This is a genomic window from Aureimonas sp. Leaf427 (assembly GCF_001425485.1).
In the GTDB taxonomy this organism is placed as follows: Bacteria; Pseudomonadota; Alphaproteobacteria; order Rhizobiales; family Rhizobiaceae; genus Plantimonas.
In genome coordinates, this window is record NZ_LMQW01000014.1 from 1 (window position 1) to 47,462 (window position 47,462).

Genomic DNA, 47,462 nt, shown 5'->3' on the forward strand with positions numbered 1-47,462 from the left:
AACTCCGCGGAATACCGCGCCCTCTTCGACATTCTAGGATCGTCCCTATCAGCAGGCGATCCACTCTAAACACTGGTCCGGTTTTCCGGGACCACCTCTCGTTTTGTTGCCTCTGCTTCCAGGCGCCGCATTCACCTCGCAGACCCTCGCAGCTTTGAGTGACGCTTGCTCGTGTTTGCCGCGCTCCGCGTCAATCCGTCTCCGCGACGAACGAGCGAACTTCTGCCGAAAGCTCTGTTGGCTCGATACGCCTGAGCTTCGGCTTAGCGAATGCCTGTGCTGCGACGACGGCTTTGATCGCGACAGGCCGATAGTGAGACAGCATATCGTTTAGAACACGTTGCCGTTCAGCGGACTCAAGGGCCATCAAGTATATCCACCATTTGCGCTGCAGAGCGACTGTGAAGACGAAGCGCCGGCTTAATTGAGGAACAGGACGCGTTGGAAACGCGAAATTTGCGATGCCGCGTCCGTCAGATTTTGCAGTAGGTTTTAATGGATACGGACTGTACCCACTCAGCGGTTCGTGTGCTGTGGGCTTTCATAAAGTTTGAGCCAGCATGCGCGTCGAGCGCGGCCTGATCGGCCCAGACTTCGTAGAAGGCAAAGTGGTCCGGCTTTTCCGTTGACTCGTGTAAATCATACTGGATGAAGCCAGCCTCCGTTCTCGTATGAGCGACTAGTGCTTGAAGGGCTTCGCGTAATGCATCGGCCTTTCCTTCATGGGGGATGACCTGCGCGAAAACAAAGACTTTATCCGACATTGCGTATCCTATGTGCCGATCGATGAATTCCCTGCGCGCTTCAGGTGACTGACACCATCAAACGACGTTGATCGTGACATTGGACTTGATCGAATTTGCGATAAAGCATCCCTTGTGGGCTCGGTGGTGGAGGCGCTCCAATGCTGCATGGTCTGGCGTCTTGCTTCCGCCGAAAGTGACCTTCGGGCTAATGGTGATGGCCGATACCCATTGGGAGCCATCAGCGCTTTTCTCCACGTGACCCACGGCTTCGTCCTCGTAGCTTTCAATTTTGAATCCGCTGCCCTCACAGACGGCGAGGAAGTAGAGCATGTGGCAGCTGGCCAACGCATTGACGAGCAGCTGCTCCGGGTCCGCCAGCGTGTCGTTGCCGAGGAAGGCGGCAGCGGCCGAAACAGGAATCGTCACCTCCGGGCTGATTGTAGCCGTATGGTCTCGGCTGTAGGTGCCGGGCTGGGAGGGGTGGTCAGAGGCTGTCCACTGGATGCGTACGGAATGCTGTGACATGGGGTTAGGCCTATTCGACAGTTGGTGGTTCGACACATGACGAACCGAAGGTCATGACTTACGCAGCGGCTGCGGCGCCGGCGAGCAAATCGGTGACAAGCATGTAGCCCGGCTCGTGGGTGATGGCGAAGTCAAGCTTGGCTTCCTGCAGAGCAAGTTGGGGCGTCACTCCACAGGCCCAAAAACCACAGACGTCCCCCGCCTCGATCACCGGCCGATCACCGAACTCGGGCTGCTGGATATCGGCGATGCCGATTTCGGAGGGATCACCGAGGTGCACGGGAGCGCCGTGCGCCAACGGAAGGCGCTCTGACAAGACAATCGCCTGAATGAGGTCGTGCGGCTTGAAGGACCGCATCGACACGACCATCGAGCCCTTGAACGGACCAGCCGGCTCTACGGGCAAGTTGGTGGCGTACATCGGCACGTTGCGTCCGGCGCTGATATGCCTGATTTCGATGCCCACTTTCAAGATTGCGCTTTCGAAGGAAAAGGAGCAGCCAAGCGCGAAGGTCACAAGGTCGGGACGCCATAGTTCCTTGAGGTCGTCCACAGTCTCTGTATGGATACCCGAGCGATAGACGCGGTATCGCGGCACGTCAGTACGAATGTCGATCGAGCCGAGGCCGGGAAGGCCGGGATCGCCCGGCCTTCCGACTCCAAGCAGTGGGCAGCTTTTTGGGTTGCGCTCGCAAAATAGCTGGAAATCGGCTGCATGGGACTCCGGCAGGATCACGAGATTGGCCTGCATGTAGCCGTCGGCATAACCGGTGGTAGGCAGACGCAGCTCGCCACGGCGGATTGCTTCGCGGACCTTGGAGGCCGACATTGCGCCATTTCCGGAGGTGGTGGTCAAGTTCACGTCTTGGGCCTGAACGTCCGAAAGTCTCGACATAGACTCAGCTCGTCCCCAGGGCACTGAGCATCGCCTCGGCGATGGCGACGTCCTTTTCCGCGGGTCCGCCGGAGACGCCGACTGCGCCGATCACCGTCTTGCCGTCGCGGATCGGCAGACCGCCACCGAACACGACATAGGGTCGGCGCCCACCGTGGTTGTCGAGGCCGTAGTAGAGGGCGCCAGGCTGCACGAGATCCATCCAGCTGCCGCTCGGCGAGCGCAGCGAAAGGGCGGTGTGAGCCTTGTTGTGAGCCAGCTCGACCGTGGAAAGCGCAGCGTCCCCCACACGTAGAAATGCCAGCAGATTGCCCCCCTGATCGAGGATTGCGAGTGAGGACGGCTCGTCCAGCTCGAGCGCCTTCGCCGCGCCAGCGTTCAACGCCTTGAAAGCGGCTTCGTGGGTGATTTGTTCAGCCATGGGAATGCCGGTCCGTTCGTGTTGCAGGTGTTCGTTCTGCGATCAGCTGTAAATGCCGCCGTCGACGTTGATGGCTTGTGCCGTTATGTACGAGGACTCGTCCGACGCGAGAAAGACGAAGAGCGGCGCGACTTCGTCGGGCGTTCCCTGTCGCCCCAGCGGGATGACGCGAGGAATCGCTTCTTCCTGCTTTTCACGCCCGCCCATGAAAGCGATCACCGGTGCGTTGAACGGAGTGTCGATCCAGCCTGGGCAAACCGCATTCACCCGGACACCTTCGCCCGCGAGCTCTATGGCGAGCGTCGTCGCCATGCCGATCACTGCGGCCTTAGATGACGAATAGGCGAGCAGCCCGGTCGCTCCCCGCTTGCCGGCAAGCGAGGACATCAGCACGACGGACGACTTCCCTGCCCGGCGGAGATGCGGCAGGGCTTCGCGTACGAAAATGAAGTTGGCCCGGACGTTGACCGCAAAGGTCTTGTCCCAGTCGGCGGTCGCGAAGCTTTCGGCCCGGCCGGAAATTTGGACGCCGGCGTTGAGGCATAGCGTGTCAAAGCCGTCCATCCATTCGGCGGCTTGCTTCACCGCCGACGTGATGTCGGCCTCCTGGGAGAGATCGGCACGGATGAACCGCACCTTTCCCTGGAAGCGCTTCTCGACTTCCGCGCCACCCGCCGCGTCGATGTCGATCATCGATACAATGGCGCCCTCTGCGATTACGGCTTCGAGAATGGCTAGGCCAATATTCGCGACGCCGCCGGTCAGAAGCACGCGTTTACCTGCCAGTCTTGCGGACATGGTGTCTTCCTTCTTTGAACAAGCGGGCACTCGGCTCGTTGGCCGACATGCCGTCCAGAAGTTTCAGGCCGCGCTGCGCACGGTCTCCAAGATCGCTTCGTTGATGGCGGAAGCGGCTTCCATCTGTGGCATGTGGCCAGCTGCGGGGAACGACCGGAAGCGCACGTTCGGCGGCAGCCCATCGGCCTCGGCCACCGGAATGATGGCATCGTCCTCGCCCCAGAGAACCGTCACTGGGCACGTAAGCTTCGCCAGTTTGTCGCCGATCTGCTGCAGCTGGCCGTTTTCGTCCGCGATGGTCGCCGCCATTGCCGCCAATGACTCAGGCACGCCTTCTAGGCGTTTGAAGCGCAGCGTGCCTTCGACCATGTCGTTCGTGATCTTCGACGGATCGGCGAACAATAGCTCAAGGACCTTCTGTAGCGGGCGACGGCGCTCTGCGGAAACGAAGCCATCCAGGTATTCCCGGTTGATCTCGCGGCCGAGTCCGATCGGCGCGATCAGCGTCAGTGACGCCACCCGGGACTGATCCGCCGACGCGAGGGCAGTAGCGATCGCTCCGCCGAAGGAGTGCGCGACGAGATGGAACTTGCCGGGTGCGATAGCATCAACGGCTGCCGTCACCGACGCGACGATGCGGGCGAATATGTCTCCTTGCGAAACGGGCGAGGACGCGCCGTGTCCCGGCAGATCGAGCGAAACGGTCCGAATGGTCTCCGCGATCGCCGGCTGGTTGAAAAGCCAAGTCGTGTGGTCACCGCCGAAGCCGTGGATGAAAACTACCGTCGCATCAGACTCTAAGCCGGCTTCCGACACGTTGATCGTACCGTCAGGGACTTCGATGAGGCGCGGTGCGTTACCTTCCACCGCCCCTTCCCCTGCTACGCCAGCCCGGTCGGCATATGTCTCGACGAACGCGTCGATCTCTTCCTCGCTCGCCTCGCCGTCGACGATCACGGCAGCAAGGGCTCCAACAGGAGCCGTCGTTCCGATGGGCAGCACGATGCGCCGCAACGTGCCGCTGGCCGCTGACTCAAGTACGTTGGTGACCTTGGTTGTCTCGATTTCAACAACCTCTTGGCCGCGGTCGACGTGACCGCCCACTTCCACGAGCCATCCGCAGATCTTGCCTTCGGTCATCGTCATGCCCCACTTGGGCACGGTGACTGCCTCGATGCTGGCCATAGCTGCTTACCTTTTCACGATCTGGTGCACCGCCTTCGCGATGGCCGCCGCACTTGGAACGTAGGCATCTTCGAGGACCGGTGAGTAGGGCACGGGAGTGTGGGGCGCCGTCACAAGCTTGATCGGCGCCTTAAGCGCATGGAAAGCCTTGTCGGCGAGCAATGCCGAGATGTCGGCGGCGACGCTGCAACGAGGGTTGGCCTCGTCTACGATAACGACCCGTCCGATCTCTTCGGCTAGCTCGACCAGCGTTTCCTCGTCCAGCGGCGAGGTCGTCCGCGGATCAACAACGCAGGCCGAGATTCCCTCCGATGAAAGCTGTCGCGCCGCTTCCTCGGCGACGATCGCCAGGCGGCCGATGCCGATGATCAAGACGTCCTTTCCGTCACGCGCGATCCGCGCTTCGCCGAAAGGGATCGTGTAGGAGCCGTCGGGCACATCGCCGATCGTGTCGTAGAGCATCTTGTTTTCAAGGAAGATGACCGGATCGTCGTCGCGGATCGCCTGGATCAACAGCCCCTTGGCGTCGTAGGGCGTCGATGGAATTACGACCTTGAGGCCGGGAATGTGGGTGAACAAGGGATAGAAGGCTTGGGTGTGCTGCGACCCGGAGCGGCTGCCGGCTCCATAAGTGGCGCGGATCACGAGAGGTGTCGTCGCACGCCCACCGAACATGTAGCGGAACTTGGCGATCTGGTTGGCGATCTGGTCAAAACAGACTCCCGCGAAATCCACGAACATCAGTTCGGCAATGGGCCTGAGGCCCGTCAACGCCGCACCTGCGGCTGCGCCGATGAAGGCCGTTTCGCTGATCGGCGTGTCGCGGATGCGCTCGGAGCCAAACGCATCGAGGAGACCGCGCGTTACGCCGAACGCACCACCCCAAGCGTCCTTGACGCCGTTCGCGCCGGCGCCGCCAGTGAGGTCTTCGCCCATCATGATGACGCGCGGGTCACGGGCCATCTCCGAGCGAAGGGCTTCGTTGATAGCTTGCCGAAAGGATTTTTGCGACATGGTCGTCGAGCCTTCAAATGTACTTGACGTAGACGTCGGTCGTAAGGGCGGACAGGTCGGGGAACGGCGCCGCTCGTGCCTTCTCCACCGCACTGTTAAGCAAAACCTCGATCTCGCCATCGATGTCGTCGAGCTGGTCCGCATCGATCAAGGCGGCCTCGCCCACGCGTTTGCGGAAGTTGAGTAGGCAATCGCGCCCCGAGCGCATCGCTGCCTTCTCTTCCGCGGTACGGTACGTATCGGGATCTCCGCTGTAATGGCCGTAATAGCGGGGAACGTGGATATGTAGCATGGTCGGGCCCCCGCCACCTCGCGCCCGCTGGACGGCTTCGCCCGCGGCCGCGTGAACGGCGAAGACGTCGGTGCCGTCCAATTCGAGGGTCGGGATGGCGAAGCTCTCGGCACGCAAGGTGAAACTACCTGCCGATACGTGTGCGTTGAAGGTCGCCTCGCCGAACTCATTGTCTTCGATCACAAAGATCATCGGAAGCTTCCATATGGACGCTAAGTTGAAGCTTTCCGACATGGCACCTTCGTTCATCGCCCCGTCGCCCGCGAAAGCTACGGCGACGCGATCATTGCCAAGCACTTTGGCGGTCAGGGCGGCGCCGCAGGTGATGGGCACGCCACCTGCAACGATGCCGTTCGCCCCAAGCATGCCATGGCGGAGGTCGGCGATATGTTGTGATCCGCCTTTGCCGTTGCAGGTGCCTGTCGCCCGGCCGAACAGCTCTGCCATCATCGCATCGACATCGAGGCCCTTCGCGATTGCGTGGCCATGACCGCGATGCGTCGACGAAATGTAATCGCCGTCTTCTAGGTGAAGGCACACGCCGACCGCCGAGGCTTCCTGGCCAGCATAGAGGTGGGTGCTGCCCGGAATGTCACCGGTCCCCATCTCCTCCATGACGCGCTCTTCGAAGCGCCGGATCAGCCGCATCGATCTGTAAACGTTAACAAGCTGTTCGCGGGGCAATTGCAAAGCGGACATGGTGAATCCTACCTTTAAGGCTTCGCTGGGACTGGCGTGCGGCAATTCGGACTGTCGCGGTGCGTCCAGTGCAGTGCACTCGACTTGAGGCTTTAGATTTTCATTTGACGGTTTCGTCGGTACTGGTCGGCCACGACGGCCGCGACGATGATCATCCCTTTGATGATCTCCTGATAGTAGGATCCGATCCGAAGGAACGTGAAACCGGACGTGATGATGCCAAGCACGATCACGCCGATGACCGTGCCGCCGATCCGACCCACGCCGCCCGCGAGCGACGTTCCGCCAATCACGGCGGCGGCGATGGCGTCGAGTTCATAGGCCGTACCCATCGCCGGCTGCGCGGAAGCCGCCCGGGCAGCTGTTACGACACCCGCCAAGCCGGACAGCAAGCCGGCTACGGCATACACTTTGATGAGATGAGCGCCGATGTTGATGCCCGATACACGAGCGGCTTGCGGGTTCGCACCGATGGCATACGTGAACTTACCGTAGCGAGTGTAGCGTAAGGATACATGGGCGATCAGCGCTACGACGGCGAAGATGATCACAGGTAGGGGCAGCGGAAAGCCCAGAACCAGGAAACTTTTTCCTAGCCAGGTGAATTCCGGTGTCAGCAGCGGAATGGGCTGGCCAGTCGTGTACCACTTCGCGACTCCGCGGGCGCAGACCATCATCCCTAGCGTAGCGATGAAGGGGGGTATGCCAGTGGCGGCGATGACCCCGCCACTGATGACGCCGGTTCCGATGCCTACCGCAACTCCCGCCAGCAGCGGCCAGATCGGAAAAAGATCGGTCAGCAGCGGGTAGATAGCCCGCGTGTCCGCGCTGCTTTGGGCGAGCGATGCGGCAACCATTGCTGCGAGACCAAGAACGGACCCCGACGCCAAATCGATACCGCCGGTGATGATGACTTGCGTCACCCCGATGGCGATGATTCCGACCACGGACACCTGAAGGATGATGATCGACAGCCGCTGTTGATTGCCGAGGAAGCTCTGTCCAACAACGATCCAGCCAAGAATCTCGAAGATGAGGGCGATGCCGATCAGCATCCCCAACATTGAAAGCTCACGCTTGAGCTTTTTCTTCGGCTCATCCTTGGGCGCTGTGCCAGCATTCTCTTGGATCGTGCTCATCAGGCTGCAAGCTCCATGATCTTGACTTGATCGGCTTCGACGCGATCCAGGATGCCGGACATGCGACCCCGTCGCATCGTCATGATACGGTCGCTCATTCCAAGAATTTCAGGCAGTTCCGAGGAGATCATGATGACCGCCAGACCTTCAGCAGCAAGGCTGGAAATCATGCGGTGTATTTCCGCCTTCGCGCCGACGTCGATGCCCCGCGTAGGTTCGTCGAGGATAAGTATCTTGGGCTTCGTCAACAGCCAGCGGCCGATCAAGACCTTTTGCTGATTGCCGCCGGATAGGTTCAGGATACGCTCGCCCATGTCCGGCGTCTTGACCCGCAGCTGCTCGGACATCCGTGCGCAATCCTGCGAAAGCCGCCTCTGTTCAATGAAGCCTCCCCGGGCATAATCCCGCTGAAGTGCCGCCAGCTGCATGTTCTCCTGGATGTCCAGAAGCAAGAAGCACCCGGTATCCTTCCGGTCCTCGGTCAGAAAGGCCATGCCGTGTCGCATGGCGACAGAGGGTGACCTAACCTCGATGGTTTCACCGTAGAGTTTGATGGTTCCGGATGTTGCCGGCGTGACGCCGAAGATCGTTTCGGCGATGTTCGAGCGACCAGCACCGACGAGACCGGCAATGCCCAGGATCTCCCCCGCACGCAGCTTAAAAGAGACATCTTCGAAGACACCCTTAAGCCCAAGGTTCTCGACCTCGAGTACCGTCTCGCCGATCCTGGCTTCCACCTTGGGAAACATCTGTGAAAGCTCGCGGCCGACCATCATACGGATGATGTCGTCGCGCGTGACATCCGCGGAGGAGTGGGTTCCGATGTATTTGCCGTCTCGAAAGACTGATACCTCGTCGGCGATCTCGAATAGCTCATTCATCTTATGAGTGATGTAGACGATCCCCTTGCCGTCCTCACGCAGCATGCGGATGATGCGGAATAGGTGCTCGACCTCTCGCTCTGTGAGTGCCGAGGTCGGCTCGTCCATGATCAACACCCGGGAGTCGTATGAAACCGCCTTCGCGATCTCCACCATCTGCCGCTCGGCGACGGTGAGGTTGCCAACCTTTTCATCAGGGTTCAGGCTGATCGACAGCCTTTCGAAAAGCTCAGCGGTTCGGCTGTGCAGCTCCCCGTGATCTATGAAACCGAACCGATTCCGCGGCTCGCGTCGGATCCAGATGTTTTCAGCGATCGTCATGGGAGCCATCAGGTTGAGTTCCTGATGAATCATCGCGATGCCATGTTCGAGCGCATCGAGCGGCCCGGATAGCCTGGTGGGCTTCCCGTTGATTTTCAGCGTGCCTCCGCTTGGAGGATGGATGCCAGCAATGATTTTCATCAAGGTAGATTTGCCGGCGCCGTTCTCACCCATCAAGGCGTGGACGGTACCCGGACGCAGCCTGAACGATACGTCGTCGAGGGCGAGAACGCCGACAAACTCCTTACGAACATTCTCGACTTCCAGGAGGTACTCGGATCTAGGGCTTCCCGTTGAAGCCGGAACGCTCGGGGCGTCAAACGAGGCGGCCGCCATGTCTTCGTACCTTCCAAGATGCGCTAAAGGGGCCCATAGCCAAGCCGACCGACACCGGATGCGCCCGGAGGCGCATCCACAGCCAAGAGGGATCAGTTTTTTGCGAGGTAGGTTTCGACGTTCGTCGGCGTCACGAGTTCGTAGGGGATCCAGTCCGGCGATTGCACCGCCTCGCCCTTCGCGAGCTTCATCGCATCTTCGAGCGAGTTCCTTCCCTGGCCGATAGCGTCCTGAAACACGGTGACCTTAAGGTCCCCCTGCTGCATGTAATGCATCGCCTCGCGCGTAGCATCGATGCCGGCTACTACGATGTCCTTCATGTCCAAGCCTGCCGCCTTGAGCGAGTTCACGGCGCCGATAGCCATTTCGTCATTGTTGGCTATGACGGCTGCCGGCGTGTGGCCAGCCGTGATCCAGTTTGTCATCAGGTCCTGCGCCTTCACTGGATCCCAGTTAGCGGACTGCTCATCGAGCACCTTCATGAACTTGCAGTCGGGAGTTGCGGCAACGTCGTGGATTGCCTTGCTGCGCAAGACGGCAGTCTCGTTCGCGAGAATACCTTGAATGATCAGGATGCCCGCTTCCTCCGTCTTGCCAGCTTCCTTGAGCAAACGGCAGACTTCCGTCGCCTGCAACGTCCCAGCAACATACTCGTCAGAGCCGACGAAAGCGGCCTTGGGGCCGAGCTCCTTCAGGTCGCTGGGCGTGTTGTTCACGTAGACCAGCGGGATCCCGGCGTCAGCAGCCATCTTGGTAATTGTTGGGGTCGCAGATGTTTCCACCGCATTCACGATGATGGCGTCCACTTTGGCGGCAATGAAGTTCTGGACCTGCGACAGTTGACGGCTGACGTCGCCTTCAGCGAACTCGACTTGTAGCGGCTGCTGAGCCTTGTCCGCAGCCTCCTGCATTCCCTTCACCAGAACGACAAGGTTCGAGTCGCTGTGAGAGATCGAGGCGCCGATGTTTCCGGCAAAGGCGCTCGACGCCGACATGGTCGCCAGCACGGCGATAAGAGCAACCTGCTTCATTTCAATACCCCATTGCCAACGGGTGTCCGGGGCACCCTTTCACGTCCGGATCGCCCTTCAACAAGGGACCTGCTTGTACTTGCACCCTCGGGCGGGCACGGACGAGAACCCGCCGAGCCCGCCGATAAGGACGCTCAATCGTCAGCGAGCGTTTGCTGCATCTACCAGCGGCTTCATGTATTCCATGCAAGTACGGGCCACGTAGTCGGGTTCGATTCCCCGGCGGTGAAAGCCGCACTCCATCGAAAGATAGCCATCGAAATCAGTATCGCGTAGAGCGTCGACCAGCGCCTTGAAGTCTCCGCGGCCTTGGCCCGGTGGCAGACGGTGATCGTCCGAGATGTGCAGGTGAACCAAGTTCTTGCCCATCCGATAGACGTAGTCGCTCATCACCTCGTTCATTGTGATAACGTGATGAGTGTCGAACATCAGGCGGACATTCGGCTCTCCGACGTCTTCCAACATGTTCATGCAATCTTCGCAGGTATTGACGATGTTGCTGTCTTCCGGCGTCGGCTCGATGACGATCTCGACTCCATGATCTTGTGCGAACCGTGCAATCTCGGCGATTGCGTACCGCGCCCATTCCCATGCTTGCCGCTGGGTGGTGCCGAAGATGAACCAGCCCGGAAGGCAAACGAGACGCTTGCCGCCCCAGTCCGCGGTCAGTTTCACCATGTCCTTATAATGATCGATGGACCACTGCCTCTCCTCCGGAATGGGGGATGCAACGTTATTGCCTGGTCCACCGCCATGAGCTGGCAACATCGCCGCCAGTTTGAGGTCCTCATCCTCCAGCAGCTGACGGATGTCCTTGCGCCGCTGAGCACTCAAGGTCGGCGGAAAAACGTGCGGACTGGCCGCTCCGATCTCGATGCCTTCGTAACCAGCGCGCTTGATGCGTTTGATTGTTTCCTCGAGCGTATAAGCCGGCAACCAGGTAGGGTTGCTGGCATAAGGCCAAGTGTGGAAGGCAAGTTTCAGCGTCATCAACGTTTCCCGAACTTGGAAGATCAACTGACTGCCAGTGTGCAGTCATAGGACGATCATTGGTTTGCGCTGCGCTAGGCCGCGTTGCGCTTGACCTTCTGCCAGTCGCTCTTCTCGCCGGAAACGAGGATTGCGTCGGCGATCCGCTCGATCTGGACACCGTCGGCGAAGCTCGGCGCACCCTGCGTTCCCGCCTTGATTGCCTGCAGGAAGTTGTACCATTCCAACGATTTGATATCGATGTAACCCTGCCCCATCCCCGCAATCGGCCAAAGCAGATCGCCGTAGGGCTGGCTCGGTCCGGAGTAAATCGTACGGAAACCAACGGTATCTTCGGGATCATCGGCAAAGGCGACCCGTAGTTCGTTCAGACGCTGATAATCGAACGCAATCGTGCCCTTCGTGCCAGCGATCTCAAACCCCAGCTGGTTATGGTGGCCGTAATGGTTGCGCGTAACCTCGATGGTGCCGAAGGCTCCGCCATCGAACTTGATCATGGTAAGTGCATGGTCGTCGACGTCCACTTTACCCATTTCGGTAGAAGCTTCTGCCTTTTGACCGAAGGCCTGGCCTGCAGGTAGCGGCCGCTCAGCGATGAACGTCTTGACGATCGCGTTGACCTCATCGAACTCGCCGACAAGAAGACGCGCGGCATCGATGACGTGAGTACCGATGTCGCCGAGCGCGCCAGAACCCGCCTTCGCCTTGCTGTAACGCCATGTCAGCGGCCGCTTCGGATCGACGCCCCAGTCCTGCAGGTAGTAGCCGCGGAAGGTGAGGATCTTGCCGATACGACCTTCATCGATCAAGCGCTTGGCCATTTGAATGGCCGGCGTGTGTCGGTAATTGTAGGAGATCATCGTCACGACCCCAGCCTGCTCGGCAGCGGCCAACATTTCCTCTGCTTCAGCGACGGTCATCGACATTGGCTTCTCGCAGAGAACGTGCTTTCCCGCCTTTGCGGCCGCGATCGCGATCTCGGCATGGGTGTCGTTCGGCGTGCAGATGTCCACGATGTCGATGTCGTCTCGGGCGACAACTTCGCGCCAGTCCGTCGCATACTCGGTGAAGCCGTATTGCTCCGCGGCACCCTTCGCCAGCTCCTCGGTCACGTCAACGACGACCTTACGCTGGACTGGAACCGGAGAGCCGAACAGGATCGGCACAACCGCTGTGGCGATTGAATGGGCCTTCCCCATGAATCCCGTACCAATCAGTGCGATGTTTAGCGTCTTCAAAAAAATTCTCCCCGCTTTTGCGGAATCAATTTCACACCCGAGAGTGCCGGCTATCAAAACTGCGGCCAACAGGCTGTCCGCCTGTGATGTAAACGTTGCCATTGGCGTCCTATGGCTGTCAACAATGTATTTGCAAATAGATTACGCTGCAGCGCACTGTCGCCTAAAACTTAGGCTGCTGCCTTTCTGCTAGCCACTTCAGTGCTCAGGATGTGGCCGTCACGAGATAAAAGACAATATACTTCTACTGAATTTACTGATTTCGCTGTATAAACCGTAGTAAAGGGGCGCATCGTCTAGAAGACAGCTTAGATTGATTGGGATTATTTCTTATTTCATCGTAAATTTCGCGCAGAAAACTTCCTGTACGCTTGATTCTAGCATAGGAAGGACAACGCAAAGGGCAACTGATATTTTGCTGAGCGTCATCTGCTCTGAACCGAAACGGACAGTCCGGCGGAATCTGTCCATGCACTTTGTGGTTAACGTTGCAGTGCAGCACACCCGATCATTCCGCTTCGCGGAGTTGGACGAATAACCGCGTCCCTCGTGTTATGTGGATCGCTTATCAATTCAGCGCGGGAGATGACCGTGCGCACTCCGACTTCGAGGGGGATTACGAGGCTCTAAGCTGCCTTTAGACAGTGAGTTCGAATAATGCCTCAATCTCTACTGCCATTCCGGATGGCAGGGACGGGCTGCCTGTCGCAATGCGTGCGTGAATGCCTCGCTCTCCGAAAACGCTCTTCATGAGGTTAGAAGCCGCGTTCATCACGGCCGCGTGGCGTTCGAAGTCGGGCGTGCACCGTACGATCCCTGCCAGCCGCACCACACGCGCGACGGAGGCGATCTCGCCGCCGCACGCATCGCTCACCTGCCGCAGGATGTTGAGGCCGCAGATCTGCGCGGCCTTCTCGCCGTCCTCGAATGAGAGGTCGCCACCAACCGTTCCTTTGTAAGCAAGTGCTCCCCTGAGGCGCGGCCCCTGCCCGGCAACGAACAGGAGGTTGCCCGTACGTACGAAGGGAGTGTAGCTTCCCTGCGGTACATTCGGCTCGGGAAACTCGAAGCCGAGTTCCGCAACCCGGTCCTTGATTGTCGCCATATTCGGGTTCCTATTTGATCTGACGCCAGTCGCCGCTGTCGCCTTTCCAGTTGGTGGAATGGCCGAGCGCGCGCATGACGCTGCCTCGTAATGCCGTGACGAGGCCGAACCATTCGTCGGCATGGATGCCATCGACCGCAGGCTCTGGCGCCATGAACATGCCGTCTACCCCGCCGAAGGTGACACAAAGTTCAATACAGCGCTTCTCCAGCGATGGCTCATGAAAGACGACCGGATTCTCCAGGAGGCAGGAGAGCGCGGCAACTAGCCCAGTGGCACCCCAGTTCGATACATTGGCGATGATCAGATGGTCGGCGGCGGTCGCGGCGCCGACGCCTCCGCGGCCGGGAATGCCGCAGTCTTTGGCTTTCGGAGAAAAAGTAGGCAGCGCCTCGGCAATGACGCCCATACCGAGTTCATTACCGCCGTCTCCGATGGCGATGAAAGGGATGTCCTGCTCCTGTGCGTTGCGAAAGAACTGATCGAGATCCGCGACCATCCCGTCCAATGGACGGCCACCAAGGCCGTGATACAATCCGTTCGCGTTGGCTCCCGGGCGTTCAATCGACAGCACCAACGAGGGTCGCGTCTCACTGAGTAATGCATCGGTCGCTGCCTTGCAGCCGACCGCATCTTTCGGCACTGTGCGAACGTATACGGGGCGAACGAACTCGATGGACCGGATCTGCCCATCTTCCGGAAAGGGCAATGGTGCCAGACCGGCGCCGCGGCAGGTGCCGACCATCATCTCTTCCCAGTCATTGTCGACAAGGATGACCGTTTCGATCCCAAGACCGAGGAAGAGCGCTCTTGCGATCAGTGCAGCCCCGACTGGGCCGTCGGTTTCCGGGACCCCCGCGCCTTCAGGAAATCCGGTTGCGATTACGACGGGTCCCTTTCGCTGCCGCACCGCATCTACGATAATCTGAGCGGCCTGCATGCAAGAGGGACCAGGCTGTTTGTCCTGCAAAGCGGCATAAAGGTTGGTGATCAACCCAACTCCGGTGAGATCAATCGCCATGAATTTTTCGATTGTCTCAGAAACGAGATCGTATTTTTTTGTATTCTTCTGGAGCATGGCGGGTCCTCAGGCGATGTAGCTTGCGAACTTGTCGGGATCGACGTTGCCGCCGCTTAAAATCACGGCAACGTTCTTGTTTCTTACGTCCAACTTGCCAGAAAGGACGGCTGCCAGCGCTACTGCACCGCCGGGCTCGACCACCAATTTCAGTTCGCTGTAGGCGAATCGAACCGCCTCGATGACTTCCGTATCCGTGGCGCTTAGCCCGCCAGCAAGATGGGCGCTGCAGACGGGAAGAGTGTAAAAGCCAGGCGTCGGGACAAGCAGGGCGTCGCAAATCGAGAGGGCAGAAGGATCGTTTCTCTGCGGTTTCCCGCTCGCAAGCGAACGTGCCATGTCGTCGAAGTCAGCGGGCTCGACGCTGTAGACGGCTGTTCCCGGGGACGCCCCGGTCACGGCGACAGAGGTACCGGCCACGAGCCCGCCGCCGCTGCAGCATGCGAGAACGGCGTCGAGTTTGATTCCAGCTTCTTCCGCCTGTTCCACGATCTCGAGCCCGACCGTTCCTGCCCCCAGAATAATGTCTGGGTCGTCGTAGGGAGGGACAATCACCGCGCCTGTCGTGGCGGCGATCTCAGCACCGATCGCTTCGCGCGTTTCCTTCGTCTTGTCGTAAAGACGCACTACCGCGCCATTGGCACGTGCGCCGTCGATCTTGGTCTTCGGCGCTTCCTGGGGCATCAGTATCGTTGCTTTCACCGCCTGACGCGAAGCGGCGTAGGACAATGCGAGCGCGTGATTTCCTGAAGACCAAGCAACAATCCCGTTCTTTCGCTGGACTTCGTCGAACTGCAGGATCCGGTTCAGGGCGCCGCGAAACTTGAACGATCCGGTGGTCTGTAGCGTCTCCGCCTTCAGCCAGATCGTACCACCGAGGCGATCGTCCAGTCGCTCGCTTCGAAGTAGCGGCGTGCGAACGATCTTTCCTCGTATCCGCTCGTGGGCTGCCCTCACGTCGTCAAGGGTGGGATTGAAGTCGTGATAGTATGTGGATGGCACGTCAAGCATCGAGCGTTCTCCTTCAGTGCTCGATCGTAGGGTCGACGATTATCAAACTCCAATACGGATGTAGTATCCGCTCCTATAAGCTGGACTTATACTCACTGCTGCAAATCTGGGCCCTGAGCGCGAGATCGTGCAGCAGCGCATCATCAAGAGCGTGTATGTAGCACGCGACAAATTCGAGGGGCTTCAAGCCAATCTCGACACCAAGTCGCACAAGGTCGCCGTCAGCCAGCTCAGCACGCACGATCTCGGTGGGAATCAACGCGACCCCAATTCGGTCTCTTGCCATCTTCACCATTGTACTCAGGGACGCGTTCGCGAAAATTCGCGGCGGTCTCATTATGATCTTGGCAATCACCTCCTTGACTGTCGTGAATGGATAGGTCTCGCGCGGATACGTGATGATCGGAAAGCCGGCGACGTGGTCGATGTCGGTCCGCCATTCCTCTGGAACAAGGTCGGGATGGGCCACGAAGGACAGCGGGTAAGCGTTCAATGGCAGGCTTGCGCATCCCGGATCGCCGGATGGGCCGAGCATGAAAGCGAGATCGATCTCTTTCGCCTGAAGCGCTTGGTGCATTCGCGGAGAGATATCCACGGTGATGTCGATCGTCAGGTTCGGCATCTCGGAATGGATGCCCTCGATGAATTTCGAAAGCCACGTATGTACGATCGTCTCGGAAACGCCGAGGGACACGGTGCGTCGCACGTTTGGTCCCCGCGCCAGTTCACTTTCCATCCGTGCCCTGAGCCGCATGAACTGTTCGGCGTACTGATATACCAGTCGCCCGTATTCGCTAGGCAGGCAGTTTCGAGTGGGCCTTAGTAGCAGTTCATGACCGACGCGCTGCTCCATCGCTGCGAGGCGCTGGGAAACAGCAGGCTGACTCGTGCCGAGATGCTCCGCGGTGCGGCTGAAGCTCCTCAGTTCGACAACCCAAAAGAATATCTCCAATGAACGCATGTCGAGCATATGATGGATCCTCGTTCCAACGATCGGACATGCCGGCAGGGTGCCTAAACGTTCTAGCGACGACTTCGCTGGAGTGCGGCGATCACCAAGCGTTCCGATCGTCGCAAGTAGCTTTCCATGAGGCGCGAGGCGTCGGCGATCTGCTCCGCCTCGATGAGTTCCACGAGCTTTGCATTCGTCTCGATGAATGGTTCGTGCAGATGTGCAGTATCAGGGAACTGGCCGAAAACCAGACGCAGCTCAGCGAGGACCAACTCGAAACAAGCGCTGAGACGTGAACTGTCGCAGAACTCCACCATGGCACGGTGATACGTCATGTTGATTGTCCCAACTTCCTGCCAGTCGCTGACATCGCGGGCTTCTTCCGCCTTTCCAACCAAGTGTCGCATCCGACCGAGCGCCGGATGGTGCCGGCTCGCTGCCCCGATCGCACCTTGCTGGATCACCGAACGAACGCGGTAGATGTCGATAACTGAGGCCTCGTCAGGCGCTCTCACAAATACGCCGCGGTGAGGGACATGCACCAAGAGCCGTTGGCTGGTGAGAAGGCGAAAGACTTCACGAAGCGTGTTGCGGGAGATGCCGAACTGTGCCGCGATCTTCTGTTCCGAAAGACGCTCGCCCGGACGGAAATGCCCTGTGATCAGCAGGTCACGGATTTGCGACGCGACGATCTCGGACAAAGGTCCGTCGGCAAGCGGCTCTTCCGTTTCCATCCGTGTGTCGAACCCTTTTTCAACGCCGCGACAAACGCAGCGCTTATGGATCTTGTTGAACAATCCGATATTTGTTACTCAACGAAAAACCATTACGAAACGGACGTTCGCATGGCAAGCATCGACCTGAACAGCGATCTTGGCGAAAGCTTTGGCCCTTGGAAGATGGGAGACGATCGCTCGATGCTCGCCACCGTGACGAGCGCCAACGTTGCGTGCGGGTTCCATGCCGGCGATCCAGCCGGCATTCTGGACGTTCTTCGCGAAGCGGCGAAGCAAGGCGTTTGCGTTGGTGCCCATGTTGGCTACCGAGACCTCGTCGGTTTCGGACGCCGCAGCATGGACCCGACGAGCGCCGAACTCGTCGGCGATACGATCTACCAGATCGGAGCCCTGCAGGGGCTCGCGAGAGCCGCCGAAACGACGGTGCGCTACGTGAAGCCGCACGGCGCGCTCTACAACACCATGGCCACGGATACCCGCCAGGCGGCGGACGTGATCGCCGCCATCAAAGCGATCGATCCGGAATTGGTGCTGATGGCGCTTTCCGGCGCTCCCGTCGTGAAGCAGGCGCGCGCCGCCGGCCTCAGAGTCGTCTGCGAGACCTTCGCCGACCGCGCCTACAATGCCGACGGCAGCCTCGTAAGCCGCCGCCTGCCAGGCGCGGTCATCCATGACGCAGACGCTGTAGCGGCCCGCATGCTTCGCCTCGTCGAGGAAGGGCGCCTCACGACGATCGACGGCACAGACATCGTGCTGGAAGCCCAGTCCATTTGCGTCCATGGCGACAACCCTGAGGCCGTCGCGATCGCTCGGGCCCTCCGGGAGGCCTTTGCCGCCCATGGCGTAGAAACGAAGCCCTTCGTTCAAGGTCGAGGCGGCGCGTCCAATGGTTGACCGTCTTCGCTTCCTGCCGTGCGGCGGCGACGGCCTGCTTGTCGAGTTGGCCGATCTCGAAACCACCCTGACACTGCTCGATCGCCTGCTGGCAGCTCGGCCGGAAGGAGTGACGGAGATCGTACCCGCCGCGCACACGGTGCTGGTCCGCTTCAACCCTTTGTTCACGAGCCCCCGGCAACTCGCGGACGTGATCGCCCGCAACGATCTGTCGCTCCGCAGCGAACGAGAGGGCGAGGTGTTCGAGATTCCCGTCGTCTACGACGGCGAAGATCTGGCCGATGTTGCCGAACACCTCGGCTGGTCTATCGAGGAAGTGGTCCGCCGTCATTCGGACGCCACCTATACTGTCGCCTTCACGGGTTTCGCACCGGGCTTCGCCTACATGACCTGCGACGATCCCGGCTTCGACGTTCCCCGCCGCAAAAGCCCTCGCGTGCGGATCCCTGCCGGCTCAGTCGCGATCGCCGGCAAGTTCGGCGGCATCTATCCAAGCGACAGCCCCGGTGGCTGGCAGATTCTCGGGACCACGCCCCTTCGCATGTGGGACACAGGCCGGGAGCGCGCCGCAATGCTTGCGCCAGGCGATCGCGTGCGTTTCCGCCGCATCTCCGCAGGAGCGCATGCATCCTCGCCCGGCCACCCGGAACAAACCTCGCAAGCTGTGCCGGCGAGGGAGGGCCTCCTTGTCACTCGAGCCGATCGTCCGGCCTTTTTCCAGGATCTTGGCCGCGCCGGCATGGCCGGCCAGGGCGTTTCGAAATCGGGCGCGCTCGATCGTGCGGCGATCCGGGAGGCCAACCTCTGCGTCGGTAACCGGCTTGGCGAAGCGGCAATCGAGATCACCTACGGGGGCTTCGCTCTTCTCGCGGACCGCCCGGTGACGGTCGCGGCGGCGGGCGCCCCCTGCTACCTGACGATCCGCAGGACCAACCGTCCTACGGTCTCTGCGCCGACGGGTCGGCCCTTTGCCCTCGATGCGGGCGACGAGCTCGTGTTCGAAGCGCCCGCGGAAGGCATGCGCAGCTATCTCGCGGTGCGCGGCGGCTTCAGCGTCGACCCCGTCCTCGGCTCGGCTTCCACCGACACGCTCGCAAAGGTCGGCCCCGCGCCCATCGCACGGGGCGAAGTCCTCGTCCCGGCGGACCGGGCGAACGGCTCCGTCGATCCCGACCGACCGCAGCAGAAGGCGCTGCCGACCGCCCTCGACACAGTTTGGCTCGATGTCGTGCTTGGCCCCCGCACCGACTGGTTCACCGATCACGGGCTGCGTACGCTTCTGGCGCAGGACTGGACGGTCACGGCCGCATCGAGTCGCGTCGGCATGCGCCTATCCGGCGCGACGCCGCTTGAACGCAGGGACACGGCCGAGCTGGCTTCCGAAGGCACGGTGCCCGGAGCCATCCAGGTGCCGCACGACGGCCAGCCCGTCCTGTTTCTTGCCGACCATCCGATCACAGGGGGCTATCCGGTGATCGGGGTCCTGGCCGCCCATCATCTGGATCTCGCCGGCCAGATCCCGATCGGCGCCCGCATCCGCTTCAAGGCCGTCACCGCATTCGAGCCGCAGTCCAGGGAAACCGAACGATGAAGAAGCTGCTGATCGCCAATCGGGGCGAGATCGCCATCCGTGTGGCCCGTGCCGCACGCGACTATTGCGTCACCTCCGTCGCACTTTACTCCGACGCGGACGCGGGCTCGTTGCATGCGGAACTCGCCGACGAGGCCTATGGGCTCGGCCCCGGCCGGCCGGCCGACACCTATCTGAACATCGAGAAGATCATTTCCATTGCCGCCTTGGCTGGCGCTGACGCAATTCATCCCGGCTACGGCTTCCTTTCGGAACGCGCGGAGTTCGCGCAGGCGGTGATCGATGCTGGCCTCATCTGGGTCGGACCTCCCCCGGCAGTGATCACCGCACTGGGCGACAAGGTTGAGGCGCGGCGCATCGCAAAGCATGTCGGCGCGCCCCTCGTGAAGGGATCCGACGGTCCGCTGGCCTCGGCTGCCGAAGCCGTTGCCTTCGCGCGGGAAGTCGGCCTTCCCATGGCGATCAAGGCGGCCTTCGGCGGGGGCGGGCGCGGCATGAAAGTGGCCCATCGCCTTGAGGAAGTGGGCGAACTTTTCGACTCGGCCGTCCGGGAGGCGACGGAAGCTTTCGGACGGGGCGAATGCTACGCGGAACAGTTCCTGGCCCAGCCGCGCCACATCGAGGCGCAAGTCCTCGCGGACCGACACGGGCAGACCGTCGTCCTTGGAACGCGCGACTGCTCGCTGCAAAGACGCAACCAGAAGCTCGTGGAGGAGGCACCCGCTCCTTTCATCACCGAAGACCAGCGGACCAGGATCCATGACGCGGCCCGCGCCATCTGCTCGGAGGCCGGCTATGTCGGAGCGGGAACGGTGGAGTTCCTCCTGTCCCGCAACGGCGTCATCTCCTTTCTCGAAGTGAACACCCGGCTCCAGGTCGAGCATCCCGTGACGGAGGCGACGACCGATCTCGACATCGTGGTGGAACAGCTCCGCATCGCCGACGGCCTTCCTCTGACGGTTACGCAGACGCCTGAGCCTCGGGGACATGCCTTCGAGTTCCGCATCAACGCCGAGGATCCCGGCCGCGGCTTTTTACCGACGCCCGGGCGGATCGACGTGTTCCGTCCGCCGTCCGGTCCGGGCGTTCGGCTTGACACGGGCGTCGAGGCAGGTCGCGAGATCCCCGGCCTCTACGATTCCATGATGGCCAAGCTGATTGTCACCGGGCGGACGCGCGAGGAAGCCCTTGCACGCGCACGCAGGGCGCTTTCCGAATTCCGGATCGAAGGCGTCGCATCGGTGTTGCCGTTCCATCGGGCGGTCGTCGAGGAGCCGGCCTTCACCGGCGAGAACGGCTTCGGTATCTTCACTACCTGGATCGAAAGCGAGTTCCGCGGCGTGTCGCCTGCGCCTCGGGTGGATACAGTGGACGGTGGTCTTCTGCGTACCTTCATCGAAATCGACGGCAAGCGTCATGTCTTGGCGCTGCCCGCCGCACTTTTTAGCGGCTCGCTCGTCACAGCCACGTCATCCGCCTCCGCAACCGCCGTCACGACGTTCGAACGCGGCGCCGTGATGACACCGATCCCCGGGATCCTTCAAGCTTGGATCGCCGAAGACGGCGCCATGGTGAGGGAGGGCGACGTTGTGGGACAGATCGAGGCGATGAAGATGGAAACCCGCATTCATGCGCCGACATCGGGACGAATTCGCTGGTCTTCGAAACCCGGGGACACCATCGGCCCCGGCACCGTTTTAGCGACGATCGAAGACGTAGAGCTCGACGCGAATGGCTAAGGATCCAATCTCTTTCCATTGACTAGCTGAGGATGGCATGATGTCGATGTAAACGATAACATGCCGTGCCCGCTAAGCTGGCGAAGGGTTGTGATCTACGCATGTCGAAGGCCGGAAATTCTCAGAAGCCACCGACTATCCGGGATGTCGCTCGCGAGTCCGGTGTCTCGATCGCGACCGTATCGCGCTTCTTCTCGGGAAAGAGCAGCGCCGTCGCGCCTGAAACGTCGGAAAGCGTGCGGCGGGCGGCGGAGTCCCTGGGGTACACCCCGTCCGAGATCGGACGGTCTTTGAGGCTCGCGCGAAGCCGCGTCGTTGTCGTACTTGTTCCCAGCTCGACGAACCATTTCACGACGGACGTCTCCGCCTCGCTCGAGAGCGCGCTCAACGCGAAGGGGCTCTCGATGGTCCTCGCGAACACCGAGGAGGATCCCGACAAGCAGGACGGCCTCCTATCCGACGCTCAGGGGTTGCGGGCAAAGGCCGTGGTCCTTCAAGGCGCTATCGACACGCCGAAGCTGCGCGAGATGGCCGCTCGGCAGAACAACCTGATCTTCGTCAACCGGCAACCGGCGCCGGGCATCGTCGCCCCCTATGTCGGAATCGATAATTTCGCGGCCGGCTTCGCAGTAGGCCGTTACTTCGTCCAACGTGATTACCAGAACTTTGTTGCCATCCATGGACCCCGGCAATATGCCGGCAGCAGCGCCCGGCTTGACGGGTTCCTTGCAGGCATCGGCGAAGCTGGTCCGGTGATGCGGTTCGAAAGCCCGTTCTCGATGGAAGGCGGCTATCGCTACGGTACCCTGCTCGCAGCCAACATGTCACAACGGTATGCTGTGTTCTGCGGGAACGATGAAATTGCGTACGGCGTCTACAGGGCCGCCACAGAGCGTCAACTTCAGGTGCCGGACCAGATGGTCATTTGCGGCTTCGACGACAATCGGCTCAACGAATGGCTTGCTCCCTGGCTAACAACGGTCAAGGTTCCGGCGTTCGATTTCGGACCTGCTATCGCTGACCTCATCGAAAAAGTACCAACGGCGACGAAGTCGTGCGATCGGTTCATACTTCCATTCTCGCTTATTCAACGACAATCCGCCTAGCCGCTCGAACTACCTGTCTGACACAAAGGCCTGTAGTCCTAAGACCAGAAGCGAGGGAAAGATGCCGATCTACTCACTTGGGCACGCAATGGCTCACATCATTCTGAACTGGAAACGTCGGAGCAAGCCAAAGGGTGATGTGCCGACGTGGCGGTCGGCAATTGTGGCACGCTGGGCTTCGTTGCGGCATTAAGTGGCAAGCGATGCTAGAGCGGCGATCCCTTTCCGAGCGCCTGTCTGTGGAGCGTTGAACTTCGAAGCGGGCGCGTTTTTCTGCGTCGAATCGACTGGCGGACGTTCAGTCATAGTTAACGACGTTCTATAGCGTGCTGTGCTCTCCTGCTTTTTGAGATCGGTTTCTTTTGCGCTCCCGAACCTGTCCACGGATCGACGACGTTGCATCTTCGGAACCGAACGGAGTCAGGAGGATTCGAGATGCATACCGTATACAAGCGAGGTTTCGATGACCGCATCCGAGACGCTCCGCGCGTTCGAGAGCAACCTGATCACGAAAGCCGAGGCCATCGAGCAGGCGATGTGCGAGTGCATCGACGATGTCTACGAACGCGCAGCAAGCGAAAGCCGCAGGGAACGGCCACCCTCCCCTTTGCGAGCAGCGACATGGTCCCCGGCAATCCTTCCTCCGCGGAAAATGTGGTCCTGACGCCGGGGGACAAACGCCGAAAGATTCTTACCATCAACTGAAAATTTGTCCGGTCCGATGACGCGGAAGCGGTCACCGAACGAGCACCATCACCAAGAACGATGTGGCGTGCAGGGACAGCTCGCGTCTTCGCGTCGGACATTTAAGCTGAGCGTCGCAGGTCCTAGAAGGGACTTCTCGCCATAGGTTCTTCACGCGAGAGGACAAAAGTCGCAATTGTAATCATGTTGCACCGAAGGACTTAGCGACTTGCCACTACGGTCGCGTCGATCCTGTAGGGGCAAAGAACATAGTATGAGTAAGAAGCAGATTACCGACGACGAAAGCGCAGCACGTGCCAAGGCCGATCGTTTGAGGGCGCTCAAGCTGAAGTGTCAACGGCGGAGCAATTCCAGGCCAGTGCGGCGGAGTAAAAGCAGGCCACGTTGCCGGGAGGGGCGCGACACAGGAAAGGGCCCGATCGGGCCCTTTCCTGTGTCGCGAGGATCGTTTTTTGATCAGGGTTGGGTGATCTCGCCGGTTCGTGGATCGACGGCGTCGGCGGCACTGGCCTGGTTTTGCTCCGCCCTGGCGGCGGCGCGTCTTCGTCCGGCGGATTGCTTGAGGCGGTAGCTGTCGCCGTTCATCGTCAGGATATGGACGTGGTGCGTCAGCCGATCGAGCAGCGCGCCGGTCAGCCGCTCGGACCCCAGGACGCTCGTCCAGTCCTCGAATGGAAGATTGGACGTGATGATCGTCGAGCCGCGCTCGTAGCGCTGCGAGAACACCTCGAACAGAAGCTCGGCACCGGTTGCCGACAGCGGCACGTAGCCGAGTTCATCGACGATCAGCAGCTTCACCGCCTGAAGTTCGCGTTGCTGCTTCAGAAGGCGACGCTCGTCGCGGGCTTCCATGAGCTGGTGGACGAGCGCCGCCGCGGTCGTGAACGCGACGGTGAAGCCCTTCTGACACGCGGCCAGACCGAGCGCCAAGGCCACATGGCTCTTGCCGGTGCCCGAGTTGCCGAGCGCGATGACGTTCTCCCGACGCAGGATGAACTCGCACCGCGCCAACTCGAGCACCAGCATCTTGTTGAGGCTGGGGATGGCGGTGAAGTCGAACGTGTCGAGGCTTTTAACCGCCGGGAACCGCGCCGCTTTGATCCGCCGCTCGATCGTACGGCGCTCCCTGTCGATCAGCTCCAGCTCGATCAGGCGCAGCAGATAACGGGGATGGTCGACGCCCTCGCGGGCGCATTCGCGGGCGACCTTGTCGTACTCCCGCAGCACCGTCGGCAGCTTCAACTGCTTCAGATGGTGCGCGAGCAGGACCTGCGGCGTACCACTCGTCGTGCCCGTCGGCATCGCGTCCGTGCCCGTCTTGCCTGCCTGGCCGCTCATGCCGCGTGGCTCTCGACCAGGACGGCGTAGTCGGCCGCGGCCGTCGTCCTGACATCCATCTTCGGCAGATGTGGATAGCGAGCCAGATCGAGCCGCAGGGGCCGTCGTTCGATCCGCGACAGGGCGATCAGCTTGATCGCGTCGAACCCGATGGCGCCGAGCCGGATCGCTTCGCTGACGGCACCTGCCACGATCTCCATCGGCATCGCCTCCATCAGCCGCAAGACCTGGATGAACTCCCGTTTGCCCCGGTTGCCCATGCGGGCTTCGAGAAGATGGCGCAGATGCTGAAAGGCCTCGGGCAGGTCCCAGCCCTGCAACGGTGCGGCCTGGTCGAGAGCGTTCGGCTTCATCTCGATCAGCATCAGGTAGTGCAGCGGGTCGAAGACGAAGGCGCCGCTCGCATAGGACCGCCGGTGCCGGGCGATCTCCTCGCCGGCGCACAGGATCACCACCTCGTCGACGAAGCCCTTCACCAGAACGTCGCGGAAGCCGAACGCCGTCGGCACCGAATAGTCGTTGCAACGATAACGAACCAGAGAGGTCGACGAGACCCGGGCAGCCCGCTTCTCGCACGGCTCCAGCGCCACCGCGGGCAGATCCCGGAAGGTGGCGAGGTCGGCCGCGAGGCGCTCGCCGATCGTCTCGGCATGGCGTCCGGCGATCTCGCCTTGCCGTTGCCGACAACGATCCGCCAGCATCGCGTTCAGATCCTCAAAGCTGGCGGCACGCGGAATCGGCGTCATGAAGTTCGACCGGGCATACTTCACCAGTCCTTCGACCTTGCCCTTGTCGTTCCCCTTGCCGGGCCGTCCGAAGCGGTCCCGGAACAGGTAATGGCTCTGAAGTTCGGTGAAGGCCCGGGTGCGCTCCCGCTTGCCGTCGCCACAGATCCTGGCCACCGCGATCTTGGTGTTGTCGTAGAGGATCGACAGCGGCACGCCCCCGAAAAAGGCGAAGGCCGACACGTGCCCCTCGAGAAAGGCCTCCGTCGTCTCCCTCGGGAAAGCCATCACGAACGGCGCATCCGACTGCGGCACGTCCATGCAGAAGAAGTGGATCTTCTGCCGGACCCCGCCGATCACGCCGACGGCCTCGCCGAAGTCCACCTGGGCATGACCCGGTGGATGCGCCAGCGGAACGAAGGTCTCGCGCAGGCGCCCTCGGGCGATCCGCACATGGTCCTTCACCACCGTGTAGCCACCCGCATAGCCGTGCTCGTCACGCAGCCGCTCGAAGATTCGCTTGGCCGTGTGACGCTGCTTCACCGGCGCCACTCCGTCCGCCGCCAGGATCGCGTCGATGACCGGGAGCAGCGTTCCCAGCTTCGGCTTGGCGACCGGCTTCGTGCGCGTGTAGCCCGGTGGCAACGAGAACCGGCACATCTTCGAGATCGTCTCGCGACTCAACCCGAACACCCGAGCTGCGTCGCGTTGGCTGTTCTTCTCGATCATCACGAAGTGCCGAACGGCGGCGTAGACTTCCACGGCAAACATTCCCGGCCGTCCCCCGCAAAAGAGAACAGCCTAACCACTGGCCGGATTTTACTCCGCCGCGCTCGCCATCATGACGGCGCTCCCGTGGCCTGGTTTGTCACCGCCGTGCACAGCCGTCACTGAGCCCTGGTCGAATGGCCAGACCGAAGGCCATGTCAACCGCCTGAAGCTCGTCAAACGCCAGATGTACGGGCGCGCCAAGCTCGATCTGCTCGAAGCGCGGCTGATCGGAGCACCTTGATGGTCATCGAAAGTGCGTCAGACCCAGTTTTGAATGCCGTTTGACAAACGTCCGCCTACGGACAAGTCGTAACCCTCACTGTAGGTCCTACAAGGGTCGGAAGTGAAACGGCAACTGTCTGCCACTTCGCTTCGGAAGCGAACGGACCGCTTTTCAGCCTGATCGGCCCCGCGAAGTCGTGCGTCAGAAAACGTCGCTGAACATCGGTTTATGCACCAGCGGTAGCTCGACGGTGTGGCGGGCCGAAGAGGTGTAGGATACCGTTGACCGCTACACGAACTCGGCGGCAAACATCTACCGCTTGGACTGGCGAAGCGTGGCATCCACGTCTCGAACGGAAGGACCGCCACTGTCCTCGCATCTCCGAAATAGGTATCCTGGCAAGCTACGCGGGGAGTGCGGACGCGGCCGCGCGGCTCGTCTATGCTCGATCGGGCGGATAGCGGCAGCCGGACCCCGAACCTGAATGCGAAGCGACGGAGTATAGCTGGGAACCCGAATACGGGGGTATCAACTTCGTATGATCGATAGCCCCTCCCTGTTCCCCGATCCGCCGCTTGCAATTGGCCCACTAAGCTGACGCAACCTTAGCATTCACGCGGCGTCTGGCGAGAAACCGAAATAGGCCGTGTCGAGCTTGCCGTCCTCCGCAAGGTCTGCGGGCGTGCCTTGGAGCACAACGTTACCATTGCGAAGCACATAGATTCGGGAAGCGAGGTTCATGATGCGCCCGGTCGACTGTTCCACAATGAGAAGCGTAAGGCCGGACTGGTTCAGGCGCTTGAGGCTGTCGTAGACTTGGTCGACGACCAGCGGCGCCAAGCCGAGCGAGGGCTCGTCTATCATCAGCAACGCGGGACGCTGAAGAATGGCGCGGGCGATCGCCAACTGCTGTTGCTCTCCGCCCGAAAGATAGCCGGCGATGCCCTTGTAGCGCTCGCGTAAGATGGGAAAGGTCTCGAGGACCATTTCGAGGTCCGACTGCGCGGCGGCCTTATCCTTTCTGATCAAGCTTCCGATCCGCAGGTTTTCCGCGACGGAAAGCGTCTTGAAAATGTGCCGTCCTTCGGGGATCAGAGCCAGTCCGCTTCGGCAGATCTGTTCCGGCGTCTTGCCTCTCAAATTCTTCCCATTGAAGGTGATCTGTCCGCGGCTGGGCGCCATCAGCCCCGAAATGGTCTTGAGCAAGGTGGACTTGCCGGCGCCGTTGGGACCGACCACAAAGACGGCCTCTCCTGCCCCGACCGTAATGTCGATGCCCCTCAAGGCGGTAAGGCGCCCGTATCCGGCGACAAGCTGGCGAGCTTCGAGCATGTTCAAACCCTTGTTCCCATCAGAGACGGTCGCACCGACCCGGTATGACCCGCGATTGTTATGGCCCGGCCGCCGTCCCCGGGCGCCTTGAGCATCCGGCGATAGGCAGGCTTGCCCAGGCAGAGAGACGCTTTCCCTTCAGCAGGGTGTAGCATCACGCCCGGTCGCAAGGCTGGCGTTCTAGACGAGAAGGCTCTTTTCCACCTTGCAGATGAACGTGGACTTCGGGTTCATGATTTGCGTGGCACGCCCCTCGGCGACTGAGGAGAGAAGCATGTAAGCGTCGGCCTCGGTGAACCCGTGCTCGTCGGCCAGCCAGTAGATCATCTCGCGATAGGCGACGCGCATGGCGTCTTCTAGGGGGCGGCCAAGTCCAACCGTGCCGATGTGCGAGTCCGTCTCGAACCGGGGCCATGTCATGCGCGTGGGTCGGTCCTGAACGTCGACCGACAGGGTGAGACGCGCCCCGATGTCGATAGCGCCCATACCGCAGACTTCGCCGTCGCCCTGCCGGGCATGGCAGTCTCCGATGTAGAGGTAGCCGCCATCGACGTTTACCGGAAGATAGACGGTGCATCCCGGTCCCATCTCCTGCACGTCGATGTTACCGCCGTGTTCGCCATTGTCCAAGCTGAGAATACTGCCGAAAGCCGGAGCGACACCAATGACGCCGGCCATCGGGACGATCGGGATCTTGAGCTTCTCGCTCCAGTGGATGACCCCGTCCGAGACCCGGACAGGCTTGAACTGGCTGAAGCGCTCCTGTCGTTCGAAGATCCATTCCTGGAACAGGCCGCTATGGGGCGCCAGGCCAGTCAGTCCGAACTCCTCGAGCTCCATTTCCTTGATGCGGACGCAGAGCATCTGGCCCGCCTTCGCACCCTTGATCTCGATCGGCCCGGTCATCGGGTTGAAGAATGGATACCGGAAATCCTCCGGACGGATGACCGCGTCCAAAGACGTCACGAGGCCGCCGTTGTAGGCCATCTCGCAGGCGACTGTGAACTCCTCGCCCGGCTCGACCCGCGCGACGCACGCGTCCTTGGCGGAGAACTCATATTTCAGGTCGACCTTGTCGACGAACTGGGTTGTCATGTCGCTCCTCCAGACTGATGAACGCTACAGATTGCTCTGTGCGCGGATGCTGCCTTGTGGCTTGCCGCCCCCGTTGAGAAAGATCAGGCCGCTCCTCACGTCGGGCTTTCGACGCTCGATGAACGAACCGCATGATCGCATACGTTCGACCATTCAAGATCGCATCCAGCACCGGGTTCGTCGGAGACCATGAAATGGCCATCCTTAATGACCGGGAAGTCCTTCAGAAGGCGGCGCACCGGATCCGTGCCCGTGTGCTCGGGAATGTACTCCACCGCCATGATCGTATTTTGCGCGCAGGCGAGATGAAGATGCAGGTACGGGAAGACGTGCGGAAGCACTCTACGACCTCGCGCTGCGGCGATCGCGATCGCGTTCATGGCGGTGGCGATACCTCCGCAGCTTGTCGCGTCCACACGCAGGATGTCGACGCCAGAGCAGAGGTCGAGATAGCTATATGGATCGAGCACATCCTCTCCCGCAGCGAGCGGCGTGCGCAACTTCGAGCCCAGTTCGCCCGACAGACGCCACTGCTGCGGGAGGAACGGATCCTCTATGAAGGCTAAGCCGCAGTCGTCGATGCGACGACAGGTGTCCAGCGCCTCCGTCAAAGTTCGCCAGGACCAATGGGTGTCCACGGCCAGCGATAGGTCGTCCCGGTACGTCGAGGCCAACGTCTGGACGTAGCGTCCGTTTGCGACCACGTCCGATCCCTTTATCATGACTTTCGCAATGGTCTCGCCGGCGTCGCGATGGCGGGCGACTTCGTCTAGGATTTCCTGGATCGGACGGTCGTTGTAGGAAAAGCCAAGCACGGGCAAGGCCGGAACGCTCCGGCGCATACCGCCGAGCATCACGTAAAGGGGCAACCCGGCCCGTTTGGCCGTGATGTCCCACAAGGCGACGTCGAAGAGGCTCATCGCACGCAAGTGCGACGCTCGCGAGGGAACGAACGAGGTTTCCAGATAGTCGGCGGTCTCCTGCCGCATGAGCGGATCGCGACCGAGCAGATGCGGCGCAAGTGCTTCCAGGCTGTCGAAGAGTTGGCTGCCGCTTCTATAGCCGATGGCGTGGCCAGTGATGCCGGCGTCCGTGCGGACGCGGACGCAGACGTAGTCCCGCGATTCGACGGTTACCGAGCCCAGCCGGACGGGCTTCTCCAGGAGGAGTCGGCAACTCGCGATGTCGATCGCCTCGATCCGGATGGTGTCTTCCATCGTAATTATCCTCCCCTGCAGATCGGAAGCCCAGCGACTCAACGCGTCGCTCGGCCAAGCATCCGGCCTCTTCCGATGAAATCGAGGTCGCCATTGTTATGCTGGCCGGTGAGGCGAAAGTTCCGCGTCTTGCCCTTCGGGCTTGCCGCAAGCCTCTGGCGGGCCCGGAACATTCCCGAACCCGCCGATGGCTGGAAGCACTGCTGTCCCGGATTTCGGTCTAGCGACGGGGCGTCAAGCAGCGTCGTATTGCACCGGCTCGCCGTGCCATCCGTTCTTGCGCTTGGTCCAGTAGGTCTCGCGGAGTTCCTCGCTGACAGGCCCCGGACGGTCGTTGTTCATGATCCGTCCGTCGATGCGGCTAGCGCCGATGACGCCTCCGGCGGTGGAGGTAACGAAGATCTCGTCGGCATCGCGAACCTCTTGGGCGGAGATCGGGCGGATCTGAACGTCGATCCCCAGTTCCCGACACAGTTCCAGCACCGAGAGACGGCTGACGCCCTCGAGCATGTTGTAGTCGGGCGTGGCGACGATGCCGTCCGTCACGATGAAGACGTTGAAGCCCGGCCCCTCCGTGAGGTTGCCCTTCAGATCCAGGAGAACCGGGAAATCGGCGCCCCTGTCCTCGGCTTCGAACATGGCCATGTTCATGTCGCCCCAGTGGAAATTCTTCGCGGTGGCGTCGACGCTTTCGTGCGGAATGCGGGGGATAGTGGAAATCGCAAGTTTGAGGCCGCGCGCCAGATGCTCGTCGGGGACGAGGCTGGTGAAGGGGGCGGCGTAGCAGGCGATGTAGTTCCGCGCCTTGGAGGGCACGCGTACGCCGAGGCTCGCTTGCCCGCGTAGGCAGTCCATCGCCACATAGGCACTCCTCAAGCCCGACAAGGCCATGATCCGATGCAGGATGTGGCGGATTTCCGCGTCTGTTTCCTTCGGAGTGAACCGGTAACGTTCGATCGAGCGACGAAAGCGCGCGAGATGGTCGTCGAGACGGAAGAATTGCCCGTCGAAAACGCTGACCACGTCGTACACCGCATCCGAACGGCGATAGGCCCAGTCGGTCACGGGAACGCGGGCTTCGCTGATTGGCATGAAGGCGCCGTCGAGATAGGCTGCCCCCTTCGACCAGTCGACGGTGCTCTGCTCGGCTGAGTTGATCTTGCTCATATTCTTCGCATCCGGGTGTTTGGTTGCCAAAGTTCTGTCGCTGTGTAGAAGATCGCCCGCGTGCGCGGGAACGGTCTCAATTCACGAGCGATATAGGCTTTAAGATCGTTTGACCTTACACAGCCTATGCCGCGGGGTGGCGGCCTGAAAGGTCCGGTTTAATGCGAGGGAGTGAGGCCAATTCAGGCGGCCGTCTGCCGATCGACGCTCTCCACGTAGATCGACAGAGCGGTGTGCCGATCCAGAGGCAGATCTACCTGGCGCTGCGGGACTTCATTCTGCGAGGCGTGCTCGATCAGGGAACGAGGCTCCCGGCGACACGCGAGCTTGCGAAGGATCTCGCCATTTCCCGGAACACGGCGGTGCGCGTTTACGAGCAGCTGAGCAGCGAGGGTTACGTCGAGACGCGGCAGGGTTCGAGGACCTATGTAGCGGATCTGCCATCTTCCACGAAGGCCAACCACAAGCTCGGCCCCGAGGCCTCGGCGGCAGATCTGTCCCCATTCGCAATGGCATTTGATATCGACGAGCGCATCGACTTTGCGCCGGGTGCGGCTGCCCTGAGACCCAGCACGCCCGATACGGGAGTTTTTCCGTTCAAGACGTGGAACCGCCTCCTCGGCGGTCATCTGCTTTACCGCAACGTGGAGCTTTTGAACTACAATTTTCCGTACGGATATCCACCGCTCCAGGAAGCCATCTCGAAGTATGTACAGGCCTATCGCGGCGTTCGCTGCGAGCCAGACCAGGTCCTGGTGACGAACGGCGCCCAGTCGGGACTGGACCTGCTGGCTCGAGTGCTGTTGGACAAGGGCGACGTCGTCTGGATGGAAGAGCCGGGCTACGTGAACGCCCGTCTCGTATTCGGTGCGGCGGGCGCCGACCTGAGGGCGTGGAAGGTGTGCGAGGCCGGATGGGATTTCGCGGACCTCCCGGTAGGGAAACCGAGGGTCATCTACACGACTCCCTCTTCACAACACCCGCTCGGCCTGACTATGGGCGCGGAGCAAAGACTCCGTCTTCTGGAAACGGCGAGCCAGCACGAGGCCTGGGTCATTGAAGACGACTACGACAGCGAATATCGGCTGGCTGGCCGCTCTGTTCCGGCCATGCAGGGAAACGACGCGTTCGGCCGGACCATCTATGTCGGAACATTCGCAAAGACCATGTTCCCGGCGATACGCATCGGTTTCGTCGTCTTGCCGCCTTTGATCGCCCAACGTGTCAAGCGAGCCGCTCTCTACAGCGGAAACCAAGTGAGCCTGCCCATGCAGGCCACCCTGAAGGATTTCATCGTGAATGGGCATTTCGCCCGGCACTTGCACCGGACACGCCGCCTTTACGCGGAGCGTCGGTCAATCTTCACCGAGCTCGTGGCTTCCAGGCTGGGCGCATGGCTCCAGCCTTATCAATCAGACGTCGGAATTCAGATCGCATACCGACTTACGCGTCCCATGAATGACGTGGCGATCGCGCGCCGCGCCAACCAGCAGGGTCTGAACGTGGTGCCCCTGTCACGCTATTACAGCGGTCCCCCAGTACCCGGACTGCTTATGGGCTATGCTGCGCTCGACGAGAAGGCGATGCGGTCGTGTCTCGCGATCCTGGCCTCAGTCATCGAGACCTCCGAAGAGATCCACTGAACGGGTGTGCTAAGAGTTCGCCTGAACCCGCGGCAGACCCGTTCAGGGCCATCTTGACCTCATGCATCCTGATACCTGGATTGGCCGTCAGGACGCATCTTCGCCGCTCATAGCATGGCATACCCTGCCATCGACATTTCAGGCATCAAGACCCGTTACGGCACTAGACGACGAGGTCGGCCAACGCGTCGACCGCGTACAGGTAGCCGCGATGACCCAGCCCTGCGACCACGCCGGTCGCGAACTTGGATACGAGCGAGCCGTGTTGAAACCCCTCGCGGCGGTGGATGTTCGAGAGATGCACCTCGATCACCGGCTTATCCAGCACTTTGAGGCTGTCTGCGAGGGCGACGGAGGTCGTCGCCCAGGCACCCGGATTGATGATGACGCAAGCTTTCGCCTCGCGCGCCTGATGGATCCAGTCGATAAGCTGCCCTTCGTAGTTGCTCTGGCCGAAGAGCGGGATCGTCAGCCCTCGGCTTTCGGCCCGTTGACGGGAAGCCTCCTCTATTTGCGCGAGCGTGGTGCTGCCATAGACTTCCGGCTCGCGCACGCCCAAGAGGTTCAGAGAAGGACCGTTCAGAACGAATACGGGATGCGTCACTGGCAGATCGCCTCCCATCGTCAAAGTGCGACGGGCTGAAGCAGTTCGTTGGACGCGTAGCGTACGAGCGCCCCGTCCTTGTCGGTTTCCGCCCAAACTCGCTGCCATTCCTCATCCTGCAGGAACGCGCCCCATTTCTGCTCGCGCTCTGCAAGGCTTTCCCACTCGAGAAGGTAGATGAACTGGTCGTTCGCCTCGCCAACAATCACGGTCCAGGCTCCGATCGTTTTGATGCCGAGCCGTTCGTAGATGCGCGTGTTGTGTTCCTTGAAGCGTTTAACCACCAAACCGACCTTCTTGGGTGCTGCGTGATATACCCGTCGTTCGTGAATCATGATCGTGTCTCCGTTCTGGTTGGGGAAGTCGCGAGGCTCCCGGCGAAGGGTTCCGGTCCTCAGTTGAACTTGTCGGAATCTTACTGCGAGGGAGCTATGCGCGCCGCCGGAAGCGGATCCGTGCCTACGCGCCGCGGCCACTGGATCTCTTTCCCGCCCATGATCCCGTCTTTCCGGAAGACCAGGATCAGCAACATGCTGAGCGCCAGGATCATCTCCTGCGATCCGGGAGGGATGGCCACGTCGAACGAACCCAAGGAGAAGCCTGCTTCAGCCCGGCGGAAGATGTCGATCACGAAGCTGAGGAGTGTGACCCCGACCACGGTGCCCGCGAGGCTTCGCATCCCGCCGACGACGATCATCGCCACGATGAGGAAGGTATGGCTCAGAAAGAAAGAACCGATCGAGACCGTGCCCGTGAAGTGGGCGAAGAGGACGCCGGCGAAGCCCGCTACGAAGCCCGACAAGGTGAAGGCGATCAAGCGGGGCCAGTAAAGCGAGATGCCGGCAGCCCGTGCGGCGACCTCGTCCTCGCGCGTCGCCCTCAGCATGAGTCCCCAGCGGGACGTCTGGAAAAGGAAGGCGACGACGATGGCCCCGATCGCGGCCAGAAGCGCGACGTACAGCGACACGTAGACGGGCAGGCCAACGATGGTCGAATTCCCCATCGTGACCGACACCCAGTTCGAATAGACCGTGTTCACGATGAACAGGAGCGCCAGGGTTGCGATTGATGCGCTGAGGCTGGCCAGACGCATGAGGACCAATCCGGAGATGAAGGCAACGCCGCCAGCGAGCGCGACCGAGGTTAGGCCCGCCGTCAGCAGCGAGTAGGTCTGCTCCTTCAAGAAGGGCGGCAGACCCGACATCGTGATCGGCTTCAGCATCGCGCAGCAGGTCTGCCAAGTGGTGGCATAGGCTGCGATGGCAACGAAGGACATGTGCCCGAACGAGACGATCCCGGAATTTCCGGCGAAGATGTACAGCCCGACCGCGAAGACGAGACGTATCAGAGCTTCGGTCGCGACCCGGGCGCTTCCCGCCATGCCGAGGATGTCGACTAGGTAGGTCAGGCCCGCCAGGGGCACGACTAGAGCCAGGACTGGAAAGAACTGCTTCAGGTAACGCATCAGACTCTTTCCTTCGCTCCGCCGGTGACGAACAGCCCCTGCGGGCGGACGAGCAATATGAGGATGACGATCGCGAAGACGACTGCGTCACGAAAGGGGCGCGCCTCTTCCGGCAAGTAGGCCTGCAGGAGAACGCTGAGGATGCCGACGATGTAGCCGCCCAGAACGGCCCCCGGCAGCGAGCCGATACCGCCGATGACGGTGGCGAAGAACGCGTAGACGGTCGGCATGAGACCCATCCGGATGTCGAGGCTGCCGGTCTGGATGACAAAGAGCATCGAGATCGTGCCGGCGAGAATGCCGCTGATGGCGAAGGCGATCGCGATCACAAGGTTCGCAGGCACGCCCAGCAGCCTCGCCATCGAGAAGTTCTCCGAAGCGGCCCGGAGCTGGATTCCGAGCGAGGTCTTCTTCAGGAACAGCACCAGCGTGACGAGGAGCACTACGGCGACCGCCATCGTCAGCAGCTGGATGCCGGGAATCCTTAGTCCGAAGACCTGGACCGCGCCCGTCAGTCCCTCGCCGATGCTGATCGTCTTTGGACGCCCGCCATGCAGCATGAGGATGAGGCTTTGGAGGAAATAACTAACGGCGAACGACGAGATGAGGAGCGTCGTCGTGTCGGTGTTGCGGAGCGGGCGGAAGGCCAGCCGCTCGGTCAGCAGCGCCAGGACCATCACCGTCAATATGACCGCGAAGATCATAGGTACCCAGTGCAGGGCGCCGAACATCAGGATGGGAACCGCCGAAGTCGAGGGCACGACGAGCGAATACGCGCCGATGGTGATGTAATCGGCCTGCGCGAAGTTGATGAGCCGCATCACGCCGAAGACCAGACCGATGGCGAGGGCAACGAGCGCGTAGAGACTTCCCAACGCCACCGCGTCGATCGAAACCTGTGCAAAATACAGCATGTTTGGCTCTACACCCTCGCGTTTGTCCGGGACGCGTCGTCCCCAAGATAGGCACGCAGCACGAGCGGATCCGTCTTGATTCGCTCAGGCGGTCCTTCTGCAAGGCTTCGACCCCCGTCCAGCACGTGCACCCTGTGGCAGACACCCATGATGACTTGCATGTTGTGCTCGATCAGCATGACCCCGCATTCGATCTGCTTCGGAATGCGCACGATGACCTCCATGAGGTTCTCGCATTCCTGATCGTTCATCCCCGATGCCGGTTCGTCGAGAAGGACGAAGGAGGGACGGAGGGCCAGAGCCCGCGCAATGCTGACGCGTCGCTCCGAACTGTAGGACAGAGACGTGCAGGACTGGTCGGCCTCTCGTTGCAAACCCATCCATTCCAAGATGTCCCGCGACTGTTCGATTGCCTGCTTCTTCGACAGCCCGATGCCGAGCCCGGCGACCGTCAGGTTCTCGATTACGGAAAGACCGCGAAAGAGGCGCGCAGCCTGAAAGCTCCGCGCGATCCCGGCCCTCGCCATGTCCGTGGCGCTAAGGGAGGATACGTTCCGCTCGTCGAGGAGGACAGCGCCCGGCTTCGTCTTCTGAAAGCCTGTCAGCACGTTGACCATGGTGGTTTTGCCGGCGCCGTTTGGGCCTATGAGGCCAAGTATGTCTCCCGTGCGAAGCGAAAGCTCGACCCCGCACAGGGCCTGAATTCCTCCGAATGAGACATGGACGTTCTTGGCCTCCAGGAGTTTCGCGTGAGATCTGGCCATCGAGATCGCTCTCCCAAGTATCGTTCAGCATACGGAGTCGAAATGCCCTTGCCGTGCGGGCGGTACGGTTCAAGCCGTCGCACGGTGCGAGCGGCGCCAGAAGCCTTCGGGGCCGGGCTGCATCCGACCGGGCGACCTGCGGATCGGCATGGGGCCGTGGCCTCTTTTTCGGGATGGGCCAGCGGCAGTCGCGGTTAAGAGTCAGGCCTTTACCGAGGTGAGTAGGCGAGGGCGGATCCGCTTGGTTGCGGGGGTGCGGATCCGCCGTCTCAGCTCGGCTATTGGCCGCTTCGTAGAAGCAGGTTCAGGTCCGGAACGAACTCGTTCTGAAAGACGCCTTGGGGTCTGAAGGAACCGTCCTCGACCTTCATGATGAGCTGCGGACGCGAGACCTGGATGTGGGTTTGGTCGTTGTAGGTCGTCGGCCCGCAGGTCAGCGGCTCGTCTTTGAACTGGTTCATGACTGCGACGACGGCTTCCGTCTCCACGGATTTCGCTCGTTCTGCAGCGCGGGTCCATTGCTCGATCGTGCAGAACCCTAGTACGGAAAACTCCGTCGTGGGAAGCTTTTCCCAACGCGCTTTGTATGCCGCAAGGAAGTCGTTGATCTCCTTGCGCGGATCGGGTTGCGTGATGGACATCAAGGTCGGCACGTAGAAGTCCTTGAGCCCAGGCACGCCGCCCAACCAGTAGTCTCCGCTCATGCCGGTATCGGCCAAGATTGGCATGTCGACCTGGGCGGCGCGAAGCTGCCGCACTGCGATCGGGCCCTCGGGCAGGGAACTGCACATGAAGATGAAGTCCGGCTTCTGCGCCAAACCCTTGATGCCGGTAATCTGGACCGCGATCGAGGGGTCCTTGCCCTGGAACGTGTCGCGTCCGAGAAGGGTGCCTCCGGCATTCTTCCAAGCTGCGGCGAAGCCGGCGCAGGAAGACTTCGTCGCCTCCATGGTCACGTCTTCAAGCATGAAGGCGTTTTTGAAGCCGAGTTCCTTGAAGGCGTATTCCGCCATGACGATGCCGGCGGCCTGCCCCGCCGTATGGGCCGAAAAGACGTAAGGCCCGACACCTTGGACGCCCATCTTCGGATCGCTCGCACCGAAGGAGATCGCAGTCGTCTGGGCGTTCTGGGCGACGAACGCCGCAGGTGACCCGGTGTCGTAGTCGCCCGATACGATCATGAGGTCTGCTCCCCAGTCGACAAGACCAGAGGCCGAGTTGACCGCCAAGGTTGGGTCAGTCTTCGTGTCGATCACCTGATATTCGATCTGGCGACCGAGTAAGCCTCCTGCCTTGTTGATTTCTTCAATCTTCAGGCGGGCGGCGTTGTAGGGCTCCTCGTCGTAGGCAGCCATCCAGCCCGATAGTGCGATCGCAAAACCCACCTTGATGGGCTCGGCTTCCTGGGCAGCCGATAAGCCGGCCGTCATCGCGACGGCCGCCATTCCAACGCCTGCCAGAAGCGCATTCTTCCAAGACCAACGCATTCGTAGTTCCTCCCTTTTTCAACCTCGTGTGTCCTGACGGACCGACCTCAACAATGGCTGTGTTTCAGTGTCCCACCCCGGGTGGCTGAGCCGCGACTACATCACGCCGCATGCCGGACGTTTAAGCGGACCGCTGGCGCAAGGAGTGAGAATGCCACGAACCTTGACCCTCGGTGTGCAACCGAGACGACCGCCACGTGGACGCCTCACGGTGGCCGGAAACCATCAAAACTGGATCCTCATCCGCTGTCCAAACCTCTCCCGTAGACCGCGGAACCCTCTGAGTTCGAGGATCATAGCGTCAAAAGGCGGAGGCAAGAGGTCCTGATTGGAAGGAAACGATGGTACCACTCTCCCCAAAGGCCTCGTTGGAAACCTGCCAGCTGCCGTAGAGACGACAAACTGCTGAGAATGCGACATCCGCCGAATTTTGGCGCTCGGTATCGCGGACGCAGATGTCCGGAGAGCATACGGCGGGCTGACGATGCAGGACCGCCCAAACGATTCGAACAGTGCTGGCGGCTTTGATCGACTACCTACTGCCGAAAGGCTCAGGCTGCTAATGCACCGATTTGGTGTAAAGCGCGTTGAGTGATGGACCAAATTTTTAGGGACAGCTTACCCTACAGACCTGCAGGCCATGACCACGAACGGTAAATGGCCTCAGATTCTGAGGAGCCGCTACCGAGGTCTCGCAAAGCATCTGAAGGGCTTGGGTGTTCAGTGCAAAGGATGTGTAAGCTCAAGCCTCATCAATCGGAGCCGCCGAATGCGTCCCGTCATCACCGCCTTCGAAGCATCTCCAGATAGGGGAGAGGGGCTTGCACGTGACATGCGGGTTCGCTGGGCTCTAGAAGAGGTCGCAGCGGCCTACGACGTCCGCCTCGTGTCGTTCGAGGAGATGAAGGAGCCTGCCTACAAACGGCTTCACCCATTCGGCCAGATCCCGACCTACCAGGATGGGGACCTCGAACTGTTCGAGTCCGGTGCGATCGTCCTTCACATCGCCCAGCAACATTCCGGGCTCCTCCCGAAGGATGGGCAAGGCCGGGCTAGCGCTCTTGCTTGGCTGTTCGCGGCTTTGAACACCGTGGAGCCGCCGATCCTCGAGAGGGAACAGGCTCGCTTCTACGAACGCGACAAGCTCTGGTACGATGATCGTATTCCCCTCCTGGATGATCGCATCAGGGCTCGGTTGAACGATCTCTCGAGATGGCTCGGGGAAGACGAGTGGCTGGGCGATACGTTCAGCGTCGGCGACCTGATGATGGTCACGGTGCTCAGACGATTGGCAGGAGCGGGTGTCTTGGAGGACTTTCCAAACCTTATCGCCTACGTCGCCCGCGGCGTCGCACGGCCCGCCTACAAGCGAGCGTTTGCGGATCAATTGGCTGTGTTCAACGGAGCTGGACCAACAAGACACAACACGGCGCGGTAAGCGCAGAGGTCGTCCACCAAACGCTTCTCGGTTGCCAAGATCGTCGTCCTCTCGGCATGGCCGATCATCTGGATCATGTAGCTCTGCTCGGCGTTTCCCTGCCGATCGATGAAGGGGTGCGCAAGACTGTGGGGATCCTTCAGATCGGGCAGGGCGCCGATGTCTTGGTTAGTGACGCCGGGTGCACAGAACATGAGATAAGGCACCGCCGTCGTTGGCACGACCATCTCCGGCGGACCGCAAATGTCGGCCTTGGAACAACGTTATGCATCCTCTCGGTGTTTTGCGGCTAAACTTCTCGTAAGTGCAGCCCGCAAAGGCTCAATGTCATCCGAGCTTCGGCAGCAGGATCGTGGTGAGACCGAGAAGCGGCAAGTACGATACGGCGCTGTAGACGAACTCGATACCCCTCGTATCGGCAAGTCCGCCGAGAAGGGCAGCGCCGAGCCCGCCCGCGCCGAAGGCGAACCCGAAGAAGATGCCGGCCACGAGGCCGACGCGTCCCGGCAGCAATTCCTGCGCGAAGACCACGATCGCGGGGAACGCCGAGGCGAGAATCATGCCGATGACGACGCTGAGGACGCCGGTGAAGAAGAGATCGGCATAGGGAAGCATAAGCCCGAAGGGGATGACGCCGAGGATCGAGAACCAGATCACGAAGCGCGCGCCGAACCTGTCCCCGATCGGCCCGCCCGCGAAGGTGCCGACCGCGGCGGCCCCGAGGAACAGGAACAGCATGAGCTGCGCTTCGCGAACCGTCAGCTGGAACTTCTCGATGACGAAGAAGGTGAAGTAGCTGGAGATGCTGGCCATGTAGACGTTCTTGGTGGCGGTCAGAAGGACGAGGATGCCGAGGGCGAAGAGAACCTCCCCTCGCGGCAGCGGAAGGCTGCGGCTTGCGGGCGCGCGGGTCGCGTGGAGCCGGCGCTGCCCGGCATACCAGCGGCTGGCCCAGCTGAGGATCACGATCCCGAGCATCGCGATGGAAGCGAACCAAGCGATACTGCCTTGTCCAAACGGCAGGACGATGAAGGCCGCGAGAAGCGGACCGATCGCCGTTCCCGCGTTGCCTCCCAACTGAAAGAGCGATTGGGCGAAACCGTGCCGGCCGCCGGATGCGGAACGAGCAATCCGCGACGACTCCGGATGGAAGACAGCCGAACCGAAGCCAACAAGGCTCGCCGCCACGAGGAGCAGCTCGAAACTGTCGGCCTGCGCCAGAAGGATGAGCCCGAACATCGTGCTCAGCATGCCGACGGGAAGCGAGTAGGTGAGGGGCCAGCGGTCCGTGACGATGCCGACGGCCGGCTGGAGAAGCGAAGCCGTGACCTGGAAGGTCATCGTCAGGAGACCGATCTGAACGAAGTCCAGATCGTAGTTTTGCTTTAGGAGCGGATAAAGCGACGCCAGCAGCGACTGCATGATGTCGTTCAGCATGTGGCAGACGCTGACGGCCACGAGAACGGAGAGCGTCACCTTTTCGAACCGCGGTGTGGCGGAGGCGGCCATGGACATGAAAAGAGCTCCCTCGTTGCCTCGCCTGCATTGTCAGGCAGGCTGAACGTCCGCCTGATAGACCTGCCGAAGCCGGCATTCAACGACGGTTGTGGAGCGGGCGACGGGTCTGTCGGCGCATCCAGAGGCTTTAATGCTCACGGACACTCACGTGCCGTTATAACGCCTTCCATCGACCATGACCGCTTTTTGCCACTTGCTGGGCGCCTTGTCCGTTCGATGAATGCAGCCCGGCCAGCAGCAAGGCCGCCTTTTCCCCTCCGATAGTTCCTCCAGGGCCCGCTCGATGCGCCGCTGTCTTGTCGCTGGCTGCTTCGCGTCTTCGATCCAGCAGATGAACTCGTTTCGGCCAAGTGGCGTCAGCCCCTCCCAGAGCGGGTATGCGATCGGGTCGGATCGCAGGGCAATCTGAAGATCCTGCCCCGCTTCATGGACGGTGCCATGCGGGAATATGGTTTCCAATGAAGCCTCCAGAGATCACTTCGCGCCGGTCGTTCTGCCTTGTACCCGCGTTATTCGGTTTCGACAGAAAGAAGACCGTCGAGCTGCTCCAGTTGCTCCGGCAGTGCGGCCGCCCCGCCCCGTAGGGCCTCCTCGATCTCCTCTTCCGATGGATACAATTCGTGGAAGGTCAGCAGCGTCCTTCCGTCCGTAACTCCGAACGTCACGGTCGTGACCGCGCCCTCTTCGCCCTCGTCGTTCGTCCAGACGATACGTTCGTTCGGCACCACCTCGAGGTACCGGCCGAAGAATGCCATGGTGCCCGAGCCGGCGGTGCCGAACTCCAGCCGATACTGACCACCTGTACGGACGTCCATCTCACAAGACACGAGCACAACCCCGGATGCCGAAGCTGGTACCCACCACTGCCGAAAGGACGCGGGCTGGCTCCATGCTTCGTAAACAGCGCTGGGCGGGGCATGGAAAGTCCGCGTGATGACGAGTTCACGCAGTCCTTTGCGTTCGACCGGCGAACGGTTTCCATGACTGTCGGTTCGGTTGCCCTTCTGATCCATCCCGTTTCTTCCTGGTCTTTTCCCTATTCGGCGTTTTTCGATCGTCGCGTCAGTTCGTTTCCAACGGGATGCAGGGTCGATGCTCAGAGGCCGGCGGCGCTGTTTGCGCGACGCGGACCAACCAGGCCGAAGCGCGTGCCGCGATCGTCCTCTGCAACGAGGGCGAAGGCCTCGCCGGGAATCTCGTCTGGGCCCTGCAAGGATTTGCCCCCGGCTGTTTCCAGCCGCGCCTTGGCCGCATCGATGTCGTCGACCGAGAAGTAGACCTGCCAGCCCGGCTGCCCATTCGGCACCTCGCCCATTACCGCGCCGATGCCATCGCTACCAGCCTGGAGGAAGCGGTACTCGCCGAGATCGCCCATCGGCATGCTCCCTTCCGCACGAAGGCCGAGGATGCGGCCGTAGAAGGCGATTGAAGCCTCCGGAGCCGGCGTCGAAAGCTCGTTCCAGACGGCGTGACCTTGCGGGGCACGCGCTCCGCACACGAAGGCCCGGGATGGCGCCTCGTCAAAGCCGCGCATGATGTAGGCCATCTGCCCCTGCGGATCGGCGAGGAAAGCGAAGCGTCCCACGCCCGGAATGTCGGTTGGGGGAACATGGATGGTCGCTCCAGCTAGGCTAGCCTCGTCCGCTGTTCGGTCGACATCGTCGACGCCGAAATAAACGAACCAGCGGGTCGGCATCTCCATGCCCGCCGGGCACTGCATTATCCCGGCGACGCCCGTGCCACCCGTTTCCGCGATCCGGTAGTCGCGCTCCATGCTGCTCCGCGGCCGCGAGAAACGCCAGCCGAGCACATGGCCGTAGAAGCGCTCCGCGTCGTCGGCATTCCCGGTGATGAGCTCGTACCAGATCGGCGTCCCCTGCGTGTTGGCCATGATCAACTCTCCCGGCTGACGACGGCAAAGCCGCCATGGATGACTCTTTTGGCGTCGAAAGGCATCGGAATATCGATCCTTTCCATCTCAGCTGAGACGGCCTCATGTCCAGCATCTCGCGTTTCCCTGTCTGGCCATTCGATCCACGCGAAGCAGACGGTCTCGTCGGCTTGCGTCTTCACGGCGCGGTGGAAGTCGGTGACCTTTCCTTCGGGCACGTCGACGCCCCAGCACTCGACATGGCGTGTTGCCCCGTTGCGCAGGAACAAAGGCGCGGCCTCCCGGCAGTGGCGGACGAACTCCTCCCGTCTTGCCGTTGGCACGGCTAGGACGAAGCCGTCGATATAGCCGAAGGCGCCGCCGGGACCTTCGTCGATCATTGGCTCGAACCCGCCGTAAATCATCCGTTTTCCGTCGAAGGCCATGTCGGACATGTCCATGCGCGGATCGCTCATCATGGCGGGCTCTGCGGCATTCTTGGTTGCCTTGTCCGGCCAGATTACCCAGCCGAAGGCGACGAGTTCGCCGTCCTTCGCATCGACCGCACGGCGAAAGTCTGTTGCCTCGCCCTTCGGCACATCGTCGCCCACGGCATCCAAGACACTTGACGCGCCGAACTCGCGAAAGAAGGGAGCTGCTTGCACGGCCTGTTCCACGAAGCGGTCGCGCTTGCCTGCCTCTATGGGAAGCACGCAACCTAGGACGTAAGACATCGGCGCTGCCTTTCGGTTGATCGAAGAATGGTTCGAATGAACGGAGGAGGGTGGTTGATCTCAGCCAGCCGGCTCGTACTTGGCCGCATTCTTGCGAAACGGCTGCATCTGCGCCTCCATCGCCCGTTGAAACGCGGGGCGGCCGGTGTTGCGCCTGACATAGTCGCCAAGCGCCGGAAAGGCGTCGAGATCGCCAGTCGTCTCGGCGTTGCGCAGGACGACGGACATCATGAGATCGGCGATCGTGAAGCGCCCGCCGACGAGGAAGGGGCGGTCGCCGAGTGCGTCGGCCAAGCGCGACAGCCGCAAACGAAGAAAGTCACGTGCCTGGGGCTCGATCCGCTCGGCGGCCTCACGGTCTTCGGCGAAGTAGCGGAGATAGCCGCAGCGATCGATCGGCTGACCAAGCGAATCCAACGCCGCAAAGAACCAGGAGAAGCAGGCTTGGCGCTCGGTGGCGTCGTCCGGAAGCAGCACGTCGCTGGCCTCCGCGATCCGCCAGGCACAGGCGCCGGACTCGAACATGGAGAGGTCGCCAACTTGCATTGCCGGAACTTGGCCGAAGGGTTGGCGGGTCAGATTGGAGGCGCTTGCCCGCTCAGCGAGGGGCAGAAGGTCTGCGTCGTAGGGAAAGCCGGCCTCCTCCAGAGCCCAGCGCAGGCGCAGATCGCGCACGTAGCCTTGCGCTAGGCCAGGCACCCAGTCGTAAGCGGTGACTGAGACGGGGCCGCTCAGGAAATCCTCGCGCTTCATCATCCGGCCTCCGCGATGCCGGCGACCGGAGCGGGCATGTCGTTGATGTGCAGAATGTTGCCGTCTGGGTCCTTGAACCAGACCAACTTCATGTCGCCGGCGTGATGGATGCCGTCTCGATAGGTGGCGCTGGCCATCTCGTAGTGTTCGAAGAGAATGCCCTTGTCCGAGAGATCGGCGACGATCGCCTCGATCTCGCCGGCCGCGTCGAAGATCACGGCATTGGCTCGGTTCGTACCTGCCTCCTCGGAGCGATAGACCACGAGATGTGTCGATCCGGTCCGGTAGACCGCGACATCGCTCCCGTCCTCCACCGCAGCAAGACCTAAGATCCCGCCGTAGAAGGCGCGGGCGCGGTCCATATCGGACACCGCAAGAATGGCGGACGAGATCTTGTGCGAAAGCATGGCGGGTCTCCAATCCCACGACGGCCTCGAACGCTTGTTTTCTGGGTTGATATCAACATATAATGTGTCGTGTCAAATGAAGTCTGCGTCCCGGCGCTACCGGAAACCTCCACTGTACCTTTCGCGACGACAATCCACGTCCGTGATCATTGCCTTTGCCTACACACGCAGCGAGCGGCCCGGGCCCTGTCGCGCCGCTTCGACGAAGCCCTGCGCCCCACCGGCTTGAAGAGCGGGCAGTTCTCGCTTCTCATGTCGTTGAACCGGCCGCAACCGCCGACCCTTGGCTCTGTGGCGCAGCTCCTCGCCATGGACCGCACGACCCTGACTGCGAACCTGAAACCCCTCGAGCGTGAGGGGCTCGTCGAAGTGCGGGTGGATGTCGAGGACAAGCGCGCCCGTCGCCTCATCCTGACGGAAAAAGGGCAGGCGTCCCTTGCCTGCGCCACCCCGATCTGGACGACGGAGCACGCGGCTATCGAGGCTGAGCTCGGCGACGGCGAAGCCGGCAGATTGAGAGGGGCTTTGAACCGACTTGTCTGATAGGATGTGCAAGGACAGATTTAGGCGAAGCGTATACGTGTTCGGCTGACATTGGTGCAGCGTGTTTGTTCTGCGCCTGTTTCGAATATGAGTTCCGACACCTTACAGTGAGCGGTCGGAATTGAACCTGTCTAGGCCGCAGATACTCCGACACTTGGTCCTCGAACCGCACGTCTGTAACATCAGTTCGGTTTTCTTACCGTAACCACTCGATGATGAACGGGACGAGGATCGAGGTGGCGAGGCCGTTGAGGGCCATCGCAAGCCCAGCGAAGGCGCCGGCGATGCTGTCCACTTGGAAGGCGCGCGCTGTGCCGATCCCATGAGAGGCGAGACCGGCGGCAAACCCTCGGGCGGCATAGTCATTGATGCGGAAGAGGTTCATCAGCGGGGTCACGATCATCGCGCCTATGATGCCGGTTGCAATGACGAATACCGCCGTCAGAGTCGGGTCGGCGCCGATCTGCTGAGCGATGCCCATCGCGATGCCCGCCGTTACCGATTTCGGCGCGACCGCCGCTTGCAGCGCTTGCGGCAGGGCGAAGATCACGGCTAGTCCAACGGCCGAACCAATTCCGGTGGCCGCGCCGGCGACGAGCGCGGCGAGTATCGGGAACCATCGCGACATGACTAGCGCGCGATTACGATAGAGCGGCACCCCGAGCGCGACCGTCGCTGGTCCGAGTGCGAAATGCACGAATTGAGCTCCCGCGAAGTAGGTTTCGTAGGATGTGCCGGTGGCTCCGAGTACCGGGACGATGATGCAGATTGAAAGAAGGATCGGATTCACAAGCGGATGGTTGCCGCTCCGCTGCGCCACCGCCCGTGCGAGGAGGAAGACGCCGAGCGTCATCGTAAGCCAAAGTAGCGGACTCGCGGCAAGGTAGACCCAGAGGTCAAAGATCGGGGTGCCTGCGTCCTTCATTAGCTTTCTTCCTCATGAAGCCGGGCTGCAAGCCTGAAGACCCCAACCGTCACGAGCAGCGTGATGACCGTAGAGCCGACTAGAGTCGCGATGAGGGATATGCCATGCGCGAGAATGAGACCGTAGGACTGCGCGACCCCGACGCCCGCCGGGATGAACATCACGCCGAGATACTTGAGCAGTCCATCGCCCGCAGCCTGCACGCGCTCGAGGGTCTGTACCGGCCGACCCGCGGCCAAGCGATCGAGGCCCGCTTGATAGGCGATGAGGACCAAGATCCCGATGACGGGGCCCGGCACGGGCACGTTCAGAAGATGTGCAACGGCCTCGCCTATTAGTTGGCAGGCAAGGAGAACGAAGAGACCTTGGAGCATGTCCTCATCCGGAGTTTGGGCGCGCAAAGGATCTGCGCGATCAACGCGTAGTTATCACGGCTATGGGGGCATACGCGGTTGACGCTCGCAAATTCGCATTCCGGATAACGCCGAGCTGTTGGAACTCCGAGCGATCGACGCTTGCGGCAGGCGAGGCCCCTCTGACTTCAGCGGGAGCCTTGCTGTTTATACGGCTCGATCAGGCGTCCAAGCCACAGGATGTCGCACGACCCAGCCTCCTGTGGTGGCAAGGCGCGCCGCAACGCCCTCGATCTCTTCCCGTCGTTCAACGATGACGGAGCGGGCTCGCTCCAGGGCTTCTCGGAGATCCATTTCGACGCTCGCCCTTGCCACTGGATCGGACTCCAGCCTTTGCGCGATTGCCTCCGGGGAGGGCGACGGGATGGTCAGGAGCGTGTCTCCGAGGCCTAGCGCCAACTCGATCCTTGCAACAAGGTGTCATTCGGCGTGCAAGTTTGGGTCTGACGCAGTCTCGATGACGATCAGGGCGCTCCAAGGAGGCGAGCTTCCAGAAGATCGAGCTTAGCGCGACCGTACATCTGGCGCTTGACGAGCTTCAGGCGGTTGACATGCCCTTCGGTCTGGCCGTTCGACCAGGGCTCGGTGACGGCAGCGCGCACGGCGGCGAGATCCCTGGCGATGCCGCGGGCGAAGGACGCGATCAGGCTGGGTTTTGCGTCGCAGAGCCACGGATCGAGGTCAGCC

The 47,462-nt window shown here is 61.3% G+C and carries 47 protein-coding genes; 7 read left to right on the forward strand and 40 right to left on the reverse strand.

The features are described from left to right. Positions 1-473 precede the first annotated feature (473 nt). The 18 genes from ASG62_RS11690 to ASG62_RS11775 all read right to left on the reverse strand — a co-directional run bounded on the left by ASG62_RS11690 (position 474) and on the right by ASG62_RS11775 (position 17,454). Positions 474-764: a putative quinol monooxygenase gene (locus tag ASG62_RS11690; protein ID WP_056695233.1), complete on the reverse strand. Its 291-nt coding sequence runs from the start codon at positions 762-764 to the stop codon at positions 474-476. 57 nt (positions 765-821) lie between these two features. Continuing rightward, positions 822-1,271: an OsmC family protein gene (locus ASG62_RS11695; protein WP_056695230.1), complete on the reverse strand. Its 450-nt coding sequence runs from the start codon at positions 1,269-1,271 to the stop codon at positions 822-824. A gap of 58 nt (positions 1,272-1,329) precedes the next feature. Next, entirely contained in the window at positions 1,330-2,100 is a 771-nt protein-coding gene (locus tag ASG62_RS11700; RefSeq protein WP_056695228.1) for a putative hydro-lyase, read from the reverse strand. Positions 2,101-2,170: 70 nt separating this feature from the next. Next, on the reverse strand, positions 2,171-2,587 hold the full coding sequence (locus ASG62_RS11705) for a GlcG/HbpS family heme-binding protein (RefSeq protein WP_056695226.1): 417 nt from the start codon (positions 2,585-2,587) through the stop codon (positions 2,171-2,173). A 42-nt stretch (positions 2,588-2,629) separates the two neighbouring features. Then, entirely contained in the window at positions 2,630-3,385 is a 756-nt protein-coding gene (locus tag ASG62_RS11710) for an SDR family NAD(P)-dependent oxidoreductase (protein ID WP_056695224.1), read from the reverse strand. A 63-nt stretch (positions 3,386-3,448) separates the two neighbouring features. Continuing rightward, positions 3,449-4,570 (reverse strand): acetoin dehydrogenase dihydrolipoyllysine-residue acetyltransferase subunit, encoded by a 1,122-nt coding sequence (locus ASG62_RS11715; RefSeq protein WP_056695223.1) that lies wholly within the window; start codon positions 4,568-4,570, stop codon positions 3,449-3,451. A gap of 6 nt (positions 4,571-4,576) precedes the next feature. Continuing rightward, positions 4,577-5,584: an alpha-ketoacid dehydrogenase subunit beta gene (locus ASG62_RS11720; RefSeq protein WP_056695222.1), complete on the reverse strand. Its 1,008-nt coding sequence runs from the start codon at positions 5,582-5,584 to the stop codon at positions 4,577-4,579. Positions 5,585-5,597: 13 nt separating this feature from the next. Then, positions 5,598-6,575, reverse strand: coding sequence for a thiamine pyrophosphate-dependent dehydrogenase E1 component subunit alpha (locus ASG62_RS11725; protein ID WP_082537254.1), 978 nt, complete (start codon positions 6,573-6,575; stop codon positions 5,598-5,600). A 92-nt stretch (positions 6,576-6,667) separates the two neighbouring features. Next, the gene (locus ASG62_RS11730; RefSeq protein WP_056695219.1) at positions 6,668-7,714 is read right to left on the reverse strand and encodes an ABC transporter permease; all 1,047 of its coding nucleotides are present in this window, start codon (positions 7,712-7,714) and stop codon (positions 6,668-6,670) included. Further along, the gene (locus ASG62_RS11735; RefSeq protein WP_056695218.1) at positions 7,714-9,252 is read right to left on the reverse strand and encodes a sugar ABC transporter ATP-binding protein; all 1,539 of its coding nucleotides are present in this window, start codon (positions 9,250-9,252) and stop codon (positions 7,714-7,716) included. Before ASG62_RS11735 ends, ASG62_RS11730 begins: the two co-directional genes overlap by 1 nt. A 92-nt stretch (positions 9,253-9,344) precedes the next feature. Continuing rightward, complete coding sequence (locus tag ASG62_RS11740; RefSeq protein ID WP_056695216.1) at positions 9,345-10,283, reverse strand: substrate-binding domain-containing protein; 939 nt, start codon at positions 10,281-10,283, stop codon at positions 9,345-9,347. A gap of 141 nt (positions 10,284-10,424) precedes the next feature. Next, entirely contained in the window at positions 10,425-11,273 is an 849-nt protein-coding gene (locus ASG62_RS11745) for a sugar phosphate isomerase/epimerase family protein (RefSeq protein ID WP_056695214.1), read from the reverse strand. A 74-nt stretch (positions 11,274-11,347) separates the two neighbouring features. Then, positions 11,348-12,511 carry a Gfo/Idh/MocA family protein gene (locus tag ASG62_RS11750; protein WP_056695212.1) on the reverse strand — a complete coding sequence of 388 codons (1,164 nt, stop codon included), beginning with the start codon at positions 12,509-12,511 and terminating at the stop codon, positions 11,348-11,350. A 637-nt stretch (positions 12,512-13,148) separates the two neighbouring features. After that, positions 13,149-13,616 (reverse strand): RidA family protein, encoded by a 468-nt coding sequence (locus ASG62_RS11755; RefSeq protein WP_056695196.1) that lies wholly within the window; start codon positions 13,614-13,616, stop codon positions 13,149-13,151. 10 nt (positions 13,617-13,626) lie between these two features. After that, a complete protein-coding gene (locus tag ASG62_RS11760; RefSeq protein ID WP_082537253.1) occupies positions 13,627-14,694 on the reverse strand; it encodes a DUF4392 domain-containing protein in 1,068 nt (355 codons plus the stop codon). A 9-nt stretch (positions 14,695-14,703) separates the two neighbouring features. After that, positions 14,704-15,705 (reverse strand): threonine/serine dehydratase, encoded by a 1,002-nt coding sequence (locus ASG62_RS11765; RefSeq protein ID WP_056695195.1) that lies wholly within the window; start codon positions 15,703-15,705, stop codon positions 14,704-14,706. A gap of 73 nt (positions 15,706-15,778) precedes the next feature. Further along, positions 15,779-16,675: a LysR family transcriptional regulator gene (locus ASG62_RS11770; RefSeq protein ID WP_056695194.1), complete on the reverse strand. Its 897-nt coding sequence runs from the start codon at positions 16,673-16,675 to the stop codon at positions 15,779-15,781. A gap of 53 nt (positions 16,676-16,728) precedes the next feature. Then, entirely contained in the window at positions 16,729-17,454 is a 726-nt protein-coding gene (locus tag ASG62_RS11775; protein ID WP_244487590.1) for a GntR family transcriptional regulator, read from the reverse strand. Positions 17,455-17,502: 48 nt separating this feature from the next. Here ASG62_RS11775 and ASG62_RS11780 point away from each other — a divergent pair, with 48 nt between their 5' ends. The 4 genes from ASG62_RS11780 to ASG62_RS11795 all read left to right on the forward strand — a co-directional run bounded on the left by ASG62_RS11780 (position 17,503) and on the right by ASG62_RS11795 (position 22,724). Next, positions 17,503-18,288 (forward strand): LamB/YcsF family protein, encoded by a 786-nt coding sequence (locus ASG62_RS11780; protein WP_056695190.1) that lies wholly within the window; start codon positions 17,503-17,505, stop codon positions 18,286-18,288. Continuing rightward, positions 18,281-19,879 (forward strand): urea amidolyase family protein, encoded by a 1,599-nt coding sequence (locus ASG62_RS11785; protein ID WP_056695188.1) that lies wholly within the window; start codon positions 18,281-18,283, stop codon positions 19,877-19,879. The genes ASG62_RS11780 and ASG62_RS11785 overlap by 8 nt, the downstream gene beginning before the upstream one ends. Further along, positions 19,876-21,618, forward strand: a complete 1,743-nt coding sequence (locus ASG62_RS11790) for an acetyl/propionyl/methylcrotonyl-CoA carboxylase subunit alpha (RefSeq protein ID WP_056695186.1) — start codon at positions 19,876-19,878, stop codon at positions 21,616-21,618. Before ASG62_RS11785 ends, ASG62_RS11790 begins: the two co-directional genes overlap by 4 nt. 101 nt (positions 21,619-21,719) lie before the next feature. Beyond that, complete coding sequence (locus ASG62_RS11795) at positions 21,720-22,724, forward strand: LacI family DNA-binding transcriptional regulator (RefSeq protein WP_056695184.1); 1,005 nt, start codon at positions 21,720-21,722, stop codon at positions 22,722-22,724. A 1,161-nt stretch (positions 22,725-23,885) separates the two neighbouring features. On the opposite strand, the gene istB is transcribed toward ASG62_RS11795, so the two are convergent. The 6 genes from istB to ASG62_RS11825 all read right to left on the reverse strand — a co-directional run bounded on the left by istB (position 23,886) and on the right by ASG62_RS11825 (position 31,297). Continuing rightward, a complete protein-coding gene (gene istB, locus ASG62_RS11800; protein WP_057180400.1) occupies positions 23,886-24,731 on the reverse strand; it encodes an IS21-like element helper ATPase IstB in 846 nt (281 codons plus the stop codon). Positions 24,732-24,763: 32 nt separating this feature from the next. Continuing rightward, positions 24,764-26,263, reverse strand: a complete 1,500-nt coding sequence (gene istA, locus ASG62_RS11805) for an IS21 family transposase (RefSeq protein ID WP_056695183.1) — start codon at positions 26,261-26,263, stop codon at positions 24,764-24,766. A gap of 835 nt (positions 26,264-27,098) precedes the next feature. After that, positions 27,099-27,818, reverse strand: a complete 720-nt coding sequence (locus tag ASG62_RS11810) for an ABC transporter ATP-binding protein (protein WP_056695234.1) — start codon at positions 27,816-27,818, stop codon at positions 27,099-27,101. A 180-nt stretch (positions 27,819-27,998) separates the two neighbouring features. Next, positions 27,999-28,913, reverse strand: coding sequence for an acetamidase/formamidase family protein (locus tag ASG62_RS11815; RefSeq protein ID WP_056695182.1), 915 nt, complete (start codon positions 28,911-28,913; stop codon positions 27,999-28,001). Positions 28,914-29,008: 95 nt separating this feature from the next. Beyond that, the gene (locus ASG62_RS11820; protein ID WP_056695181.1) at positions 29,009-30,130 is read right to left on the reverse strand and encodes a mandelate racemase/muconate lactonizing enzyme family protein; all 1,122 of its coding nucleotides are present in this window, start codon (positions 30,128-30,130) and stop codon (positions 29,009-29,011) included. Positions 30,131-30,364: 234 nt separating this feature from the next. Further along, positions 30,365-31,297, reverse strand: coding sequence for an aminotransferase class IV (locus ASG62_RS11825; protein ID WP_056695180.1), 933 nt, complete (start codon positions 31,295-31,297; stop codon positions 30,365-30,367). Positions 31,298-31,530: 233 nt separating this feature from the next. On the opposite strand from ASG62_RS11825, the gene ASG62_RS11830 reads away from it, so the two are divergent. Further along, positions 31,531-32,940 carry a PLP-dependent aminotransferase family protein gene (locus ASG62_RS11830; RefSeq protein WP_244487587.1) on the forward strand — a complete coding sequence of 470 codons (1,410 nt, stop codon included), beginning with the start codon at positions 31,531-31,533 and terminating at the stop codon, positions 32,938-32,940. A 163-nt stretch (positions 32,941-33,103) separates the two neighbouring features. Here the strand turns inward: ASG62_RS11830 and ASG62_RS11835 are convergent, their stop codons facing one another. The 6 genes from ASG62_RS11835 to ASG62_RS11860 all read right to left on the reverse strand — a co-directional run bounded on the left by ASG62_RS11835 (position 33,104) and on the right by ASG62_RS11860 (position 38,174). Beyond that, positions 33,104-33,544 carry a type II 3-dehydroquinate dehydratase gene (locus tag ASG62_RS11835; RefSeq protein WP_200944702.1) on the reverse strand — a complete coding sequence of 147 codons (441 nt, stop codon included), beginning with the start codon at positions 33,542-33,544 and terminating at the stop codon, positions 33,104-33,106. Between the two features lie 20 nt (positions 33,545-33,564). After that, entirely contained in the window at positions 33,565-33,879 is a 315-nt protein-coding gene (locus ASG62_RS11840; protein WP_056695175.1) for an NIPSNAP family protein, read from the reverse strand. 80 nt (positions 33,880-33,959) lie between these two features. Beyond that, a complete protein-coding gene (locus tag ASG62_RS11845; protein WP_056695174.1) occupies positions 33,960-35,009 on the reverse strand; it encodes a branched-chain amino acid ABC transporter permease in 1,050 nt (349 codons plus the stop codon). Further along, positions 35,009-35,923 (reverse strand): branched-chain amino acid ABC transporter permease, encoded by a 915-nt coding sequence (locus ASG62_RS11850; RefSeq protein WP_056695173.1) that lies wholly within the window; start codon positions 35,921-35,923, stop codon positions 35,009-35,011. Before ASG62_RS11850 ends, ASG62_RS11845 begins: the two co-directional genes overlap by 1 nt. Before the next feature lie 8 nt (positions 35,924-35,931). Further along, a complete protein-coding gene (locus ASG62_RS11855; RefSeq protein ID WP_056695171.1) occupies positions 35,932-36,687 on the reverse strand; it encodes an ABC transporter ATP-binding protein in 756 nt (251 codons plus the stop codon). A 278-nt stretch (positions 36,688-36,965) separates the two neighbouring features. Next, positions 36,966-38,174, reverse strand: a complete 1,209-nt coding sequence (locus ASG62_RS11860; RefSeq protein ID WP_056695167.1) for an ABC transporter substrate-binding protein — start codon at positions 38,172-38,174, stop codon at positions 36,966-36,968. 769 nt (positions 38,175-38,943) lie between these two features. Between ASG62_RS11860 and ASG62_RS11865 the strand changes: the two genes are divergently transcribed. Then, on the forward strand, positions 38,944-39,612 hold the full coding sequence (locus tag ASG62_RS11865) for a glutathione S-transferase family protein (protein ID WP_056695166.1): 669 nt from the start codon (positions 38,944-38,946) through the stop codon (positions 39,610-39,612). Between the two features lie 327 nt (positions 39,613-39,939). On the opposite strand, the gene ASG62_RS11870 is transcribed toward ASG62_RS11865, so the two are convergent. From ASG62_RS11870 to ASG62_RS11895, 7 genes are all read right to left on the reverse strand, one after another. Then, positions 39,940-41,127 (reverse strand): MFS transporter, encoded by a 1,188-nt coding sequence (locus ASG62_RS11870; protein ID WP_056695165.1) that lies wholly within the window; start codon positions 41,125-41,127, stop codon positions 39,940-39,942. A gap of 147 nt (positions 41,128-41,274) precedes the next feature. After that, positions 41,275-41,589 (reverse strand): YdeI/OmpD-associated family protein, encoded by a 315-nt coding sequence (locus tag ASG62_RS25515; protein ID WP_082537252.1) that lies wholly within the window; start codon positions 41,587-41,589, stop codon positions 41,275-41,277. Positions 41,590-41,639: 50 nt separating this feature from the next. Beyond that, positions 41,640-42,143, reverse strand: a complete 504-nt coding sequence (locus ASG62_RS11875) for an SRPBCC domain-containing protein (protein WP_056695163.1) — start codon at positions 42,141-42,143, stop codon at positions 41,640-41,642. 83 nt (positions 42,144-42,226) lie between these two features. Continuing rightward, a complete protein-coding gene (locus ASG62_RS11880) occupies positions 42,227-43,021 on the reverse strand; it encodes a VOC family protein (protein WP_056695162.1) in 795 nt (264 codons plus the stop codon). Between the two features lie 2 nt (positions 43,022-43,023). Continuing rightward, entirely contained in the window at positions 43,024-43,734 is a 711-nt protein-coding gene (locus tag ASG62_RS25520; protein WP_082537251.1) for a DUF1428 domain-containing protein, read from the reverse strand. 60 nt (positions 43,735-43,794) lie between these two features. Then, positions 43,795-44,490, reverse strand: coding sequence for a glutathione S-transferase family protein (locus ASG62_RS11890; RefSeq protein ID WP_244487586.1), 696 nt, complete (start codon positions 44,488-44,490; stop codon positions 43,795-43,797). Continuing rightward, positions 44,487-44,894: a VOC family protein gene (locus ASG62_RS11895; protein ID WP_056695160.1), complete on the reverse strand. Its 408-nt coding sequence runs from the start codon at positions 44,892-44,894 to the stop codon at positions 44,487-44,489. Before ASG62_RS11895 ends, ASG62_RS11890 begins: the two co-directional genes overlap by 4 nt. Positions 44,895-44,963: 69 nt before the next feature. Between ASG62_RS11895 and ASG62_RS11900 the strand changes: the two genes are divergently transcribed. After that, complete coding sequence (locus tag ASG62_RS11900) at positions 44,964-45,437, forward strand: MarR family winged helix-turn-helix transcriptional regulator (protein ID WP_056695159.1); 474 nt, start codon at positions 44,964-44,966, stop codon at positions 45,435-45,437. A 196-nt stretch (positions 45,438-45,633) separates the two neighbouring features. On the opposite strand, the gene ASG62_RS11905 is transcribed toward ASG62_RS11900, so the two are convergent. The 3 genes from ASG62_RS11905 to ASG62_RS11915 all read right to left on the reverse strand — a co-directional run. Then, positions 45,634-46,362, reverse strand: coding sequence for an LrgB family protein (locus tag ASG62_RS11905; RefSeq protein WP_056695157.1), 729 nt, complete (start codon positions 46,360-46,362; stop codon positions 45,634-45,636). Then, positions 46,362-46,736 carry a CidA/LrgA family protein gene (locus ASG62_RS11910; protein WP_056695155.1) on the reverse strand — a complete coding sequence of 125 codons (375 nt, stop codon included), beginning with the start codon at positions 46,734-46,736 and terminating at the stop codon, positions 46,362-46,364. Before ASG62_RS11910 ends, ASG62_RS11905 begins: the two co-directional genes overlap by 1 nt. Positions 46,737-47,239: 503 nt before the next feature. Next, on the reverse strand, positions 47,240-47,462 hold a 223-nt coding region (locus ASG62_RS11915), incomplete at its 5' end, for a transposase (RefSeq protein WP_162247007.1).

Bases quoted from the DNA above. Each gene is read 5' to 3' on its own strand.
- ASG62_RS11810 (WP_056695234.1), bottom strand. From the start codon at position 27,818: ATGCTCGAAGCTCGCCAGCTTGTCGCCGGATACGGGCGCCTTACCGCC.
- ASG62_RS11845 (WP_056695174.1), bottom strand. From the start codon at position 35,009: ATGCGTTACCTGAAGCAGTTCTTTCCAGTCCTGGCTCTAGTCGTGCCC.
- ASG62_RS11740 (WP_056695216.1), bottom strand. From the start codon at position 10,283: ATGAAGCAGGTTGCTCTTATCGCCGTGCTGGCGACCATGTCGGCGTCG.
- istB (WP_057180400.1), bottom strand. From the start codon at position 24,731: ATGCCGACGGGCACGACGAGTGGTACGCCGCAGGTCCTGCTCGCGCAC.
- istA (WP_056695183.1), bottom strand. From the start codon at position 26,263: ATGTTTGCCGTGGAAGTCTACGCCGCCGTTCGGCACTTCGTGATGATC.
- ASG62_RS11850 (WP_056695173.1), bottom strand. From the start codon at position 35,923: ATGCTGTATTTTGCACAGGTTTCGATCGACGCGGTGGCGTTGGGAAGT.
- ASG62_RS11735 (WP_056695218.1), bottom strand. From the start codon at position 9,252: ATGGCGGCCGCCTCGTTTGACGCCCCGAGCGTTCCGGCTTCAACGGGA.
- ASG62_RS11860 (WP_056695167.1), bottom strand. From the start codon at position 38,174: ATGCGTTGGTCTTGGAAGAATGCGCTTCTGGCAGGCGTTGGAATGGCG.
- ASG62_RS11890 (WP_244487586.1), bottom strand. From the start codon at position 44,490: ATGATGAAGCGCGAGGATTTCCTGAGCGGCCCCGTCTCAGTCACCGCT.
- ASG62_RS11700 (WP_056695228.1), bottom strand. From the start codon at position 2,100: ATGTCGGCCTCCAAGGTCCGCGAAGCAATCCGCCGTGGCGAGCTGCGT.
- ASG62_RS11840 (WP_056695175.1), bottom strand. From the start codon at position 33,879: ATGATTCACGAACGACGGGTATATCACGCAGCACCCAAGAAGGTCGGT.
- ASG62_RS11745 (WP_056695214.1), bottom strand. From the start codon at position 11,273: ATGACGCTGAAACTTGCCTTCCACACTTGGCCTTATGCCAGCAACCCT.
- ASG62_RS11765 (WP_056695195.1), bottom strand. From the start codon at position 15,705: ATGCTTGACGTGCCATCCACATACTATCACGACTTCAATCCCACCCTT.
- ASG62_RS11870 (WP_056695165.1), bottom strand. From the start codon at position 41,127: ATGTCCATGGCCGCCTCCGCCACACCGCGGTTCGAAAAGGTGACGCTC.
- ASG62_RS11895 (WP_056695160.1), bottom strand. From the start codon at position 44,894: ATGCTTTCGCACAAGATCTCGTCCGCCATTCTTGCGGTGTCCGATATG.
- ASG62_RS11760 (WP_082537253.1), bottom strand. From the start codon at position 14,694: ATGCTCCAGAAGAATACAAAAAAATACGATCTCGTTTCTGAGACAATC.
- ASG62_RS11780 (WP_056695190.1), top strand. From the start codon at position 17,503: ATGGCAAGCATCGACCTGAACAGCGATCTTGGCGAAAGCTTTGGCCCT.
- ASG62_RS11770 (WP_056695194.1), bottom strand. From the start codon at position 16,675: ATGCTCGACATGCGTTCATTGGAGATATTCTTTTGGGTTGTCGAACTG.
- ASG62_RS11795 (WP_056695184.1), top strand. From the start codon at position 21,720: ATGTCGAAGGCCGGAAATTCTCAGAAGCCACCGACTATCCGGGATGTC.
- ASG62_RS11785 (WP_056695188.1), top strand. From the start codon at position 18,281: ATGGTTGACCGTCTTCGCTTCCTGCCGTGCGGCGGCGACGGCCTGCTT.
- ASG62_RS11865 (WP_056695166.1), top strand. From the start codon at position 38,944: ATGCGTCCCGTCATCACCGCCTTCGAAGCATCTCCAGATAGGGGAGAG.
- ASG62_RS11820 (WP_056695181.1), bottom strand. From the start codon at position 30,130: ATGGAAGACACCATCCGGATCGAGGCGATCGACATCGCGAGTTGCCGA.
- ASG62_RS11695 (WP_056695230.1), bottom strand. From the start codon at position 1,271: ATGTCACAGCATTCCGTACGCATCCAGTGGACAGCCTCTGACCACCCC.
- ASG62_RS11715 (WP_056695223.1), bottom strand. From the start codon at position 4,570: ATGGCCAGCATCGAGGCAGTCACCGTGCCCAAGTGGGGCATGACGATG.
- ASG62_RS11815 (WP_056695182.1), bottom strand. From the start codon at position 28,913: ATGACAACCCAGTTCGTCGACAAGGTCGACCTGAAATATGAGTTCTCC.
- ASG62_RS11875 (WP_056695163.1), bottom strand. From the start codon at position 42,143: ATGGATCAGAAGGGCAACCGAACCGACAGTCATGGAAACCGTTCGCCG.
- ASG62_RS25520 (WP_082537251.1), bottom strand. From the start codon at position 43,734: ATGTCTTACGTCCTAGGTTGCGTGCTTCCCATAGAGGCAGGCAAGCGC.
- ASG62_RS11880 (WP_056695162.1), bottom strand. From the start codon at position 43,021: ATGGCCAACACGCAGGGGACGCCGATCTGGTACGAGCTCATCACCGGG.
- ASG62_RS11710 (WP_056695224.1), bottom strand. From the start codon at position 3,385: ATGTCCGCAAGACTGGCAGGTAAACGCGTGCTTCTGACCGGCGGCGTC.
- ASG62_RS11855 (WP_056695171.1), bottom strand. From the start codon at position 36,687: ATGGCCAGATCTCACGCGAAACTCCTGGAGGCCAAGAACGTCCATGTC.
- ASG62_RS11825 (WP_056695180.1), bottom strand. From the start codon at position 31,297: ATGAGCAAGATCAACTCAGCCGAGCAGAGCACCGTCGACTGGTCGAAG.
- ASG62_RS11905 (WP_056695157.1), bottom strand. From the start codon at position 46,362: ATGAAGGACGCAGGCACCCCGATCTTTGACCTCTGGGTCTACCTTGCC.
- ASG62_RS11705 (WP_056695226.1), bottom strand. From the start codon at position 2,587: ATGGCTGAACAAATCACCCACGAAGCCGCTTTCAAGGCGTTGAACGCT.
- ASG62_RS11790 (WP_056695186.1), top strand. From the start codon at position 19,876: ATGAAGAAGCTGCTGATCGCCAATCGGGGCGAGATCGCCATCCGTGTG.
- ASG62_RS11755 (WP_056695196.1), bottom strand. From the start codon at position 13,616: ATGGCGACAATCAAGGACCGGGTTGCGGAACTCGGCTTCGAGTTTCCC.
- ASG62_RS11730 (WP_056695219.1), bottom strand. From the start codon at position 7,714: ATGAGCACGATCCAAGAGAATGCTGGCACAGCGCCCAAGGATGAGCCG.
- ASG62_RS11725 (WP_082537254.1), bottom strand. From the start codon at position 6,575: ATGTCCGCTTTGCAATTGCCCCGCGAACAGCTTGTTAACGTTTACAGA.
- ASG62_RS11910 (WP_056695155.1), bottom strand. From the start codon at position 46,736: ATGCTCCAAGGTCTCTTCGTTCTCCTTGCCTGCCAACTAATAGGCGAG.
- ASG62_RS11720 (WP_056695222.1), bottom strand. From the start codon at position 5,584: ATGTCGCAAAAATCCTTTCGGCAAGCTATCAACGAAGCCCTTCGCTCG.
- ASG62_RS11690 (WP_056695233.1), bottom strand. From the start codon at position 764: ATGTCGGATAAAGTCTTTGTTTTCGCGCAGGTCATCCCCCATGAAGGA.